General features: G+C 66.4%; 55 protein-coding genes (2 of these 55 running past the window's edge). 26 read left to right on the top strand and 29 right to left on the bottom strand.

What is annotated here, in order from left to right:
• Both DU478_RS09645 and DU478_RS09640 read left to right on the top strand, forming a co-directional pair.
• On the top strand, positions 1-425 hold the 3' portion of the coding sequence (locus DU478_RS09645) for a TRAP transporter small permease subunit (protein WP_114510742.1). The gene continues 205 nt to the left of window position 1, outside the view; the window shows 425 of its 630 coding nt (coding positions 206-630); its start codon lies off the left edge, out of view; the stop codon is at positions 423-425.
• Positions 425-1,828 (top strand): TRAP transporter large permease, encoded by a 1,404-nt coding sequence (locus DU478_RS09640; RefSeq protein ID WP_114510741.1) that lies wholly within the window; start codon positions 425-427, stop codon positions 1,826-1,828. The genes DU478_RS09645 and DU478_RS09640 overlap by 1 nt, the downstream gene beginning before the upstream one ends.
• A 102-nt stretch (positions 1,829-1,930) precedes the next feature.
• Here the strand turns inward: DU478_RS09640 and DU478_RS09635 are convergent, their stop codons facing one another.
• Positions 1,931-2,185 (bottom strand): PepSY domain-containing protein, encoded by a 255-nt coding sequence (locus tag DU478_RS09635; protein ID WP_114510740.1) that lies wholly within the window; start codon positions 2,183-2,185, stop codon positions 1,931-1,933.
• Positions 2,186-2,374: 189 nt separating this feature from the next.
• Between DU478_RS09635 and DU478_RS09630 the strand changes: the two genes are divergently transcribed.
• Both DU478_RS09630 and DU478_RS09625 read left to right on the top strand, forming a co-directional pair.
• Positions 2,375-2,563: a PLD nuclease N-terminal domain-containing protein gene (locus tag DU478_RS09630; RefSeq protein ID WP_114510739.1), complete on the top strand. Its 189-nt coding sequence runs from the start codon at positions 2,375-2,377 to the stop codon at positions 2,561-2,563.
• A 21-nt stretch (positions 2,564-2,584) separates the two neighbouring features.
• Positions 2,585-2,749 carry a DUF1328 domain-containing protein gene (locus tag DU478_RS09625; protein ID WP_114510738.1) on the top strand — a complete coding sequence of 55 codons (165 nt, stop codon included), beginning with the start codon at positions 2,585-2,587 and terminating at the stop codon, positions 2,747-2,749.
• 113 nt (positions 2,750-2,862) lie between these two features.
• Here the strand turns inward: DU478_RS09625 and DU478_RS09620 are convergent, their stop codons facing one another.
• Entirely contained in the window at positions 2,863-3,663 is an 801-nt protein-coding gene (locus tag DU478_RS09620) for a response regulator (RefSeq protein ID WP_114510737.1), read from the bottom strand.
• Positions 3,664-3,784: 121 nt separating this feature from the next.
• On the opposite strand from DU478_RS09620, the gene DU478_RS22880 reads away from it, so the two are divergent.
• The 9 genes from DU478_RS22880 to arsJ all read left to right on the top strand — a co-directional run bounded on the left by DU478_RS22880 (position 3,785) and on the right by arsJ (position 11,418).
• Entirely contained in the window at positions 3,785-3,952 is a 168-nt protein-coding gene (locus DU478_RS22880) for a NepR family anti-sigma factor (RefSeq protein WP_158545765.1), read from the top strand.
• On the top strand, positions 3,949-4,506 hold the full coding sequence (locus tag DU478_RS09615; protein ID WP_114510736.1) for an RNA polymerase sigma factor: 558 nt from the start codon (positions 3,949-3,951) through the stop codon (positions 4,504-4,506). Before DU478_RS22880 ends, DU478_RS09615 begins: the two co-directional genes overlap by 4 nt.
• A 67-nt stretch (positions 4,507-4,573) precedes the next feature.
• Positions 4,574-6,238, top strand: a complete 1,665-nt coding sequence (locus DU478_RS09610; protein WP_233501180.1) for a sensor histidine kinase — start codon at positions 4,574-4,576, stop codon at positions 6,236-6,238.
• Positions 6,239-6,251: 13 nt separating this feature from the next.
• On the top strand, positions 6,252-7,217 hold the full coding sequence (locus tag DU478_RS09605) for an amidoligase family protein (RefSeq protein ID WP_114510734.1): 966 nt from the start codon (positions 6,252-6,254) through the stop codon (positions 7,215-7,217).
• An 8-nt stretch (positions 7,218-7,225) separates the two neighbouring features.
• Complete coding sequence (locus DU478_RS09600) at positions 7,226-7,948, top strand: gamma-glutamyl-gamma-aminobutyrate hydrolase family protein (protein WP_114510733.1); 723 nt, start codon at positions 7,226-7,228, stop codon at positions 7,946-7,948.
• Between the two features lie 114 nt (positions 7,949-8,062).
• Positions 8,063-8,215: a hypothetical protein gene (locus DU478_RS22875; protein WP_158545764.1), complete on the top strand. Its 153-nt coding sequence runs from the start codon at positions 8,063-8,065 to the stop codon at positions 8,213-8,215.
• Positions 8,216-8,333: 118 nt separating this feature from the next.
• Positions 8,334-9,173 carry a metalloregulator ArsR/SmtB family transcription factor gene (locus tag DU478_RS09595; RefSeq protein ID WP_114510732.1) on the top strand — a complete coding sequence of 280 codons (840 nt, stop codon included), beginning with the start codon at positions 8,334-8,336 and terminating at the stop codon, positions 9,171-9,173.
• Positions 9,170-10,168: an ArsJ-associated glyceraldehyde-3-phosphate dehydrogenase gene (locus DU478_RS09590; protein WP_114510731.1), complete on the top strand. Its 999-nt coding sequence runs from the start codon at positions 9,170-9,172 to the stop codon at positions 10,166-10,168. Before DU478_RS09595 ends, DU478_RS09590 begins: the two co-directional genes overlap by 4 nt.
• Positions 10,165-11,418 (top strand): organoarsenical effux MFS transporter ArsJ, encoded by a 1,254-nt coding sequence (gene arsJ / locus DU478_RS09585; RefSeq protein ID WP_267897099.1) that lies wholly within the window; start codon positions 10,165-10,167, stop codon positions 11,416-11,418. Before DU478_RS09590 ends, arsJ begins: the two co-directional genes overlap by 4 nt.
• A 206-nt stretch (positions 11,419-11,624) precedes the next feature.
• On the opposite strand, the gene DU478_RS09580 is transcribed toward arsJ, so the two are convergent.
• Positions 11,625-12,776 carry an acyl-CoA dehydrogenase family protein gene (locus tag DU478_RS09580; protein ID WP_114510730.1) on the bottom strand — a complete coding sequence of 384 codons (1,152 nt, stop codon included), beginning with the start codon at positions 12,774-12,776 and terminating at the stop codon, positions 11,625-11,627.
• A 160-nt stretch (positions 12,777-12,936) separates the two neighbouring features.
• Between DU478_RS09580 and DU478_RS09575 the strand changes: the two genes are divergently transcribed.
• Both DU478_RS09575 and DU478_RS09570 read left to right on the top strand, forming a co-directional pair.
• Positions 12,937-14,313, top strand: coding sequence for an SLC5/6 family protein (locus DU478_RS09575; RefSeq protein WP_114510729.1), 1,377 nt, complete (start codon positions 12,937-12,939; stop codon positions 14,311-14,313).
• 52 nt (positions 14,314-14,365) lie between these two features.
• Positions 14,366-15,463, top strand: a complete 1,098-nt coding sequence (locus DU478_RS09570) for an ABC transporter ATP-binding protein (protein ID WP_233501179.1) — start codon at positions 14,366-14,368, stop codon at positions 15,461-15,463.
• Between the two features lie 95 nt (positions 15,464-15,558).
• Here DU478_RS09570 and DU478_RS09565 read toward each other — a convergent pair whose 3' ends face one another.
• A complete protein-coding gene (locus tag DU478_RS09565; protein ID WP_114510727.1) occupies positions 15,559-16,221 on the bottom strand; it encodes a helix-turn-helix transcriptional regulator in 663 nt (220 codons plus the stop codon).
• A 205-nt stretch (positions 16,222-16,426) separates the two neighbouring features.
• On the opposite strand from DU478_RS09565, the gene DU478_RS09560 reads away from it, so the two are divergent.
• Genes DU478_RS09560 through DU478_RS09545 form a run of 4 tightly spaced genes read left to right on the top strand, consistent with a single transcriptional unit; the run spans position 16,427 to position 18,941 of the window.
• Positions 16,427-16,645 carry a twin-arginine translocase TatA/TatE family subunit gene (locus tag DU478_RS09560; protein ID WP_114510726.1) on the top strand — a complete coding sequence of 73 codons (219 nt, stop codon included), beginning with the start codon at positions 16,427-16,429 and terminating at the stop codon, positions 16,643-16,645.
• Positions 16,646-16,651: 6 nt separating this feature from the next.
• Positions 16,652-17,128: a Sec-independent protein translocase protein TatB gene (gene tatB, locus DU478_RS09555; RefSeq protein WP_114510725.1), complete on the top strand. Its 477-nt coding sequence runs from the start codon at positions 16,652-16,654 to the stop codon at positions 17,126-17,128.
• Positions 17,125-18,096 carry a twin-arginine translocase subunit TatC gene (tatC, locus tag DU478_RS09550; RefSeq protein ID WP_114510724.1) on the top strand — a complete coding sequence of 324 codons (972 nt, stop codon included), beginning with the start codon at positions 17,125-17,127 and terminating at the stop codon, positions 18,094-18,096. The genes tatB and tatC overlap by 4 nt, the downstream gene beginning before the upstream one ends.
• Positions 18,093-18,941, top strand: a complete 849-nt coding sequence (locus DU478_RS09545) for an ATP-binding protein (RefSeq protein ID WP_114510723.1) — start codon at positions 18,093-18,095, stop codon at positions 18,939-18,941. The genes tatC and DU478_RS09545 overlap by 4 nt, the downstream gene beginning before the upstream one ends.
• A 152-nt stretch (positions 18,942-19,093) precedes the next feature.
• On the opposite strand, the gene DU478_RS09540 is transcribed toward DU478_RS09545, so the two are convergent.
• The 22 genes from DU478_RS09540 to DU478_RS09435 all read right to left on the bottom strand — a co-directional run bounded on the left by DU478_RS09540 (position 19,094) and on the right by DU478_RS09435 (position 41,125).
• Positions 19,094-20,335 (bottom strand): M23 family metallopeptidase, encoded by a 1,242-nt coding sequence (locus DU478_RS09540; RefSeq protein ID WP_114510722.1) that lies wholly within the window; start codon positions 20,333-20,335, stop codon positions 19,094-19,096.
• A 56-nt stretch (positions 20,336-20,391) separates the two neighbouring features.
• Positions 20,392-21,036, bottom strand: a complete 645-nt coding sequence (locus tag DU478_RS09535; protein WP_114510721.1) for a protein-L-isoaspartate(D-aspartate) O-methyltransferase — start codon at positions 21,034-21,036, stop codon at positions 20,392-20,394.
• A complete protein-coding gene (gene surE, locus DU478_RS09530) occupies positions 21,033-21,818 on the bottom strand; it encodes a 5'/3'-nucleotidase SurE (RefSeq protein WP_114510720.1) in 786 nt (261 codons plus the stop codon). The genes DU478_RS09535 and surE overlap by 4 nt, the downstream gene beginning before the upstream one ends.
• Positions 21,819-21,983: 165 nt before the next feature.
• On the bottom strand, positions 21,984-22,631 hold the full coding sequence (locus DU478_RS09525) for an SDR family NAD(P)-dependent oxidoreductase (RefSeq protein WP_114510759.1): 648 nt from the start codon (positions 22,629-22,631) through the stop codon (positions 21,984-21,986).
• Between the two features lie 58 nt (positions 22,632-22,689).
• The gene (locus DU478_RS09520; protein ID WP_158545763.1) at positions 22,690-23,136 is read right to left on the bottom strand and encodes a pilus assembly protein PilP; all 447 of its coding nucleotides are present in this window, start codon (positions 23,134-23,136) and stop codon (positions 22,690-22,692) included.
• Positions 23,090-23,662, bottom strand: a complete 573-nt coding sequence (locus DU478_RS09515; RefSeq protein WP_114510718.1) for a DUF2199 domain-containing protein — start codon at positions 23,660-23,662, stop codon at positions 23,090-23,092. The genes DU478_RS09520 and DU478_RS09515 overlap by 47 nt, the downstream gene beginning before the upstream one ends.
• A 191-nt stretch (positions 23,663-23,853) precedes the next feature.
• The gene (purF, locus tag DU478_RS09510) at positions 23,854-25,314 is read right to left on the bottom strand and encodes an amidophosphoribosyltransferase (RefSeq protein WP_114510717.1); all 1,461 of its coding nucleotides are present in this window, start codon (positions 25,312-25,314) and stop codon (positions 23,854-23,856) included.
• Positions 25,315-25,497: 183 nt separating this feature from the next.
• A complete protein-coding gene (locus tag DU478_RS09505; RefSeq protein ID WP_114510716.1) occupies positions 25,498-26,070 on the bottom strand; it encodes a CvpA family protein in 573 nt (190 codons plus the stop codon).
• Positions 26,071-26,097: 27 nt separating this feature from the next.
• Positions 26,098-27,465, bottom strand: coding sequence for a DNA repair protein RadA (gene radA / locus DU478_RS09500; RefSeq protein WP_114510715.1), 1,368 nt, complete (start codon positions 27,463-27,465; stop codon positions 26,098-26,100).
• A gap of 133 nt (positions 27,466-27,598) precedes the next feature.
• A complete protein-coding gene (locus DU478_RS09495) occupies positions 27,599-28,420 on the bottom strand; it encodes a DNA repair protein (RefSeq protein ID WP_114510714.1) in 822 nt (273 codons plus the stop codon).
• Between the two features lie 110 nt (positions 28,421-28,530).
• Positions 28,531-28,998, bottom strand: coding sequence for a paraquat-inducible protein A (locus tag DU478_RS09490; protein WP_114510713.1), 468 nt, complete (start codon positions 28,996-28,998; stop codon positions 28,531-28,533).
• Between the two features lie 28 nt (positions 28,999-29,026).
• Positions 29,027-29,416 (bottom strand): hypothetical protein, encoded by a 390-nt coding sequence (locus DU478_RS09485; protein WP_114510712.1) that lies wholly within the window; start codon positions 29,414-29,416, stop codon positions 29,027-29,029.
• Between the two features lie 29 nt (positions 29,417-29,445).
• Positions 29,446-30,483, bottom strand: coding sequence for an alanine racemase (alr, locus tag DU478_RS09480; protein WP_114510711.1), 1,038 nt, complete (start codon positions 30,481-30,483; stop codon positions 29,446-29,448).
• A 109-nt stretch (positions 30,484-30,592) separates the two neighbouring features.
• Positions 30,593-32,092, bottom strand: coding sequence for a replicative DNA helicase (locus DU478_RS09475; RefSeq protein ID WP_114510710.1), 1,500 nt, complete (start codon positions 32,090-32,092; stop codon positions 30,593-30,595).
• Positions 32,093-32,341: 249 nt separating this feature from the next.
• The gene (locus DU478_RS09470; protein ID WP_114510709.1) at positions 32,342-33,019 is read right to left on the bottom strand and encodes an orotate phosphoribosyltransferase; all 678 of its coding nucleotides are present in this window, start codon (positions 33,017-33,019) and stop codon (positions 32,342-32,344) included.
• Positions 33,020-33,097: 78 nt separating this feature from the next.
• On the bottom strand, positions 33,098-34,138 hold the full coding sequence (gene pyrC / locus DU478_RS09465; RefSeq protein WP_114510708.1) for a dihydroorotase: 1,041 nt from the start codon (positions 34,136-34,138) through the stop codon (positions 33,098-33,100).
• Between the two features lie 50 nt (positions 34,139-34,188).
• Positions 34,189-35,178 (bottom strand): phosphoadenosine phosphosulfate reductase, encoded by a 990-nt coding sequence (locus tag DU478_RS09460; protein WP_114510707.1) that lies wholly within the window; start codon positions 35,176-35,178, stop codon positions 34,189-34,191.
• A gap of 120 nt (positions 35,179-35,298) precedes the next feature.
• Positions 35,299-36,357 carry a glycosyltransferase family 2 protein gene (locus DU478_RS09455; RefSeq protein ID WP_114510706.1) on the bottom strand — a complete coding sequence of 353 codons (1,059 nt, stop codon included), beginning with the start codon at positions 36,355-36,357 and terminating at the stop codon, positions 35,299-35,301.
• 4 nt (positions 36,358-36,361) lie between these two features.
• Positions 36,362-37,060, bottom strand: a complete 699-nt coding sequence (locus tag DU478_RS09450) for an FkbM family methyltransferase (protein WP_114510705.1) — start codon at positions 37,058-37,060, stop codon at positions 36,362-36,364.
• Positions 37,061-37,062: 2 nt separating this feature from the next.
• Entirely contained in the window at positions 37,063-39,462 is a 2,400-nt protein-coding gene (locus DU478_RS09445) for a glycosyltransferase family 2 protein (protein ID WP_114510704.1), read from the bottom strand.
• Complete coding sequence (locus tag DU478_RS09440; protein ID WP_114510703.1) at positions 39,462-40,097, bottom strand: sulfotransferase family protein; 636 nt, start codon at positions 40,095-40,097, stop codon at positions 39,462-39,464. The genes DU478_RS09445 and DU478_RS09440 overlap by 1 nt, the downstream gene beginning before the upstream one ends.
• Positions 40,094-41,125, bottom strand: coding sequence for a glycosyltransferase family 2 protein (locus DU478_RS09435; protein ID WP_114510702.1), 1,032 nt, complete (start codon positions 41,123-41,125; stop codon positions 40,094-40,096). Before DU478_RS09435 ends, DU478_RS09440 begins: the two co-directional genes overlap by 4 nt.
• A 237-nt stretch (positions 41,126-41,362) precedes the next feature.
• On the opposite strand from DU478_RS09435, the gene DU478_RS09430 reads away from it, so the two are divergent.
• The 3 genes from DU478_RS09430 (at position 41,363) to DU478_RS09420 (ending at position 45,838) form a co-directional block, all read left to right on the top strand.
• The gene (locus DU478_RS09430; RefSeq protein WP_114510701.1) at positions 41,363-42,271 is read left to right on the top strand and encodes an AAA family ATPase; all 909 of its coding nucleotides are present in this window, start codon (positions 41,363-41,365) and stop codon (positions 42,269-42,271) included.
• A 208-nt stretch (positions 42,272-42,479) separates the two neighbouring features.
• Positions 42,480-43,739, top strand: a complete 1,260-nt coding sequence (locus DU478_RS09425) for a vWA domain-containing protein (protein ID WP_114510700.1) — start codon at positions 42,480-42,482, stop codon at positions 43,737-43,739.
• Positions 43,740-43,843: 104 nt separating this feature from the next.
• Complete coding sequence (locus DU478_RS09420) at positions 43,844-45,838, top strand: OmpA family protein (protein ID WP_114510699.1); 1,995 nt, start codon at positions 43,844-43,846, stop codon at positions 45,836-45,838.
• A gap of 97 nt (positions 45,839-45,935) precedes the next feature.
• Here DU478_RS09420 and purL read toward each other — a convergent pair whose 3' ends face one another.
• The 3 genes from purL to DU478_RS09405 all read right to left on the bottom strand — a co-directional run bounded on the left by purL (position 45,936) and on the right by DU478_RS09405 (position 50,318).
• Positions 45,936-48,095, bottom strand: coding sequence for a phosphoribosylformylglycinamidine synthase subunit PurL (gene purL / locus DU478_RS09415; protein ID WP_114510698.1), 2,160 nt, complete (start codon positions 48,093-48,095; stop codon positions 45,936-45,938).
• Between the two features lie 222 nt (positions 48,096-48,317).
• The gene (locus tag DU478_RS09410) at positions 48,318-48,707 is read right to left on the bottom strand and encodes a hypothetical protein (RefSeq protein WP_114510697.1); all 390 of its coding nucleotides are present in this window, start codon (positions 48,705-48,707) and stop codon (positions 48,318-48,320) included.
• A gap of 705 nt (positions 48,708-49,412) precedes the next feature.
• Positions 49,413-50,318 carry a LysR family transcriptional regulator gene (locus tag DU478_RS09405; protein WP_114510696.1) on the bottom strand — a complete coding sequence of 302 codons (906 nt, stop codon included), beginning with the start codon at positions 50,316-50,318 and terminating at the stop codon, positions 49,413-49,415.
• A gap of 166 nt (positions 50,319-50,484) precedes the next feature.
• On the opposite strand from DU478_RS09405, the gene DU478_RS09400 reads away from it, so the two are divergent.
• From DU478_RS09400 to argC, 4 genes are all read left to right on the top strand, one after another.
• Positions 50,485-53,910: an indolepyruvate ferredoxin oxidoreductase family protein gene (locus DU478_RS09400; protein ID WP_114510695.1), complete on the top strand. Its 3,426-nt coding sequence runs from the start codon at positions 50,485-50,487 to the stop codon at positions 53,908-53,910.
• A gap of 77 nt (positions 53,911-53,987) precedes the next feature.
• Positions 53,988-54,872 carry a lysophospholipid acyltransferase family protein gene (locus DU478_RS09395; protein ID WP_114510694.1) on the top strand — a complete coding sequence of 295 codons (885 nt, stop codon included), beginning with the start codon at positions 53,988-53,990 and terminating at the stop codon, positions 54,870-54,872.
• A 27-nt stretch (positions 54,873-54,899) separates the two neighbouring features.
• Positions 54,900-55,712 (top strand): glutamate racemase, encoded by an 813-nt coding sequence (locus DU478_RS09390; RefSeq protein ID WP_114510693.1) that lies wholly within the window; start codon positions 54,900-54,902, stop codon positions 55,710-55,712.
• 63 nt (positions 55,713-55,775) lie between these two features.
• Positions 55,776-56,000, top strand: partial view of an N-acetyl-gamma-glutamyl-phosphate reductase gene (argC, locus tag DU478_RS09385; RefSeq protein ID WP_114510692.1) — the 5' portion only. The gene runs 804 nt beyond the window's last position; 225 of the gene's 1,029 nt are visible here — the first part of the coding sequence; its start codon is at positions 55,776-55,778; its stop codon lies off the right edge, out of view.

Below are 56,000 nucleotides of genomic sequence, written 5' to 3'. Positions count from 1 at the left end.
CGCTGATCGCCATCCTCGGCGTCAGCTACGTGCAGCGCGACGGCGGTCATATCCGCATGGACATCGTGGTCGGACAGCTCAAGGGCCGGGTGCTGTGGGCGGTGGAGTTCATCACCACCATCGGCATCCTGATCCTGATCCTGGCGCTGGTCTGGGGGTCCTGGGCGCATTTCGACCGCAGCTTCGACATGTCGCGCCCGATGTGGAGCCGGGACAGCACCATCGACATCGGCCTGCCGCTCTGGCCGGCGAAACTTGTCGTGCCGGTGGCTTTTGCGGTGATGTCGGTGCGGCTGGTGCTTCAAATCTGGGGGTATGGCCGGGCGTTTATCCGGGGTGACGAGACCCCGGCTGCGGTGCCGCTGGTGCAATCGGTGGCGGAACAAGCGGCGGCCGAGGCCGAGCATATCCAGGGGCGCGACTGATGACACCGGTAGAGATTGGACTTTGGGTCACAGGCGGCATGTTGGTGCTTGTGGTGCTGGGCATGCGCGTGGCCTTCGCGGCGGCGCTTGCGGGCGTCGTGGGGCTGGTCTGGATCTTCTGGGAGAAGAAGGATTACGAGGCTGCCGAATTCGCCTGGGCGCTGACCGTCGCGGTCAAGACGGCGGGGCAGGTGCCCCACGGCAAGGTGGCGAGCCAGGCGTTGAGCCTCATCCCGACCTTCATCCTGATCGGCTACCTTGCCTATTACGCGGGCCTGACCCGGGCGCTCTTCGAGGCGGCGAAACGCTGGGTGGCCTGGGTGCCGGGCGGGCTTGCGGTGTCCACGGTCTTTGCCACGGCGGGCTTTGCGGCGGTGTCGGGGGCCAGCGTGGCGACGGCGGCGGTCTTTGCCCGCATCGCGATCCCGGAAATGCTGGCGGTGGGCTATGACAAGCGCTTCGCGGCCGGCGTCGTGGCGGCGGCGGGCACGTTGGCGAGCCTCATTCCGCCCTCGGCGATCCTTGTGATCTACGCGATCATCGTCGAACAGGACGTGGGCAAGCTGCTGCTGGCGGGTTTTATCCCCGGCGTGTTCTCGGCCTTCGTCTACACCTCGCTGATCGTCATCCTGGCGCTGACGATCAAGGGCTTCGGCCCGCCGGTCACAGGGTTCACCTGGCGCCAGCGGTTCCAGTCGCTGCCGCCGGCGCTGCCCATCGTGGCGGTGGTGCTGATCATCATCGGGTTCGTCTACAACCCCTTCGGCGGCGACGCCTGGGGCACGCCGACCGAAGGCGGGGCCATCGGCGCCTTCATCGTCTTCCTGATGGCGGTCTTTCGCGGCATGCGCTGGCCCGAGCTCAAGGACGCACTGCTGGAGACGGCAAAGCTGTCGGTCATGATCTTCTCGATCATCTGGGGCGTGCTGATCTACGTGCGCTTCCTGGGGTTCGCCGATCTGCCAAGCGCCTTTTCGGACTGGATCACTTCGCTCGACTATTCGCCGATGCTGATCCTGATCTGTATCCTGCTGGCCTACGCGGTGCTGGGGATGTTCATGGACGCCATCGGGATGCTTTTGCTGACCCTGCCGGTGGTCTATCCGGCGGTCATGGCGCTCAACGGCGGAGAGTTCGTCAGCGCCGACGACAGCGCCTTCGGCATGAACGGCACGATGTGCGCGATCTGGTTCGGCATCCTGGTGGTCAAGATGGCCGAATTCTGCCTGATCACGCCGCCCATCGGGCTCAACTGCTTCGTGGTGGCGGGGGTGCGGGACGATGTCAGCGTGCAGGACGTGTTCCGCGGGGTGATGCCGTTCTTCCTGGCGGATGGCGTGACCATCGCGCTGCTGGTGGCCTTCCCGTGGATCGTGCTCTGGCTGCCGTCGCTGGCGTCCTGATCGGCTGACCGATCCCCGAAAACGCGACCGCCGGACAGGGAGAAGCTGTCCGGCGGGCAAACCGCGCCGAGGGAGCGGCGGCGCGGAGGCGTGGAGCGGAATTTATTCCGCGCGCTTGTTGGTGATCTGCATGTTGGCGTCGAGGTCGATATCGTACTGCCCATCGGCGCAATAGACGTCGTCAAGCTCGAACCCGCCGTCTTCCATCTCGATATCGCCGGGGTCCATCTCGCACTCCATTCCCGCCAGCATCTCCATGATCTGGCTCACCTGCTCTTCGGTAGGATCGTCATCGGCAAGGGCGGGGCCGGCGAGAACGGCAAGGCCGAAGGCGGCGGCAGCAACGGGTTTGAACATGGTGAACCTCCTGAATGTGTATGCCCGTACAAAAGCGCCGATCGTGCCAAGGCACTATTCTTAAACGCTAAGAAGCGCGTCTTAATTTCTGAGAGGGGCGGTCGGCGGGAACCCGGAGGACCGTGGCGACGTTAGCATTTCAGTTACCCCGAGGCGGAAGCCCCCGGGACCAATACAAAGGAGTTGCACATGTTCGAATATGCCGGATTGGGCGGCCTCATTGTCTTGGCTCTGGATATCTGGGCAATCGTTTCGGTTCTCGGCAGCAACCGGTCCACGGGTGCCAAGGTTCTGTGGACTCTGCTGATCCTCGTTTTGCCGATCCTCGGCTTCATCATCTGGCTCTTGTTCGGACCGCGCAGCGCGCGCACCGTCTGAGCCATACTCAGGAGTAAGACAATGCTGTACTGGGCTGTTCTGTTTTTCATCGTGGCCATCATCGCCGGCGTGTTCGGCTTTGGCGGCATCGCCTCGGCCTCTGCCGGGATCGCGCAAATCCTGTTCGTGATCTTCCTGATCCTGTTCGTGGCCACGCTGATCATGCGGGTCGTGCGCAAGGTGTGATCCTCGTATCCGTCCGGTCACCGCTTTTCCCTCATGTCGGTGACCGGAGCGGACAACGAAAAACGCGCCGGACGATCCGGCGCGTTTTTTTAGTTTCTCGAGACCTGTGTGCTTCAGGCTTTGAGCGTTTCCGTCGACGAAAAGAACATCGCCTGCGATATCGCCGAGCGCACCTGGTCTTCGGAGTAGGGTTTGGAGATGAGAAACGCCGGTTCCGGCTTTTCCCCCGTCAGGAGCCGCTCGGGGAAGGCGGTGATGAAGATCACCGGGCGCTGTCCCAACTCGCGCAGCAGATCGTTGACGGCATCGACGCCCGACGAATTGTCGGCCAGCTGGATGTCGGCGAGGATCAGGTCCGGAACGTCCGATGCGCCCAGCTTGACAGCCCCGTCGCGGGTGCGAGCCACACCGGTGACTCGGTGGCCGAGGTCTGCAACGATGCTTTCGAGATCCATCGCGATGATCGCTTCGTCTTCGATGATCAAAACGCGACCTGAAATCTGGTCCGCCATTTCCTGACGCGCCACGTCGATCAGCTGCGACGCTTCTTCATCGCCGATCTGCATGATCTCGCCGACTTCCGAAACGCTGAAATCCTCGATGGTGTGCAACAAAAGCGCCTCGCGGCTGTTCGTCGTCAGCTTTTGCAGATGCCTTTGCGCGGCGGCCCGGGGTCCGTCGTCTTCATCGATCGTGGGCGCGCCCGTGGTTACCCAGATGCCGTGGAATACCTTGAAAAGCCCAGCTTTCGCACCGCTCGCCTCGGCCACCATGGAACGATCCGCAAGGACCGCCTCGAGCGTGGCCGCGGCGTAGCTGTCACCGCTGGTCTGGCTGCCGGTGAGCGCACGAGAATACCGGCGAAGATAGGGAAGTGCCGCGCCGATTTCGCTGCTCAGGTCGACCTGTGTCATAATTGGTCCTTCTTTTCATTTTTTCTGGAACCAAACGCAGCGAATGGCAGTTGGTTCCCGGAAAACGCATGTGATGTGCGATAACGCGTCCTACGGTGTGAAGGCAGCTGCAAGGATTATCATGAGTCAGAATAACGACAAGACGAGGCAGGGCCAAGTGATCGACGAAAACCTAAAGCGCGTTTACCAAGATATGCTCGAAGAGAAGGTGCCGGATCGTTTCCTCGATCTGTTGACGCAACTCAAAGAGCAGGAATCTGCCAGTAAGAAAGGCGGGAACGCGAAATGAGCGGAGATCCGCGCGACGAAATCGTCCAGCATCTCCCAGCCCTCCGAGCCTTCGCACTCAGCCTGACGCGCAACGGCGCGCTGGCTGACGACATGGTTCAGGACAGTCTGGTGAAAGCATGGACGAAGATTGACCAGTTCGAGCCCGGCACGAACATGCGGGCCTGGCTGTTCACCATCCTGCGCAACACCTATTATTCGAACCGGCGCAAGGCGGGACGCGAAGTGGCGGATATCGACGGCGTCCACACAGAGAGCCTGTCGGAAAAGCCCGCCCACGACGGCCGCTTGCAGATGTCGGATTTCAAGATCGCCTTCGCCAAGCTCAACGACGAACAGCGCGAGGCCTTGATCCTTGTCGGGGCGTCAGGCTTTTCCTACGAGGAAGCGGCCGACATGTGCGGCGTCGCCGTCGGCACGATCAAGAGCCGAACGAACCGGGCCCGCGCCCGACTCGCCGAGTTGATGCATCTCAACGCGGACGAGGCGCTGGAGATGACGGATGGAGCGACAATGGCGGTGGTGACGGGCAACAGGCCGGCCTCGGTCGGTTGACACAATGATCGGATCGGCAGGCCCACGGCCGGTCCCCAGCGGACTGGCGGCACGGATCATCGGATTCTTGTCGATCACGCTGATTCCCCTTGGCGTCGTTGCCTATCTCCAGACGTCCGAACTCAACCGCGAAACCCGCATCCGCACTGAACTGAGCCTTGTCACGCTGACCGACGCCGCCGCGTCCGGCGAACGTGAAACGATCCTGCGCGCTCTGGGCAATGCAGAAGCCATTGGCGCGTCCACAGATCTGGCCGAAGAGTTGCGCGACCAGTGTACGGCGCGGCTTCGGACCTTTATCAACGCCAATTCGGTTTACAGCTTCGTAGGGTTTCTGCCCCGATCCGGGCTGGTGACCTGCAGCAGCGTCGGTCGCCCGCTCGATTTGCGCAGGGTGCCGAATTTCGAGCGCCGCATGGAAGCGCCGCGCGCCATGGTGTCGCGCAACGACTCGCCCGCGATCAGCGAGACGCCGGTGCTGATCGTGTCGGAGCCGTATTTTCGCAAGGGCGAATTCTCCGGCTACGTGACCCTGTCGCTGCCGACCTCCGGTCTGCGGCAGGAAGGGACGCTTCCGCTCGACCAGGACCTGACGGAGCTTCTTACCTTCAATCACCTGGGGCAGGTGCTGTCGTCGCGGTCGCCGGTTTCGGAATCGCAGCGGCTCTTGCCCGAAACCGTGAACCTCTCCGAATTGGTGGATGTGCAGGCACACAGCTTCCGCGCCCGCAGCGTGGACGGGCAGGAACGTATCTTTGCCGTGACGCCGCTGGTCTCGGGGCTGGTTTACGCCATCAGCATCTGGCCGCTGGACAGCCGTGCCGCCACCGCGGTCGAGGTCAACTGGATGACGCAGGCGTTGCCGCTGGTGATGTGGGCGGCCAGCGTGATCGTTGCGTTCCTTGCCATCAACCGCCTGGTCATCCGCCACATCCGCACGCTTGGCCAGCAGATGCGCGCCTTTGCCCGCACGCGGCGCGTGCCGCAGGGGGCGGTGACCGGGGACATGGCGCTGGAACTGCGCGACATGGAAAGCGATTTCCTGCACATGGCCGATGCCATCCTGCAGGACGAGGCCCAGCTTGAAAATGCGCTGCGCGAAAAGACCATCCTGCTCAAGGAAGTGCATCACCGGGTCAAGAACAACCTCCAACTGATCTCGTCGATCATGAACATGCAGATCCGCCAGAGCGACGAGACCGAGACACGGCAGGTGCTGCGGCGCTTGCAGGACCGGATCCGAAGTCTCGCGACCATCCACCGCAACCTTTACCTGACCGAGGACCTGGGGCATGTGGACGCGGGCCGCCTGCTCGACGACCTGATCCGCCAGATGGCGCTGGCCGGTGACGACGGAGAGGGCGAAACGACGGTCGATCTCGACTTGGAACATATCGAGGTCTATCCCGACCAGGCGGTGCCGCTGTCGCTGCTGACCGCAGAGGCGCTGACCAACGCCAGCACCTACATGGCGCCCGACGGCTCCGGTCGGCAGCGGCTGGCCGTACGGTTCCGCAAGCTGGCAGAGCGCGAGGCGGAGATCGTGATCGAGAACACCTGCGGCGGAGAAAGCGACCCGACCCATGGCGAACCCGGTCTCGGCAACCGTCTGATCCGCGCCTTTGCCACCCAGCTGGGCGGCGAGCTGACGCAGGAGGTGAGCGAGGGTCTGTACCGTGTCCGTGTGCAGTTCCAGCTGTCGGATTTCAAACCCGAAGTCGTGGATTACTGAGAGGCCCCCGCCCATGAACGCGCAGGACCACCCGCATCGCCCGGAGATCGCGCCATTGCCGCGGCCGCAGACCGCCGCAGGCGCCGCGCGCCGCGTCGGTGTCGAAATCGAACTGGGCGGCTTGCCCGAAGAGGACGTGGCACGGCTGGTGGCCGACACCTTTGGCGGCAAGGTGCAGGAGGCGCAGAGGGGCAAGTTGGTCTCCGGAACAGAGGTGGGCGATATCGAGGTCTATCTCGACAGCCGCTTCCTGAACGAGGCCAAGGACGGGTTGGCGGGGCGGATGCGCGAACTCGCGGGCAGTGTCGTGCCCGTCGAGATCGTCACCGAACCGGTTTCGCCGCTGCAGATTGCCCGGCTCGACCACCTGATGGACGCGCTGCGCGGGGCAGGGGCCACGGGCACGCGCGCCGGGCTGTTCCTGGGCTTCGGCGTGCATTTCAATCCCGAGATCACGTCGCCCACCATCGACGCGATCCTGCCGGTGCTCACCGCCTTCGCCCTCGCCGAGGATTGCCTGCGCGAGGATGCGCATATCGACCTGTCGCGGCGGGTGCTGCCCTTTGTCGATCCCTATCCGCGCGGCCTGATCGACGCGCTGGTCAAGGATCCGCCCGCCGATCTGACCGGGTTGATCGACCTCTATCTGCACCATGCGGCCTCGCGGAACTATGCGCTCGACATGATTGCGCTCTTCACCCATCTCGACCGCGACCGGGTGGCGCAAAAACTGGACCTTGCCGGCGTCAAGGGCCGCCCGACTTTCCACCTGCGCCTGCCCGACTGCCGCATCGACGAAGCCGACTGGTCGCTGGCGCTGGAATGGAACCGTTGGGTCTGGGTCGAGCGTATCGCCGGGGATGATGCGTTGATGGACAGGCTGCGGAACGCCTGGCGCGACCATCGCGACGCGCTTCTGACCACCCGTGGCGACTGGGCCAAGCGGTCGCGCCAGCTGATCGAGGAGGCAGGACATTGAGCAGGCCGATGATCGGTGTCACCGTGTCCCGGCGCTCGGGCTGGCGGGTCTATCCGCTGATGGCGCTGAACGTCTGGCTGGCCGGCGGGCGCGCGGTGCGCTGGCAAAGCCGCGAGGCTGTCGACGTGGCGACGGTCGATGGCGTGATCATCGGCGGCGGTGACGACATCGCGCCCACGCTCTATGGCGGCGAATTGCGCATGGGCGTCCGGCTTGATCCCGACCGCGACGAGATGGAAAGCAGCGTGCTGCGCGCGGCCTTCGACACCGACCTGCCGATCCTCGGGATCTGCCGCGGTTCGCAGATGCTCAACGTCGTGCTGGGCGGCACGCTGCACCAGGAAGCCTACAGCGTCTACAACTCCCGCTTCGTCAAGACGATCCTGCCCAAGAAGCGCGTGACCCTCACCGAGGACAGCCTCATCTATCGGGTGACGCGCCGCGAATGCCTGGACGTGAACGCCCTGCACACCCAGGCGGTGGACAAGCTGGGCCGCGGGCTTCGGGCCGTGGCGCGGGACGAGGGCGGCATGGTCCAGGCCATCGAACGCATCCGTGATCCCTTTGCGCTCGGTGTTCAGTGGCACCCGGAACACCTGTTCTACCGCCGCGCCCACCGGCGTCTGTTCAAGGCACTTGTCGAAGCGGCCCGCGCCCGCATGGCCAGCACAGGCCAGCTCGAGGCCGCGGAAGCTGAAGCCAACCTTGAAGCCGCGCGGCGCAGCGGGTAGCCGCGCAACACCCCTGTTTCCGGAATGCCACAGTATACCCCGATTTCGCAGCTTTTGGCGGAACCGGCGCACCCCCTTCGCGTTGATCCGGTGAACGTAGACAAGGAGAGTGCAATGACCGACGTGTTTGTCGGGGGTTTGACCGGCCTCTTTTTGATAGCGGCCTTGATCCTGGCCATGACCGGCCGGAGACGGCAGGATTTGACCGACCGGAGCGAAAGACAACGCTCCAGCCAACGTCAGGACGACAGGCTATCACGCCACTAGGCGGTTTCCCTCCCCCCATCTCGACAGAAGGCGGTCCCCTATCAGGGGGCCGCTTTTTTCTTGCCTGGAGGGTGCGCGTGTCATATTGCCGATACAAAACTTCGGTATTTCACGAAATATGGAAATAGAGCCCACCTACCTGTTTGCAACGCTTGGCCACCCGCAGCGGCTGGCCATCTTTCGCCTGCTGATGCGCCGCTATCCCGACCGGCTGGCCGCCGGAGAGATCGCGCAGGTGCTGGACCTGCGCGCCTCGACCCTGTCGGTCTACCTGTCGGCGCTGCGCGAGGCGGGTCTGATCCGCCAGCAGCGGCAGGGCACATCGCTGCTCTACAGCGCCGATGTCGAAGCGGCGGGTGACCTTCTGACCTACGTCCTGGCCGATTGCTGCCGCAACCGACCCGCGCAATGTCTGCCGGGTCTCCTTCATGCTCCGGGGGAACATCCTGTGACCAACCGAAAATACCGCGTACTCTTCATCTGCACCGGCAATTCCGCCCGGTCGATCTTTGCCGAAACCCTGCTGCGCGACCTGGCGGGCGACCGCTTCGAGGCCTGTTCCGCCGGGACGCAGCCGCGGTCCGAGTTGAACCCGCAGGCCGTCGCCCTGCTCGAGGCCAAGGGCCATGACGTGTCCGGCCTGCGCGCCAAGCATGTGTCCGAATTCCAGGGCGAGGGCGCGCCGGTGCTGGATTTCGTCTTTACCGTCTGCGACCGGGCCGCCAACGAGGACTGCCCGCCCTGGCCGGGGCAGCCGATTTCGGCGCATTGGGGCCAGCCCGATCCCGTCAAGGCGACCGGGACGGAAGCCGAGCGCAAGTTGGCCTTCCAGCAGGCCTATGGCGCGCTGCGGAACCGCATCGCACTCTTCACGGCGCTGCCGCTGGACAGCCTCGACCGGTTGTCGCTGCAGGCGCGGGTCGACGAGATCGCACACCTGAAAGAAGAGAGCGCATGACCACTTACGCCCTGAACGGACTGGGCCGCATCGGCAAGCTGGCGCTGCGCCCGCTGCTGGAAAGCGGGGCCGAGATCGCCTGGATCAACGACGCGGTAGGCGATCCTGCGATGCATGCGCATCTGCTGGAGTTCGATACGGTGCACGGGCGCTGGCCCGCGGCGTTTTCGGCGGATGACATAAGCCTCAGCATCGACGGGCAACGTATTGCCTGCCATGGGAAATCCCGGATCGAGGACCTGCCGCTCGACGGCGTCGACGTGGTGATCGACTGCACCGGCGTGTTCAAGACCGCGGCCAAGCTTCAGCCCTATTTCGACGCCGGGGTGCAGAAGGTCGTCGTCTCGGCCCCGGTCAAGGATCCGGGCGTCGCCAACATCGTCTACGGGGTCAATCACGACATCTACGATCCGGCCACGCACCGGATCGTCACGGCCGCCAGCTGCACCACCAATTGCCTCGCGCCGGTAGTGAAGGTGATACATGAGAACCTGGGCATAAAGCACGGGATGATCACGACAATCCATGACGTGACCAACACCCAGACCATCGTCGACCGGCCTGCCAAGGACCTGCGCCGCGCGCGATCCGCGCTCAACGCGCTGATCCCGACGACCACCGGCAGCGCCACGGCGATCACGCTGATCTACCCGGAACTCACCGGCAAGCTGAACGGCCACGCGGTGCGGGTGCCGCTGCTCAACGCGTCGCTCACCGATTGCGTCTTTGAGGTGGAGCGCGCCACCGATGCGGCGGAGGTCAACGGGCTTTTCAAGGCCGCCGCAGAGGGGCCGCTGAACGGCATCCTGGGCTATGAAGAGCGGCCGCTGGTGTCGACCGATTACACCAACGACCCGCGCTCGAGCATCGTCGATGCGCCGTCGACCATGGTCACGGACGGCACGCAGGTAAAGGTCTACGCCTGGTACGACAACGAATGGGGATATGCGCACCGGCTGGTGGACGTGGCGCGGATGGTGGGGGCGTCGCTGTGACCGCTGCCACCCGGCCCGAGGGCCTCCCGGCCTATATCGCGGTGACCGCGGCGTATTGGGCTTTCATGCTCACCGACGGCGCGCTGCGGATGCTGGTGCTGCTGCACTTTCACACGCTGGGCTTTTCGCCGGTGCAGCTGGCCTATCTCTTTGTGCTTTATGAAATCGCCGGCGTGGTGACGAACCTCTGCGCCGGCTGGATCGCGGCGCGTTTCGGCCTGACCTCGACGCTCTATGCGGGGCTAGGGCTTCAGGTGGCGGCGCTGCTGGCGCTGGCGCAGCTTGACCCCGCGTGGTCGATAACGGCGTCGGTGGTCTTTGTCATGGCAGTGCAGGGCGCGTCCGGCGTGGCCAAGGATCTGGCCAAGATGAGCTCCAAGTCCGCGGTCAAGCTGCTGGCGCCGTCCGCGCAGGGTGGTCTGTTCCGCTGGGTGGCGCTGCTCACCGGGTCGAAGAACGCGGTGAAGGGCCTGGGCTTCCTGCTGGGCGCGGGCCTGCTGGCGCTGGCGGGGTTTGTTCCGTCGGTGTTGGGCATGGCGGCGGTGCTGGCGCTGATCCTGCTCGCGGTGGTGCTGCGGATGCCCACGGGCCTGCCGGTGGGCCGTAAGGACGCCAAGTTCCGCGAGGTGTTTTCCAAGAACGCCAACGTCAACTGGCTGAGCGCGGCGCGGGTGGTCCTGTTCGGCGCGCGGGACGTTTGGTTCGTCGTCGGCATCCCGATCTATTTCTACGCGGTGCTGTCGGACGGATCCGAGGCGGGCAACCGCGCGGCGTTCTTCCTGATCGGCAGCTTCATGGCGGTCTGGACCATCCTTTACGGAGCGGTTCAGGGCTGGGCGCCACGGCTGCTGCGCGCCGATACGCGCCCCGAGGCCGACCTCGTTCGCGCCGCGCGCGGCTGGGCACTGGCGCTGACGGGTGTGCCGCTGGTGCTGGCGGCGCTGGTCTGGGCGGCGGGGGCGCCGGCGGATTGGCTCACGGTGGCTTTGGTGGCGGGGCTGCTCGTCTTCGGCGCGATCTTCGCCATCAATTCATCGCTGCATTCCTACCTGATCCTGTCCTTTACCACCGGCGCGCGGGTCACGATGGATGTTGGGTTCTACTACATGGCCAACGCAGCCGGGCGGCTGCTGGGCACGCTGCTGTCGGGGCTGACTTACCAGCTTGGCGGCGTGGCCTTGTGCCTGGCCACGGCGGGCGTGATGGTCGGGCTGAGCGCGTTGGCGGCGGGAAAGCTGCGGGCGGGGTAAGCGGTGCCAGCGCCGACCCGCGGGGTGGCGCTGCGGACCGCGCCGCTAGCAACTTTATGCTCGCCACATCCGCACACAGCGGCAGCTCTGCGCCTAGCTCAGCCAAAGCGCCGCCCCGGGGGGCGGGTCGGCGCAGGCACGGCGCCTTCGGCTTGAATCCGTGCCACCCCGCGGTTCGGCGCTGTCACGACTTTGCCCACGCTGTTTCAAAACGACCGCGGCAGCCCCAGCACGTGCTCGGCCACGTGGCTCAGGATCAGGTTGGTCGAGATCGGCGCCACCTGGTAAAGCCGCGTCTCGCGGAACTTGCGCTCCACATCGTATTCGGTGGCAAAACCAAAGCCGCCGTGGAACTGGAGACAGGCATTGGCGGCCTCCCAGCTGGCCTTGGCGGCGAGATACTTGGCCATGTTCGCTTCGGTCCCGCAGGGCAGGTTCGCGTCGAAGAGGGCGCAGGCGCGGTCGCGCATCAGCCCGGCCGCCTGCACTTCGATATGCGCCTCGGCGATGGGGAACTGCACGCCCTGGTTCTGGCCGATGGGCCGGCCGAAGACCTCGCGCTCCTTGGCGTAGGCGGTCACCTTGTCGATGAACCACAGCCCGTCGCCGATGCATTCCGCGGCAATCAGCGCGCGTTCGGCGTTGAGCCCGTCGAGGATGTAGCGGAACCCCATGCCTTCCTCGCCGATAAGGTTTTCCGCTGGAATCTCGAGATTGTCGAAGAACAGCTCGTTGGTCTCGTGGTTGACCATGTTGCGGATGGGCTTGACAGTCAGGCCGTTGCCGATGGCGGCGTGCAGGTCGACGAGGAAGATCGACATGCCGAGCGACTTCTTGGTGACCTCCGCCAAAGGCGTGGTCCGGGCGAGCAGGATCATCAGGTCGGAATGCTGGATGCGGCTGATCCAGACCTTCTGGCCGTTGATGACATAGCGGTCGCCGTGGCGCTCGGCGGTGGTCTTGATCTTGGTCGTGTCGGTGCCGGTCGTGGGTTCGGTCACGCCCATGCTTTGCAGGCGCAGCTCTCCGGCGGCGATCTTCGGCAGGTACTCCGCTTTCTGCGCGGCCGAGCCGTGCCGCAGCAGCGTGCCCATGTTGTACATCTGCCCGTGACAGGCGCCGGAATTGCCGCCGGCGCGGTTGATCTCTTCCATGATGACGCTGGCCTCGCTGAGGCCCAGGCCGGAACCGCCGTATTCCTCGGGAATGAGGGCCGCGAGCCAGCCGGCCTTGGTCAGGGCCGCGACGAATTCCTCGGGATAACCGCGCTCTTCGTCGATGCGGCGGTGATATTCGGGCGGGAAGGTCGCGCAAAGCGCACGGATCGCGTCGCGCAGGTCCTGGTGGGGATCGGTCATGAGGTCCTCGGAGTGGTTTTCACGGACCCTACGCCAAGCATCCGCCAAGCCCAAGCGCCCGCTCGCGCCCGTTCACGTTCCCGACACGCGGGGCAATATCTCTGGCGCGGCTCAGCCTCAGCAGATAGCGATTTTACCAACGAGCTTCCGGAGATAGCCCATGACCGCCTATGCCCTGATCGCCGTTTTCGGCCTTGTCCTGCTGGCCAGCCTCTGGGCCGCGCCGCGCCGCGCCAGCGTCGAGGGCTTTTTCGGCGGCGCCGGGACCGATGGCCGGGCACCTGGCCTCTGGGTGCTGGTGCTGAGCCAGGTGACCACCTGGATCTTTGCCCGGTCGCTGATGAACTCGGCGATCCTCGGCTACTTCTACGGCATCGCCGGCACGCTGGCTTATGCGGCCTACTACGGCTCCTTCCTGACCGGCGGCTTCATCGTGGCGCGGCTGCGGGCGAAAGGCGCAGGGTCGGTGCAGGACTGGCTGCGCGGGCAGTTCGGGCCGGTGGGCACCGGCGCCTACAACCTGGTGATCGCGCTGCGGCTCCTGTCCGAGGTCTTTGCCAACCTGCTGGTGGTGGGGCTGATCTTTGCCGCGATCCTGCCCGGCAGCGGCACCGCGGCGATCCTGACCGTGGCGGTGCTGGGTCTGGCCTATTCCGCCTGGGGCGGGCTGAGTGCCGCGCTGCGCACCGATGTGCTGCAGATGTGCGTGTTCCTCGTGGTCTTCGTCATCGCCTTCGGCGCGCTGGTGACCATGCCCGGCTTCGACCTGGGCGCCGTGGTCACGGCGCCGGGCACCTCGGGCGGCTACCTCGGGTGGGTGCTGCTGCTGGTGGCGGCGTTGCAGGTGTTTTCCTACCCGGCGCATGACCCGGTGATGATGGACCGCGGGTTCCTCGCCGATCCCGCCACCACGCGGGCGTCCTTCCTGCACGCCTTCTGGATCTCGGCGCTCTGCATCATCGCCTTCGGCTTTTTCGGCATCCAGGCAAGCCTCGTGGGCGCCGAATACCAGGGCGAGCTGATCGGCACCTGGGCGGTGATGTTCCCGCCCTGGGTCTTCATCCTGCTGATGGTATCGCTGCTGGTTTCGGCGCTCTCGACTCTCGACTCGGCGCTGGCCTCGTCGGCGCGGCTCGCGGTGGAAGAGCTGCATCTCGCCCCCCGCACCCTGGGCGGCGGACGGGTGGCGATGGTGGTGGTGATGGTGCTTGGCACGGCGCTGACGCTCTGGGGCAACCAGACGCTTTTCGACGCGGTGGCGGTTAGCGGCACCGCCAGCATGTTCCTGGCACCGGTGCTGATCGCGGGTCTGGTGATGGGCCGCCAGGTGGCACTTTGGGCCTACCTCGTGGCTTTCGGTGCCGCGATGGTCGGGGCCGTGCTCTATTTCGCGCGCGGGGCGGCCTGGGCGGCGGCGCTGCTGCCCGAGGGGCACAAATACGAGCAGCTTCTGGTGATCTGCGTCGCGGTGCTGGTCGTCGGCTTTGTCGCTGTCGCGGTGGGCAGTCGCAGGGTTGCGAAGGTCCCGGCGGGCTGATACGTCAGCGCTCAAATCCGATGATTTTCATCGGGATACGCAAGAGGCCCCGGTGACCGCCACCGCCACACCGACCGCTCCACGGCTCGAAGTCCGCAATCTCGTGCGCCGGTTCGACGGCAAGCGGGTTGTGGACGACGTCAGCCTGAGCATCGCGCCCGGGCATGTCACCTGCCTTCTGGGACCGTCGGGCTGCGGCAAGTCGACGACGCTGCGGATGATCGCCGGGGTCGACCTGCAGGACGAAGGCCAGATCCTCGTCGATGGCAACCTGATCTGCGACACGGTGTTCCGGGTGCCGCCCGAGCGCCGGTCGATCGGGCTGATGTTCCAGGACTTCGCATTGTTTCCGCACCTGACCGTGGGTCGGAACGTGGCTTTCGGCCTGTCCGGCTCGAAGCATGAGCAGCGCGAGCGGGTGGTGGAGCTGCTGGACCGCGTGGGATTGCTGCACTTCATCGACGAATATCCGCACCAGCTGTCGGGTGGCGAACAGCAGCGCGTGGCGCTGGCCCGCGCGTTGGCGCCGAAGCCGCGGGTGATGCTGATGGACGAGCCCTTCTCGGGGCTCGACAACCGGCTGCGCGACGGCATCCGCGACGAGACTCTGGCGCTTCTGAAGGAAGAGGGGACCAGCGTGCTGCTGGTCACGCACGAGCCCGAAGAGGCGATGCGCATGGCCGACGAGATCGCGCTGATGCGCGACGGCCGGATCGTGCAGCGCGGCGCGCCCTACAACATCTACAACGCGCCCGCCGACCGCGAGGCGGTGGCGTTCTTCAGCGATGTCAACGTCTTGCAGGGAACGGTAAAGGGGGCGCTGGTGGACACGCCGTTCGGCCAGTTCCTGACGCCGGGCCAGCCCGACGGCGCGCGGGTCGATATCGTCTTCCGGCCGCAGCACGTCGGCATCGACTTCGACCGCGCCGGCCGCGGGCCGAACCCCACGCCCATGCAGGGCGCCCCTGCGCGCGGCTTGGTCGAACGCGCGCGCTTCATGGGGTCCGAGAGCCTCGTGGAGTTCCGCATGGACTACGAAGACGTGGTGCTCAAGGCGACGGTGCCCAACGTCTTCCTGCCCAAGCCCGGCACGCCGATGTGGCTGACCGTTCGGCGTGACCGGTGTTTCATCTTTCCGGTGGTGGGCTAGGGGAGCCAGCTGTGCCGGTAGGGGAATCCGGCTGTGCCGGATACGAGAGGCTCTGCCTCTCGTGCTCTCCGAGGGTTATTGAAAACCGAAGAAGATCAGGACCGTTTTCTGTAGTCCGCAAGTGTTTTGCCCGGCTCGTCGACGAAGAGGCCCGGGGCGGGGGCGAGGTCAGCGATGCGATCGATGCGGAAGCTGGCGAAGTCGCCGGCGCCTTCGTCCCAGACGATACAGGTCCAGATGCGGCCCCAGTAGTCGATATGCAGCGGGCGGACGAGATGCTGTGTCTCGTCGTCTTGCAGCCGCAGGCGCAGTTTCTGCCGGGCGCGGATGGCGGCGCGGACCGCAGGCATGTGGCGGAAGCCCTGCGCGGCTTCGGCGAAGGGATAGGTGGCAAAGCCGAACCGTCCGGGCGCCGTGCCGGTATCCTGGGGCAGCACCGCGTCGATCTTGGCCGACAGCGCCGCGGCCGCCGCCGACAGTTCCTCCATGTCCGAGGCACCCACGGCCGCGAGGCCAAGGTGCAGCGCCTCGAGCTCGGTGTCGGTGAGGTTCAGCGGCGGCAGGGTGATGGCGGCGCGGGCGCTGTAGCCCAAGCCCCGTTCGCCCGCGACCGGCACGCCCGAAGCCGCCAGCGTGTCCATGTCGCGGTAGATCGTGCGCACCGAAACGCCGAGGTCGCGGGCGAGATCCTCGGCCCGGTGCAGCGCCCCCGAACGCAGTCTTTGCATCAAGGCGTAGAGCCTGTCGGCGCGTTTCATTTCCGCTGATTCTCCGGCCGGTTTCAGGCAATACTGACAAAAACCTGTCACCTGACAAGGTCTTGACAAACTATGCCGGAAAAACTCCGTGATCGGTGCCGGAAATGCCCGCTTTGCCGCTTTATCGGCCCTGCGAAACCCGTTAGACACCGCAGATGATTTCAGCCGGGCGCGCGGCACGCGCCTTGCATGCGAGGAGAGAGACATGCTCAACAATATCGGCCTTCCCGGCCTTCTGCTGATCGCGGTGGTGGTGCTTGTGCTGTTCGGCCGCGGCAAGATTTCGTCGCTCATGGGCGAGGTCGGCAAGGGCATCACCGCCTTCAAGAAGGGCGTCAGCGACGGCTCCAAGGAGCTCGAGGACGAAGAGCAGGCCGAAAAGGCCCGCGACGTGACCCCCGACACTGAGAAAGACAAGGTGTAAGCCCACATGTTCGATCTTGGCTGGACCGAGCTTCTGGTCATCGGCATCGTTGCCTTGATCGTCGTCGGACCCAAGGACCTGCCGGTGCTCTTTCGCAATGTCGGGCGCTTCGTCGGCAAGGCGAAGGGCATGGCGCGCGAATTCAGCCGTGCCATGAACGATGCCGCGGACGAAAGCGGCGTGCGCGACGTGGCCAAGTCGTTCAAGTCGGCGACCGACCCCGTGGGCTCGGCGATGAGCGGCGTCAAGGATGCGGCGAAGTCCATGACCGACCTCAAGATCGACCCCGAAAGCGAGACCGGCAAGCTGAGCGCCAAGCGCGCCGCCGATGCCAAGAAGATCGAGGCCGCCACCGCCCGCCGCGCCGCCGAGCGCAAGGCCAAGGAGGCGCAGGAGGCGCTGGCCAAGGCCGATGAACTGGACGCGGCGCTGAAACCCGATCCCAACGCACCGGACGCGCCCGGCGGAGACGGCAAGGCATGACCACCCGGGACGACGAGATCGAAGACAGCAGCGCGCCGCTGATCGAACACCTGGCCGAGCTGCGCACGCGGCTGATCCGCTGCGTCGTGGCCTTCATCATCGGCATCGTGCTGGCCTTTACTGTGGCCGAGCCGATCCTGCAGTTCCTGCTTGGCCCGATCGAGGAAACCCTGCGCCAGCTGGGCGACCCGTCGCCGACGATGCAGTATACCTCGCCGCAGGAATACCTCTTCACGCTGTTCCGGATCTCCATGGTCTTCGGCTTCGGGCTCGCATTCCCGGTGATCTCGCACCAGATGTGGCGCTTTGTGGCGCCGGGACTTTACAAGTCCGAAAAGGGCGCATTTCTGCCGTTCCTGATCGCCTCGCCCTTCATGTTCTTCCTCGGCGCGGCCTTTGCCCATTTCATCGTCACGCCGCTGGCGATGGCATTCTTCCTGGGCTTTACGGATGTCAGTTCGATCTTCGCCAACCTGCTCAACCAGGCGGTCGACGCGATGCCCGAGGGCGTGCTGCCCGGCGGCGTGGCGGTGGTGCCCGAGACCGAGCAGGGCATCCGCATCACCTTCTTCGGCAAGGTCAACGAATCCCTCGACATCACGCTCAAGTTCATCATGGCCTTCGGCCTCTGCTTCCAGTTGCCGGTGCTGCTGACGCTGATGGGCAAGGCCGGTCTGGTCAGCGCCGAAGGGCTGGGCGCGGTGCGCAAATACGCCATGGTCGGCATCCTGGTGCTGGCCGCCGTGGTGACGCCACCCGATGTGACGACGCAGCTCATCCTCTTCACCGTGGTCTACGGGCTGTACGAAATCTCGATCTTCCTGGTGCGCTACGTCGAACGCCAGCGCGAGAAGAAGCTGCGCGCTGAAGGGCTGTGGTTCGAGGATGACGAGGCCGAGGCCGAGGAGGACGATCCCCTGATGCGCGAATTCGACGAGGACGAAGGCCGCGAGGACGAGCGTCGATGAGTGCCGAAGCCGACAACCTCGCGCGCATCGCCGAAGCTCTCGAACGGATCGCCCCGGCGCCGCTGCAGGCGCCGGATTTCTCTGCCGCCGATGCCTTCGTCTGGCACGTGGCGCCCGACCGGCTGGAACCGGTGCCCAAGGTCAACCGCGTGGCGCTGGACCTGCTGGTGGGCATCGACCGCAGCCGCGACACGCTGCTCGACAACACCGAACGCTTCGCCCGTGGCCTGCCGGCCAACAATGCCCTGCTCTGGGGTGCACGGGGGATGGGAAAATCCAGCATCGTCAAGGCGGTGCATGCCGAAGTTCGGGCGCGCGGCCATGATCTCAAGATCGTCGAATTGCAGCGCGAGGACCTGCCGTCGGTGGGCCGCCTGCTGCACCTTCTGCGGGCGGCTCCGCATCGGTTCGTGCTCTTTTGCGACGACCTGTCGTTCAGCCATGATGACCAGCACTACAAGAGCCTCAAGGCGGTGCTGGACGGCGGCATCGAAGGCCGGCCCGACAACGTGGTCTTCTACGCCACGTCGAATCGCCGCCACCTGATGCCCCGCGACATGATCGAGAACGAACGCAGCTCGGGCATCAACCCGTCCGAGGCGACCGAGGAAAAGGTGTCGCTCTCGGACCGCTTCGGCCTCTGGCTCGGGTTCCACCCCTGCAATCAGGACGAATACCTCGCGATGATCCGGGGCTACTGCGACGCCTACGGGGTCGAGATCGACGCCGAGACCCTGCGCGCCGAGGCGATCGAGTGGCAGGCCACCCGCGGGTCGCGCTCGGGCCGCGTCGCCTGGCAGTATTTCACCGACCTGGCAGGCCGCCGGGGCGTCGCTCTGGCCTGAGCTGCAAACGCCGCCGGCGCGCGGGCAACTGGAACCCGCCTCCCGGACGTCCTGCCCTTCTTCGGTTCAAAATAACCCTCAGAGAGCACGAGAGACAGCGTCTCTCGTACCGCCCGGCACGGGCGGTCACCGGCTCATCGCGCGGCCAGAATTCAGCGCAGGTAGCCCATCGGATCGACGCTGTCGAAACCGTCGCGCACTTCGAAATGGATACGCGCCGGATCGCCTGAGCGGACCTTGCCGATGCTCTGGCCGCGGCTCACCGCGTCGCCCTTCTTGACCGTCAACCCGTCGAGATGCGTGTAGACCGTCAGCAGGTTGTCGGGGTGCTTGATGACCACGATCGGCACCTTGTCGGCATTGCTGGTGATCGCTGCCACCTGGCCGCTGGCAGCGGCCTTGACCGGCGTGCCGGCAGGGGCGGCGATGTCGATGCCGTCGTTCCGGCCCTTGGCGTATTCGCGGATGATGCTGCCCTGCACCGGGTAGCTCATGGCGCCGGAGCTCGTTGTCGCCGCGGTCTGGCGCCCGATGTCGGGCTTCGGCACGGCAGGCTGCGGCGTGGCCGCAGCGACGGTTTCCTCGGCCGGGAGGGGTTTCGAGGCCGAGGGCGGCTGCGGTGTCGGTGACCCGGCGCCCGGGGCGGTCACCGGCGCAGGCGATGCGACGGGCGCCGGCTCCAGCCGCGCGGTTTCCACGTTGGCGGTGCCGGCACCGGCACTGCTGGAACTGCTGGCACTGGCGCCGGCGCTGGCGACCGGGATCAGCAGGTACTGGCCTTCGCGCACGGCGAAATCGCTGCCGAGGCCGTTCCACTCCGCCAGCGCCCGCGGCGTGACGTTGTAAAGCCGCGCGATGGTGAAGGCGGTCTCGCCGCGGGCGACCTGGTGGCGCACCGGCTCGACCCCGGCGCCGCTGCTGGCGGCGGTACTGCGGCTGCCGGGCGTCGCGGGCGCGCGGTCGATGGCGTTCGAGGCCAGCGTGGTGATGTCGACCTCTGCAGCCGGGCGGATCACGCCGGTGGTTTCGGACACCCGGCGGGGCAGGGCGATGACTTCACCGCCGCGCAGCGGGTCCTCGGGGCGGATGCCGTTGAAGGTGGCGAGTTCACCGGCGGGCAGACCGACGCGGGCGGCGAGGCTCGCCAGCGTATCTCCGCGCCGGGCCACGGCGACCTGGTAGTTGGGATAGCTCAACACCCCGCGGTCGTCCGGCTGCGGGCGCGGGGAGGTGGCGTTGAGCGCCGCCTGGGAGGTGTCGACCGATCCGCCCATGCGTCCGCGCATGTCGAAATCCAGCGGGCTGCCGTCGCAGGCGGCCAGCGCCAGCAGCGACACCGCCGCGCAAAGGGGCCGCAATCCGCGAAATGCACCTGTCCGGGGAAACTCCGTCATCTCGATATCCTCTTCCGCGCCCCCTTGTGGCCGGGGGATCCTGAAATTCGCACCGGTCAGCTGTCCTTGCCCAGACCCTCGACCAGCGGCACAAAGCGCACGGGGCGCAATTCGTCGTATTCATACCCCGATGCGTGCCGCGTGACCCGGATCAGGCTCTGCACCGCGTCCGACTGGCCGACGGGCACCACCATGATACCGCCAATCTTGAGCTGGGCCAAGAGCGGCCCGGGCGGATCCTCGGCCGCCGCCGTAACCAGGATCCGGTCGAAGGGCGCCTGGTCCGGCAGCCCGTGCGATCCGTCGGCGGTGAAGGCCGTGATATTGGTGAGATCGAGCGCGTCGAAGACCCGCCGCGCCTCGCGCACCAGCCGCATGTGTCGGTCCACCGTGTAGACCCGGCGGGCCAGCTGCGACAGGATCGCCGCCTGGTAGCCCGACCCGGTGCCGACCTCCAGCACCTTGTCGCGGCCCGACACCTGCAGCGCCTGGGTCATCAGCCCGACCACGGAGGGCTGCGAGATGGTCTGGCCGCAGGCAATGGGCAGCGGCATGTCCTCGTAGGCGCGCTCAGTGAAATAGCCGCGGATGAAGGGCGCCCGGTCGATCTTCTCCATCGCCTGCAGGACAGCCGTGTCGGTCACGCCCTTGGACCGGAGCGCATAGAGGAACTGCATCTTGCGTTCCGCATCCGCCGTCATCCCAGCGCCGCCTCCAGGCTGGCCAGCGCGTCGTGCGCGGTGAGATCGGCGCGCATCGGCGTGACCGAGATGTACCCCGCGAGGTTCACCTGCGCGTCCGTTCCTTGCGCGGTCGCGGCGCGCTGGTCGCCGCCCTTGATCCAGAGGAAACGCCGCCCCGAGGGCGAGGTCGTGGGCTCGACGCCAAAGGACGTGCCCTGCCGAAGGCCCTGTGGTGCTGCCCGCGTGCCCTTCACCGCCGCGGCCGGCACGGGCGGGAAATTGACGTTGTAGAAGGTCCGGTAGTCGGCGCCGTCCTCTGCACCGAGGGACAGGATGCGGCGCAGCACATCGGCACCATGGACGCGCGCGGCCTCGAACGGATCGGCGGCGCGGATGTTGTCGGGCCCGAGGTATTGCGACAGCGCCACCGCCGGCAGCCCCTGTAAGGCTGCCTCGAGCGCGCCGCCCAGGGTGCCGGAATAGAGCGCGTTCTCGGCGGAGTTGTTGCCGCGGTTCACGCCCGATAGCACAAGGTCCGGCGGCGCATCCTTCATCACGTCGTGCAGGCCCACCAGCACGCAATCCGCGGGGCTGCCCTCGGTGGCATAACGGCGCTCTGCCATACGGCTGACCATCATCGGGTGGGTATAGCTGATGCAGTGCCCGACGCCCGACTGCTCGAAGGCCGGGGCCACGGTCCAGACTTCTCCCTGTTCGCCGGCCAGTTCGGTGGCGATCTCTTCCAGCACCTGCAGGCCCTGTGCGTTTATCCCGTCGTCATTGGTGATGAGAATGCGCATGATCCCGCCTGTCCGCTGGTTTCCGCCTGCATATGGCTTTGCGCCGCCGGGAGCAAGCGACCCGGCCCGAACGTATGTCCGCAGCAGCGGCAAAAACGCCCCCTGCTTCTTCGGTTTTCAATAACCCTCGGGGAGTTCGAGGGGCTGGCCCCTCGATCCTCCGCCTCAGTCCGCGCGCAGCTCCGCCAGAAGGCGCGCGGCCTCGTCGTGGGGATGGGCCAGCGCCGACCGGTCCTCGCCGGGGTAGAAGCGCGAGCGGCTGGCGGTGGCCATGGGGCGGGGGGTCAGGATATGCACCCGGGGGCCGATGCGCGCGGTCTCGGCCTGCCAGCTGCGCGCAAGGGCGATCTGCGCGGCCTTGGTGGTGCCGTAATGACCGAAGAACTTCTCGCCGCCGCGCGGGTCTTCGAAGAACAGCGCGTCACCCTCTTCGCCCAGCAGCGGGGCGATATAGGGCACGAGGTGCCCCATCGCCGAGAGGTTGATCGCGACGGATTTTTCCCAATCCTTCAGTGCCATGTGGTTGGCCGGGGTCAGCGGTGCCGCGTGCACCGCCGTATGCGCCCAGAGCGCGATCCCGCCCCAGCGGTCGTAGATCGACCGGCAAAGCTGCGCCATGGCGTCGGCCTTCGTGATGTCCATGGGCGCCAGCGTCGCCTGTCCGCCGCGCGCCTGGATGGCGTCGTCGAGCTCTTCCAGCGCGCCCACCGTGCGGGCGACGGCGACGATGTGGTGATCCGCCGACAGCGCTTCGGCCAGGGCATAGCCTAAGCCGCGCGAGGCACCGGTGATGAGGGCGATCTTTTGCGTCATGCCCGCGTCAAATCCCAAGCCGCAGGGCTTGTCAACACGGCAGCCCCGCGCCCGTCGGTCAGGGCATCTCGATCCAGTGCATCCGGCCGTTCTCGGCCAGCGCCAGCCGGCCGTCGTCCACCGCGACGATCCGGTCGCCGCCGATACGGTCGCCGGTGCGCACCCGCGCCGTGGTGCCGTTGGTCAGGCGCAGCAGCGCGGTCAGGTCGCCCTCGGGTCCGAAGGTGCCCAGAAGCACCAGAGATCGCAGGTTGGCATCGGTGGTCTGGGTGGCGTTCTGCGCGACTTCGGCAGGAGTTGGTGTGGTGTCTTGATTCTGTGCCATGGTCGTCTCGTCCGAACTCGTTGGTCTCGTGTCAGACGGCGACCTATGCTGCGCTGCGGCATAGTTGAAGGGGGCGGAGGCGATCCGCGGGGAGGATCGGCAGAGTCTTGCGGACGGCCGCGCGACGCTCCGCTCAGTCCTGCGCCAGGTGCGGCCGAATGTCCTGCCCCGAGGCCGCATAGATGTCGAGCAGCGTGTCGAAGGAGATTCCTTCGGCCTGTGCCGTGACCAGCGGCGTGTCGCCATGTGCATATAGCCGCGGGCACTCGCCGTCGCCGCCGGGCCGGAGGTCGCAGGGCAACGCTTCGGGCACATCGAAGCCGGGCAGGGCGTTTGCGAGCCAGCCGGGGCAGCCTGCGAAGGCCGGGCCGTCGCCCGGGCTCGCGTCGAGATAGGCGTAGAAATCCGCCGGATCGACCTGCGCCCAGGCGCCGAAATAGAAGGTCTCGTCGCTGCCACGCAGGGGCAGGGGCAGGACGCAGCGGATAAACCGGTCTTCGCCCAGGCGGCAGAGATCGCTGCCCAGCTTGTCCTCGCCCACCGCCAGCTCCTCTGCGTCACTGTCGCGCAGGCTGCCGTAGGGCCAGGCGTCGGGTTCGTCGAAGCCGATGTCGAAAAGGCCGCTGAAGCGCATCCCGCAGCAGGGGCAGGCGCGGTCGGGGTCGTTGAAGCGCCGCCAGCGGGCGTCCAGGTCCAGGAGGTTCATGGGCAGGTCCGTTTGGTCATGCCAGCGGACCTATGTGCCCGAGGCCGCGCTGACAACCGGGCGAACATGGCGTTGGGGTGCTTTCCGAAGGCCCTGGAGCGCCCCTGCGCGTCGGTCACGGGAAGGGCTGGCACGGGCCAAAGCAGTCGCGCCGTCACAGGATCGCAAGGCGACGCCCCCGAAAGGTCACATCACTCCGCGGCGGTCTTGAGCTTGAAGCCCTTCTCGATCTGGTCGGCGGGTTCCACCGGGTACTCGCCTGAGAAACACGCGTCGCAATATTGCGGCTGGTCCGGGTTGCGGCCCTGCGCCTCGCCCACGGCGCGGTAGAGGCCGTCGAGCGTGACGAACCGCAAGCTGTCCACCTGCAGGTGATCGCGCATTTCCTCTTCGGACATGGTCGCGGCCAGCAGCTTTTCCCGCTGCGGCGTGTCGACACCGTAGAAGCACGGCCACGCGGTCGGCGGGCTGGCGATGCGGAAATGCACCTCCGCCGCGCCGGCGTCGAGGATCATCTCCTTGATCTTGCGGCTGGTGGTGCCGCGCACCACCGAATCGTCCACCAGCACCACCCGCTTGCCCTCGATCAGCGCGCGGTTGACGTTCAGCTTCAGGCGTACGCCCATGTTGCGGATCTGCTCGGTCGGTTCGATGAAGGTCCGGCCCATGTACTGGTTGCGCACGATGCCCATGCCGTAGGGAATGCCGGACTCATGCGCAAAGCCGATGGCGGCCGGCGTGCCGCTGTCGGGCACCGGGCAGACGAGGTCGGCCTCGACCGGCGCCTCGCGTGCGAGCTCCACGCCGATCTGGCGGCGGGTCTCGTAGACCGACCGGCCGCCGATGATCGAATCGGGGCGGCTGAAATAGACATGTTCGAAGATGCAGAAGCGCGATTTCTGCGGGCGGAAGGGGCGCACGGATTCGACACCCTTCTCGGCGGTGATGACGACCATCTCGCCCGGTTCGATCTCGCGCACGTAATCGGCGCCGATGATGTCGAGCGCGCAGGTCTCGGAACTCAGCACCCAGCCGTCGCCGATCTTGCCCAGCACCAGCGGGCGCACGCCCAGCGGGTCGCGCACGCCGATGAGCTTGGTGCGGGTCATGGCGATGACCGAGAAGGCGCCTTCGACCCGGCGCAGCGCGTCTTCCATGCGGCTGGGAATGTCGCGTTGCAGGGATCGCGCCATCAGGTGGATAATGCATTCGCTATCCGAGGAGGACTGGAAGATCGACCCGCGTTCGATCAGTTCGCGCCGCAGCGCGTCGGCATTGGTGATGTTGCCGTTATGCGCGATGGCCGCGCCGCCCATGGAGAACTCTCCGAAGAACGGCTGCACGTCACGGATCTGCGTCGGGCCTTTCGATCCGGCGGTGGAATAGCGCACATGCCCGATGGCCAGCGGCCCGGGCAGAGTTTGCATCAGCGACTGCGAGGTGAAGTTGTCGCGGACATAGCCGAAGCGGCGGGCAGAGTTGAAGCCCTGTCCGGCCTCGTGGCTGACGATCCCGCCGGCCTCCTGGCCGCGGTGCTGAAGCGCGTGCAGGCCAAGGGCGACGAAGTTGGCGGCATCGGTGACGCCGACGACGCCGAAGATGCCGCACTCTTCGCGCAGCTTGTCGTCGTCGAAGGGATGGGCGGGGGGCATTTCGAGATCCAAGGAGCAGCTCCGAATCCGTGGCGCGGGTATGGGCCCGTCATAGGGTGTCCAAGCTCATGTGTCACGAAACGATCATGATACAAGTGCCGCACCGCAACAAATCTGCCGCAACGGCACTCGGACGCACGGCATTTCGGCGCGCGATCGGGCTGGGTTGCGCGTCCCCGCCGATCAGGCGTCGTTGGCGCCCGGCACCGCGCAGACGCCCACGAGTTCCTCGTACTGGGTGGTGATCCAGCCCAGCGCCGCTTCGGGGTTCTGCTCTTCGATCCGGTCGGTGAAGCGCGTGAAGACCGCCGCCGACCGGCTGTCGTTGATCATCGGGATGTCCTGCGCGGTGATCACCGTCTGGTAGACGAAGAAGGCGATGGCGACGAGCAGCACGCCGCGCGCCACGCCGAAGAGGAACCCAAGCGCCTGGTCGAGGCCGCCGAGCGCAGAGCGTTGCACGAGCGAGGAAAAGAGCGGCGTGAACAGCGACACGATCACCAGCGCCAGCGCGAAGACCGCGGCAAAGGCGGCGATGATGCTGAGCTCGCAGCTGTCCGAAAGGAAATCGCCGATGACGGGCAATTCCTTGACCAGCGGCTGCACCTGCGGGGCGAAGATGAACGCGAGGAACGCCGCGGCGACCCAGCCGGCGATGGCCATGGCTTCGCGGACAAGCCCGCGTGAATAGGCCAGAAGCGCCGAAAGCACGATGATGACGGCGACGACGCCATCGACTGCGGTAAAACCTTCCATCAGGTCCCTCTGTTCCTTTGGGTGCGCTCAGCCCGCACCAAACACGTCACCGACAAAGGCGGTCAGGTCGCCCATCTGGTTGAGCGTCATGCCACCGGATTCCCCGGTCTTGCCGCCCGCGGGCGCAATCGCGCTGGAGAAACCAAGTTTCTGCGCCTCTTTCAACCTCAATTCGGTCTGGCTGACCGGGCGCAGGGCACCTGATAGGCTGATTTCTCCGAAAACGACAGTCTCGGGGGGCAGGGCCACGTCTTCGCGGGCGGAAAGTAGCGCAGCCGCCACAGCCAGATCGGCCGCCGGTTCGCTGATCTTCATGCCGCCGGCGACGTTGAGGTAGACGTCGAGCCCGGCGAAAGGGATGCCGCAGCGCGCCTCGAGCACCGCAAGGATCATCGCGAGGCGCCCGCCGTCCCAGCCCACGACCGTGCGCCGGGGCTGGCTGTGCGGCGTGGGGGCGACCAGCGCCTGGAATTCGCACAGCACGGGGCGTGTGCCCTCGATGCCCGAGAAGACGACCGATCCGGGCGACGGCTGGCCGCGCTCGCTGAGAAACAGCGCCGAGGGATTGGTGACCTCGGACAGGCCGCCGCCGGTCATCTCGAAGACGCCGATCTCGTCGGCGGGGCCGAAGCGGTTCTTGACCGCGCGCAGGATGCGGAACTGGTGACCGCGTTCGCCCTCGAAATAGAGCACCGTGTCGACCATGTGCTCGATCACGCGCGGCCCGGCGATCTGGCCGTCCTTGGTGACATGGCCGACCATGATCACTGCCATGCCGCGGCGCTTGGCGAAATTCGTCAGCTCATGCGCGGCGGCGCGGACCTGGCTCACCGATCCGGGCGCGCTTTCGACGTTGTCGGCCCACATGGTCTGGATCGAATCGATGATCGCCAGCGCCGGGCGTTCCTGCTCCAGCGTGGTGAGGATGTCGCGCAGGTTGGTTTCCGCCGCGAGCTTCACCGGCGCATCCGCCAGCCCCAGCCGCTGCGCGCGCATCCGCACCTGTGCCGAAGCCTCTTCGCCGCTGGCGTAGATCACGCCCAACCCGGCGCGGGCAAAGAGCGCCGCGGCCTGCAGGAGCAGGGTGGATTTGCCGATGCCCGGATCGCCGCCCACGAGGATCGCCGAGGACGGCACCAGACCGCCGCCCAGCACGCGGTCCAGTTCCGACAGGCCCGAGGAGGTGCGCGGCGGCGGCGCTTCGGAACTGGACAGGTCGGTGAGCGGTGTGGCCCGGCCGCGACTGCCGCCCAACGTCTTTTTCGCCGGGCCGGACGTCAGCGGCGCCTCTTCGGTTATGGTGTTCCATGCGCCGCAGGCCTCGCAGCGGCCGGACCACTTGGAGGTGGTGTTGCCGCAGGCGTTGCACACGAAGGTCGAGGAAGATTTGGCCATGCCGCCTTGTGGCGTACTGGGAGGGAAGCGGCAAGAGGCGGTAACTGTGCTCCGCGTGCAACGTGCAGGCGGGGTGCGCCGCCGGAGCCTCCGGCGGGAGTTTATCGGCAAGATGAAGCTGCGCGTATGCGGATCACTCCGCCGCGCGGCGGGCCAGCAGGGCCACGATGCGGCCGTCGTCCTGCTGTACCTCGTCTTCCCAGCTGTCTTCGGCGACCACCGGCTCCGGCGGGGTCTCGGGCTCGGCGGCCTCGCCCAGTTCGGGCAGGATCTCGGTCAGCTCGTCGCAAAGGCGGGCGAGCTGCGCCTCGGCCACGGCTTCGTCCATCTCCACCCGGTTGAGCCAGTTGCGCATCTCCGTGGCGACGGATTTGGCGTGGTCGAGCCGGGTGTTGAAATCCTCGATCTCCTGCTGGCGCTGGATCAGGAAATCGCGGGCGCGGGCGACGTTGCGGTCGGAATAGACCTGGCCCAACTCGCGGCTCAGGTGGCTCATCTGCGCGGCCACTTCCAGCACCGACGATTCGAGTTCGGCAAGGTCCGGGTGGTCGCGCAGGAAGGCAATGCGCTCGCGGATCGAATCGAATTCGGACGACAGGGTGAAGACGCCGCTGCGGTCGGCGGCATGGGCCACCGCATAGGCCCGCGCCACGTCCTGCATGCCGATGTGAAACCGGCGATGCGAAGTTTCCAGCGCCATGATTCGGGCGTTTGTCGGCAGGAAGAAGCAGAGCGAGGTCACCAGCGCGGTCAGCACAACTTGCGTGACCATTCCGGCCTGCGGCAAGATGTAGTCGCCGAAGCGCAAGTCGAGCGACAACCAGGGCGCATGGCCAAGCGCACAGGCCGCCGTATAGGCGATCAGCGACAGGCTGAGGGCGAGGATGGCCAAACAGGCCAGGCGCTGCAGAAGATCGCGCAGCAGCAAAAACGACGAAACGACACTCTGACCCATAACGCCCCCAAAAAGTCACATTCTATGTGCAGACTCGGCAATTTTATGCCGGTCTCGGGTCAGCACCTAAGAAAAAATTAACCTTCGTCGACGTTTATGCGGAGACGGGATCAATCCGTGTGGTCAATCTTGACTGTTTCCGATGTGGAAACGTGTGGACGGCGGCTCGCCGCGAGGCTCAGAAAAAGCGAGGCGAGGATGCAGGCGGTGAAGAGATAAAGACCCCAGGCCGTTTCGATCCGGCCGAGGCCGATGCCCTTGGCAAGGGTGATGTAGAGCGCGATCAGGAACACGTCGGCCATCGCGAGCTTGCCCAGAAGATGCAGCACCGGCAGGGCGCGCGGGCTGAGCAGGCCGAAATCGTAAAGCGCCAGCCCGATGGTCTTGAGATAGGGCGCGAAGAGCGCAAAGACCGTGACCACCAGCGCCAGGAACACGTCGCTGGCCCAGAGCGATTGCAGCCCGGTCAGCACCGAGATCTCGGTCAGGTCGAAGAGCGGCAACAGCCCCGCGCGCAGCAGCGGCGCGCTCCAGGCCAGCGGGTAGAGGATTAGCAACGAGAGGTTGAGCCAGCGCATCGGGACCTTTCCACGCGCGAAAGCGCGTTCAGAACATGGCCACGATCCAGAGGCCAAGCAAGCCCAGCAGCAGCAGCCCGTGCACCGTGTCGATCCACCGCGCCCGGCGTCCGGGCAGGGCGGCGCTCAGCCAGAACAGCGCCGAAAGCAAAACCAGCGCGGCCATGCCGCCGTTGAACGACACCGCTCTGGCGGCGGCGGGGTACCACGCGGCCCCCGACACCCCGAGCGCGGGCGCAAAGACGGTCACGGTGATCGCCGCGGCACAGAGCGCCGCCAGCGCCGCTGCCATCCGCGACAGGCCGTGGGACAGGACCACGCGCAGCAGCGCGAGCAGCAGGATCGCCTCGCCAAAGACGAACTTCTTGGCGAACAGGAAGGCCAGCAGGAGGGGCGAGGGGTCGAGCAGGGGGCTCATGAGGCGGCCTTCGGGGCAGGAGTCAGAGGTCAGTCGTCCGTGTAGCGCCGGTCGTAACGCGCGCCCAGCGAGGTCAGGATCTCGTATCCGATGCTGCCCGCCGCGTCGGCCAGGTCGTCGATGCCCTGCTGCGCGCCAAGCAGGGTCAGGCGCTCCGGCGCCTGTTTGACATGTGTCACGTCGACGCCGATCAGGTCCATGGAAATGCGCCCCAGCACCTTACAGCGCTGATCGCCGGTGTAGAGCCAGGCCTTGGGCCCCATGCCGCGCAAAATGCCATCGGCATACCCCGCCGCGATGGTGGCGACGCGGGTCGGCTGGCGCGCCACCCAGGTGTTGCCGTAGCCGACGGATTCGCCGGGGATCACGTCGCGGACCTGGATCACAGGGATGTCGAGGTAGGCCACCGGCGCCGCGTCGCCGAAGGGCTGTCCGCCGTAGAGGCCGATGCCGGGGCGGGTGACGTCGAAGTGATACTCCGGCCCCAGCAGGATGCCGCCGGTCGCCGCCAATCCGCGCGGTGCGTCGATGCCGTCGGTCATGTCGCGGAATTGCGCCAGCTGGTGCGCGTTCATCGGATGATCAGGCTCATCCGCGCAGGCGAGGTGGCTCATCACCAGCGCCGGCTTTTGTGCCAGCGCGATGTCGCGCAGGGCGCTCCATTCCGCGGGCTCCATCCCCAGCCGGTTCATGCCGCTGTCGAGCTGTATGCCGAAGCTCTGGCCCGGCAGGCTTTCGACGTGCCGCAGCATCTGGTCGATGGAATTGATCATCGGGGTGAGGTTGGCCGCGCGGATCAGCTTGGCATCGCCCGCCATGTGGCCGGAAAAGACGCAGATTTCCGGGCCGGGGCCCAGGATCTTGCGCAGGGCGGCGCCCTCTTCGGCGATGGCCACGAAGAAACGCCGCGCGCCTTCCTCGGCCAGAGCCGTCGCGACCCGGGCCACGCCAAGCCCGTATCCGTCAGCCTTGACCACCGCGCCGGTTTCAGCCTCCGACGCCGCGGCAAGCGCGCGCCAGTTGCGGCGCAGGGCGGACAGGTCGACGGTGAGGATCGCTTGGGCCATGACGCCTGTTTGCCCGATCATGCGCGGGCGTCAAGGTGGAAATGGGAACGGTGCCGCAACGGCCTTCGCTGCGGATCGGCCGCGCCGGTCCCGACCCGTGCGCCGGCGCTCAGAAGCTGCCTGCGTCGCCCTGCTGCCAGGGTTTCACCAGGTTGCCGAAACGGGTGAACTGCGACTCGAAGCTCAGCTCGACCGTGCCGATGGGACCGTGGCGCTGCTTTCCGATGATGACCTCGGCCTTGCCGTGCAGCCGGGCCATGCGCTCCTGCCAGGCGACCATCTCGTCGAGCTTCTCTTCCGACGGCTTTTCGCGCTCGACGTAGTATTCCTCGCGGAAGACGAACATGACCACGTCGGCATCCTGTTCGATCGACCCGGATTCGCGCAGGTCCGACAGTTGCGGGCGCTTGTCCTCGCGGCTTTCCACCTGGCGGCTGAGCTGCGACAGGGCGACCACGGGGATGTCGAGCTCCTTGGCGATGGCCTTGAGACCCATGGAAATCTCGCCGATCTCCTGCACGCGATTGTCGGCGGTGCCGCGCAGCAGTTGCAGGTAATCGACGATCAGCAGGTCCAGACCGTGCGTGCGCTTGAGCCGACGGGCGCGGGCGGCGACCTGGCTGATCGGCAGCGCCGCGGTGTCGTCGATGTAGAGCGGGCAGGCCTCGAGGTCTTTCGCCGCTTGGACGAAGCGGCGGAATTCCTCCTCTTCCATGTCGCCCTGGCGGATCTTGTGGCTGGAGATCTCAGACGCTTCGGCGAGGATCCGGCCCGCCAGCTGCTCGGCGCTCATCTCGAGGCTGAAGAAGCCCACGACGCCGCCGTCGATGGCGCCTTCGGTGCCGTCCGGGCGTTTGCCGCGCTTGTAGGCCTTGGCGACGTTGAAGGCGATGTTGGTCGCCAGCGAGGTCTTGCCCATCGACGGCCGGCCGGCGAGGATCAAAAGGTCGGACTTGTGCAGGCCGCCCAGCTTCTTGTCCATGTCGGTGAGACCGGTCGAGACGCCCGCCAGCCCGCCTTCGCGCTGGTAGGCGGCATTGGCGACGTTGACCGCATCGGTCACGGCGCGCAGGAAGCTCTGGAAACCGGATTCCGACTGGCCCTGTTCGGCGAGCTTGTAGAGCGCCTGTTCGGCCTCGACGATCTGCTCTTTCGGTTCGCTTTTGACGTCGACCTTGGAGGCCTTGGCCGAGATATCGCGCCCCAGCGCGATCAGATCGCGGCGGATCGCCAGATCGTAGATCATCTGCGCGTAGTCGCGCACCGCGAAGGAGCTGACCGCGGCACCGGCAAGACGGACCAGATAGGCCGGGCCACCCAGTTCCTTGAGCCCTTCGTCATCCTCCATGAAGGCCTTGAGCGTCACCGGGCTGGCGAGGTTGTTCTTGGCGATGCGGGCGGCGGCGATCTCGTAGATCCGGGCGTGGACCGGGTCGTAGAAATGCTGCGCACCGATGATGCTGGCGACGCGGTCGTAGACGTCGTTGTTGGTCAGGATCGCACCCAGAAGCTGCTGCTCGGCCTCGATGGAATGCGGCATGCTGTCGGGCGACTGGACCTCGGCATTGGCGGCGTGTCCGGTGGGATTGAATGCGGTGATCTCGTTCATGTCCTGCCCCTGTGACTGCTGATTGGCGCGCGCCGGTTTCCGGCTGCTTGGCGTTCGGACGTTCTAGCGAAAGGCCCGGCGATTCCCTAGAGAGGACAGTCCTGTGGATATCCGCCGGGAAAACTTCGGGCTGGCGTCCGTTTGCGTCTGGACTGTCAGCATAGGGTATAGAGTGGGCCTTTGTCCACTAGATGCGGTGGTGGGGCTTGAGTCGATTTGGCGTCATTGCGCCGCTCTGGGGAGGAAAATTTATTTCTTGTTAAGCTCCCGCCACTTATGCGGATCGGTCAGGAAAGCTTCGACTTCGGCCAGGGTTCCGGGCGCGAATGTGCCTTGCGATTTGGCCTCGGCCAGCACGTCCCACCAGGTGCAGAGGTGGTGCAGGGACACGCCGTGATCGCCCAGCGTTTTGATGGTCTCGGGGAAGATGCCGTAATAGAAGATGACCGCCGTATGGGCGCAGGTGGCGCCGGTGTCGCGGATGGCGTCGACGAAGCTGAGCTTGCTGCCGCCGTCGGTCGTCAGGTCCTCGACCAGCAGAACGCGCTGGCCCTCGGTCATGGCGCCTTCGATCCTGGCGTTGCGGCCGTAACCCTTGGGTTTCTTGCGCACGTAGGTCATCGGCAGCGCCATGCGCTCTGCCACGAGGGCCGCGAAGGGGATGCCCGCGGTCTCGCCGCCCGCGATGTTGTCGAAGGCCTCGAAGCCGGCGTCGCGCAGCACCTTGGCGGTGAGGAAATCCATCAGCGTGCTGCGGATGCGCGGAAAGGAAATCAGCTTGCGGCAGTCGATATAGACCGGCGAGGGCAGGCCGGAGGCGAAGACGAAGGGCTCGGCCTCCATGAAATGCACGGCCTTGATCTCCAGCAGCATCCGGGCGGTGAGGCGGGCCATCTCTTCGTTGGTCGGGGCGGCGGTGGGGATCATGGGAACCTCGTGTTCGGGCGTGACGCCTGCGGCTGCGGTCGGAGCCTCCGGCGGGAGTTTATGGGCAAGATGAAGCTGTCAGGGCTCGACCGCCCAATGCAGCGGGAAACCGGGGTCGAAAAGCGTGACGGGGCCGTCGTCAGTCTCGAGCTGCGGCGGGTACTGCACCGGATCGCCGCGTGTCAGGGTGATCCGGGTATCGTTGACCGGCAGGCGGTAGAAGGCGGGGCCGTTGAGGCTGGCGAAGGCTTCGAGCCGGTCGAGGGCGGCTTCGCGCTCGAACACCTCGGCCAGGATCGACAGGGTGTTGGGCGCGGTGAAGCAGCCGGCGCAGCCGCAGGGCAAGAGCTTGTTGGCATCGGTGTGCGGCGCGCTGTCGGTGCCGAGGAAAAAGCTCGGGTCGCCCGAGGTGACGGCGGCGACGAGGGCCTGTCGGTGGGTTTCGCGCTTGGCGACGGGCAGGCAGTAATAATGCGGCTTGATGCCGCCCGCGAGAATGTGGTTGCGGTTGATCACCAGGTGATGCGTGGTGATCGTGGCGCCCAGGTCCGCACCGCCGTCGCGGGCATAGTCGGCGCCGTCCTTCGTGGTGATATGCTCCATCACCACCCGCAGGCCGGGCGTCGTGCGGCGGATCGGGTCGAGCACGCGGTCGATGAACACCGCCTCGCGGTCGAAGATGTCGATCTCCGCATCGGTGACCTCTCCGTGCACGCAAAGCGGGCAGCCGATCTCGGCCATTTTCTCGAGCACCGGGCGGACCTTGTCGAAATCGCGCACGCCCGAGGCGGAGTTGGTGGTGGCCCCCGCCGGGTAGAGCTTGACCGCCGTCACCAGCCCGCTGGCGTGGGCGGCGGTGAGGTCGTCGGGGTCGGTGTCTTCGGTGAGATAGAGCGTCATCAGCGGGGTGAAGTCCGCGCCTTCGGGCAGGGCCGCCAGGATGCGGTCGCGGTAGGCGGCGGCCTGGTCGCCTGTCACCACCGGCGGCACGAGGTTCGGCATGACGATGGCGCGGGCGAAGTGGCGGGCGGATTCGGGGGCCACGGCGCGCAGCATGGCGCCGTCGCGCAAATGCAGGTGCCAGTCGTCGGGGCGGCGGAGGGTGAGGCTCTGGGTCATGCCCGAGCGGTTAGCATGGGCTTGACGCAAAGCGCCAGAGGCTTTGCGCGTCAGGCGTCGCCGGCTGGCGGCTCCGGCTCGGGGGCGGGCTCCGGATCGGCGTTGCCTTGGGCCGCCTTGCGTGCGGCGCGCAGACCTTCGAGCTTGCGCTGGAAGCGCGGCGCATGCATCCGCGAGGTCACGTTGCGGCAGAGCATCTCTGCGAGGCCCGGCCGGTCGTGGGCTTCGAGCCGTGCCAGCAGCTTGCGCAGGTATGGCGCGTATTGCCGCCGGACGCGCATCATCGCGGCAAACCGTGCGGTGTCGAGCGTGCCGTCGGCGGCGGCCACGATGATCGGCGTCAGCAGGTCGAGTTCGATCAGGTCGCCTTGCAGGGCGCCGCCCATGGAGGGCAGGCGGAACCGGGTCACATTGCGCCGGGTGAAGAGCGCCGAATGCATGGCGTCGAGCGGCTCGCGCGGGTCGTAGAGGATGAAGGCGCGGTCGGCGGCGTCGATCATGTCGGGCGCATAGCCATAGCGGTCGGTGAAGCTGAGCCGGCGCATCCGGGCAAAGCGGTCGTCCCATTCGCTGACCCGCGGGTCGAGCGAGGCCTGCGGTTGCAGCGCCACCACACGCGCGCCGGGGGCGGCGACGGAATAGGCGGCGGCGGCATAGCCGCAGGACCCGGCGCCGAAGAAGATCACCCGTTCGAAATCGTCGAAGAAGCCGTCGTCGTTGAGCTGGTCGAAGAAGCCGTAAATGCGCTGGTCGCGGAACCAGGTGTCGCCGTCGGACAGGAGGCAGAGGTGCGACCAGCCCTGGCTGCGCACGAGATCGAAGCCCAGCGGCGCGCCGTCGTCGGACAGCGCCTGAACGCCGGGGATCGACTCGAAGCTGACCAGCAGCGTGTCGCCCTCGTCGATGAACAGCGCGGCGTGGCGCTTGCCCAGCTGTTCGAAAAAGCCTGTGCTCTGGCCAAGCTCCGACAGGGCTGCAAGCCAGTCGGCGGTGCGCAGGCCCGTCAGGTCAAGCGTCAGGGTCTCGTCGATGTCGGACATCCACTCGTATTCCTCATGGCAATGGCCCGCGGCGGGGCGCTTTGCGATGGCCCCCTGCGGGGCTCGTTTGAGGAAAACATGCCAAGGCTTTGCGGCCAAATTGCGCCGAATGCGCGAAATTCAGGGGGCGTTTGCCGTGTCCCTGGCGCGGGCGCGGGTGGCGTGGCCGATCAGGACCCGGGCCACGGCTTCGGGCAGGGGCTGCGACGGCGGGGTCATCAGCAGGCGGCCGAAGAGCGCGCGAAAGGGTTCTTCGGCCATCAGCGCCCGGAACCGGGCGTGCCGCCAGTCGACGGCGGTGTTGTGCAAGGCGGCCAGTGCCGGATCGGCGGCCAGCGTGGCGCGGATCGCGGCGGCGCGGTCGGCCAGCGCCAGGATCGTGTCGTCGGTGTCTGTGTTGAAATTCCGTTCCACCCAGTAATCCAGCCCCAGCAGGTGATCGGTGTGCACGGCGCGGCCCCGGGCGGCCTTGAGCACGTAGCTTTCCATCGCGCCCAGAGGGTAATGGTTGAGCTGCGCGAGGTGGTAGTTCGACCGGCCATAGGTGGAAAAGATGCGGCGCGTGGCGAACTGAGCTTCGAGCGGGCGACCCTCGCCGTCGAACCAGCGCGCCTCGGCCAGCCGGTCCTTGACCGGGTTGCGCGGGCGGTGCACGCCGAGGTTCCGATAGGTCCTGTCGTTGCGGTAGAGCGTCTTGAACATCGCCGACCGCCACGGCCAGTGCATGATGACGGGCGCCGCACGGGTGAACTGCTGAGGCACCGGCCTGTCCTCGTAGCGCACCACGCCCGCATTGCCGAAAAGCCGCCAGGTCAGGGTGATCGCCGTGGCCTCGGGCAGGGCGGCGAGCAGGGCGGGAACGGTCCGGTCGCCCACGTGGATGTTGACGAATTCGTCGATGTCGAGCGGCAGGATCCAGTCGGCGCGGGCCACCGCCTCGGACTTGTCGGCCAGCTTGAGGCCGGTGAACTGGATGCCTCCCTTGTCGTAGGGGCCGTCGTTGCGGATGTGGGTGACGTGGCCCAGCTCGGCCAGCCGGTCCAGCATCGCGTCGGTGCCGTCGTCGCAGGCGTTGCTGAGCGCAAGCACGTGGGTCACGCCGCAGGCCTGGTGATGCGCCAGCCAGTCCAGCAGGAACGCCGCCTCGTTGCGGACGCAGAGAACGGCGAGGATGTTCAAAGGCTTACCAGCCCTTCCTGAAGGACACGACCTTGGCCTCGGAAGCCTTGGGGAAATAGGTGAGGCCGGCACGGTGCATGGTGTCGAAGACCGCCTGCACGCCCGCTTGGCCGATCCACTGCGGGTGCAGTTCCACGATGGCGACGCGCAGGCACGAGAGATCGGCGGCGGGCAGCAGATGCGCCTCGGCGCCTTCGATGTCGCAGACCAGCACGGTGGGTTTCAGCTCGGCCAGCACGGCATTGATGTCGCGCTGTTCGATCATTTCGGTGCTGACGATGCTGTCCTCGTCGATGGACTTGTCCATCGACGAGCCGAGGAAATTCTGCCGCACGTAGAAGGGCACCGGCTCGCCCGGACCATCCGCCAGCAGGGCGTTGTGCACGGTGACGTTGGTCACCTCGTTGGCCTCGTGCACCGAGCGGATATAGGGAATGAGGGTCGGGTTGGCCTCGTAGGTATGGACCGTGCGGACCTTCTTGTGCGTGGCGATCAGCGTCGACATGTAGCCGATGCCGCCGCCCAGTTCGAGCACCACGTCATCGTCCTGCACCATGCGCATCACCGCGTCGCATTCCTTGCGCTCGTAGGTTTCGCCCTTGATGGCGCCGCGGATGCGACCGGTGGTGATCTGCGGATGCTTGGGGATCTTCATGCCGCGCGAGCGCAGGAAGGGGTCGCGGGGGGTGGGGGCGCCGTCCATGCTCAGCTCTCCATGTCGAGGGCGAGGGCATAGGCCACCCGCTCGGTTTCCGTGAGCCGCAGGCCGAGCGCCTGCTGGTAGAGGTCTTCGAATTCGGGGTTGGCGTGCAGCTCGTCGGCCTTGGCGCGGTGCCAGTCCAGGCCCGATCGGTGCCATTTCGCCAGCTCCGGATTGGCCATCAGCCGGTCGTATTCGGTGCGCAGGCGCGGGCTGTTGCGCTTGATGGTGATGTCCTTGAAATCCGACCAGTCCATGCGGATCCAGTAGTTGATGCCGATCGACCGGTCGACATGCAGCGCGCGGCCCCTCTGGCGCTTGATGAGGAAGGATTCCGCCGAGCGCAGGGCGTAGTGATTGAGCTGCAGAAGGTCGTAGCCGATGGATTTCTTGGAATTGCGCCAGCCGTTGGTCTTGACCTCGGACGTCATGTCGAGACCCGAGCCGTTGACCCAGCGCACCTTGTCCTCGAAGGCGGCGTCGAGCTTGTTCGGGCGGTGGCAGGAGATCTTCTCGTAGGCGCCGATGTTGCGGAACATGGTCTTGAAGCCCCAGACCGTGTGCGGCTTGGGGCAGTATTTCGGCGCGCAGGTGTCGAACTGGTCGATGACGAAGTCGTCCGACAAGGTGGTGACGCCGTTGTGCCCGAAGAGCCGCCAGGTCATGGCGACATTGGTGGCATCGGGGACGCGTTCGAAGAAATCGTCCAGCGTGCCGTTGCCGCAGCGCACGTTCATGAACTCGTCCACGTCGATGTGGATGATCCAGTCCGCGTTCTTGATCACGGGTTCCTTGAGCGCCTGGTTGAGCGCGTATTGTTGCGGCGAATTGCCTTTCCAGTTGTCGTTGTTGCGGTGCTGGAGCACGCCCATCTCCTGCAAGCGGTCGAGGATTTCGCTAGTGCCGTCCTCGCAGCCGTTGGTGTAGATGAGGAAATCGTCGACCCCGATGGCGCGGTGAAAAGCGACCCATTCGACGATATAGGGCGCCTCGTTCTTCATGCAGCCGACGATGACGTTGCCGCTGCTGCCAGAGGGCAGGGTACGCGGCGGCATCGGTGTGTAGGCGGCGGCCAGTTCCTCTTCGTTGACACGGCCAAGGCGATTGTGGGGGGCGAAGATCGAGCGTTGCAGCTTGGCGAAATTCTGCTTGGCCAGCGGCGGCATGACCTTTTGCGCAGAGGGCGACAGGCCGGCGTCGAGCGCGTCCATCGCGGCAGGCGTGGGGGGCGCCGTCTCTTCCGCCCGTGCGGGCGTCGTCGACCCGTTGAGGCGCGCGAGGTCGGCGGCCTTGTCGGCCAGCGCTTCCTTGGTGGCCTGCTTGATGCGCCAGCGGAAGGCCAGCAGGTATTGCGTGGCGCGGAAGCCGCGGGTGGGGTCGGTCTCGGTCCAGTCGGGCGCGGGTGCAGCGGGCGCCATCTGCGCCGGATCGAGGCCGGGATGCGCCGTGGCCAGCGCCGCGAGGTCGTCGGCGAAGCGCCGCGACAGGGCCGAGAGGGCGCCGGGGTCGATGGGATCGCCGCCGACCTTGATCTCGCCGAGGAACTTGTGCCAGAGCGGGCGCGGCAGGATCTGGTCGCTGCGCCCCAGGAGCCGCAGCACCGTGTCGTTGAAGAGCCGGCAGCGCGTCAGCCAGGCGGCGGAGGGATCGCGCGGCGGCGCTTTCGCCTCGGCCTTGCCGATGCTGTCGGCGATGTCGAAGCACTGGCGCAGCACCTCCGGACCCGCTTCGGACCAGAGCGTGTCGCGGTCGACGCTGTGCAGTTGCGTGGCGCCCGCGCCAAAAACCGCGTCCCATTCCCGCACCAGCCGTGCGAGGTCGAGCCAGCAACAGGCGCCCTGCACCTCGTGGAACTGCCCTGCCGCCGGGTCGATCTCTGGCCGGGTGGCCAGCGCCGCGTCCCACCAGTCGGGCGCATCGTGCAGCCCCAGCTCCAGCGACAGGTCGCGCGACCGGCCTTCGAGCACTTGCGCGGCGTAGCGGCGGGTCAGCAGGCGGGCGGGATCGTCCACATGGGCCACGATGCGGATATCGTCCGAGAGCGGCAGCAGCAGCCCGCGCAGGCGCTGCAACTCCGACGCGGAGGCCAGCGAGACGCCCAGCTGATGCGCCGAGAGGATCAGCGTTTCGGGCTGCACCCGCGCCACCTCGGCCGCAAGGCCGCGCGCCACGTCGTCGTAAAGCACCTGCTGCTTGTCCGGCGCGATGAAGCCGCGGTTGAACCGCAGGCAGTCCACGGTCCCGGGGTCAGTCACGGCCATGAATAGCCGCGTGTGATTGCTCGCGCCGGGGCTGCGGGCATAGAGCACGCCCTTGGTCACCAGTTGGTCGCGTTTGGCGTCGAGGATACGCTGCATCCGTTCGCAGGCCTGCGCATCGAGACCGATATGGATGTAAATCCGCATCACGCCACGCCCTTGGCCCGGAAGCCGGTGTTTTCGTTGGCGCGGCCCCACCAGGGCAGGTCGATGCCCAGAAAGGCCGAGACCGTCTCGCGTGCGTCTGGGGCGGCGGTGTCGTATTCCAGGAACCGGTCGTCGCCGGCAAAGATGGCGCGCAGGAAGGCGTGATGCGCCTCGATCCACTGCACACGCTCCAGTGTCGTCTCGCCGAAGCCCCGCGGCAGACCCGGCACCTGGCCTTGCGGCAGCCGGTCGGTGCCCAGGTCGGACCAGCGCAGCATGCTGCCGGACATCTCGCGCGCGTCGCGCATCGAGGCTACGAACCTGAGCTCGGGATGATGGCGGCGCAGGGCGTCCAGAATGCCGAAATCGGTCTGCGGCCAGAGACAGAGATCGCGGTTGAGCACGCTGATCTCGGTCAGCGCGTCGAAACCTTGCAACCGGTCGAGCGGGTCGCCGGTGCGGAAATATCCTTCGTACATCTGGCGTGCGACGAAAGACCCGGCGATGTCGGGATCGGGGCTCTTGCCGCGGCGGATCTTGAAATCCGCGACCGTGAGCCCGGCGCGTTCCAGCGCCACGCCCAGCGTCGTCGTGCCGCTTTTTGGCAGGCCGAGGTTGACGACGCGCACGGTCACGATGCGAGCCCCAGTTGCTCGATCAACTCCGGCTCGCCCGGCGGCAGGGCCGGGGCCGCGCGCAGCTGGTCGTACATCCGGGCGTAATCGGGCTTGGCCATCAGGGCGTCGCGCTTGGCGCGGTGCAGGCGGACGGCCTCGGTATGCAGGGCGGCGATCTCGGGGTCGGCGCACAGCTCGGCCATGGCGTCGCGCAGCGCAGGCAGGTGGCGCTGGATCGAGGTATCTTCCCAGGCGGGGTCGTTGCGTTCGCGCCAGTAGGTGTCGTCGAAGGCGCGGTTCTCGCGGTTCACGTCGCCGCGGTCGTTTTTGACCAGGTAGCTGTCGAGCGACCGCAGCGCGTAGTGGTTGAGCGTGGCGAAGTCGCGCGCGCCGCCGCTGGGGAACTTTCGGATGCGGCGCGGGTTGGCGGCCACCAGGAACTTGTGCGGCACGTCGCGGCCCGATCCGTCGGTCCAGCGCGGGCGCTTTTCCGAGGGCAGGCCGTCGCGAAAAAATGGCCGGTGCGCGCCGAAATAGTGCAGCGGAAAATCCCGCCGCACCAGTGTCTTGACCTCGATCGCAGTCTCGGCGCACCACAGGTCGGGATTGTGCGAGCGGGTAAACTGCCCGATCACCGGCGCATCCTCGAAATCCGCGATGCCGTCGTTGGCGAAGAACTGGAAGGTGACGGAAATGGCCTGCGGATCGCCGCAGGCGTCGATCAGCGCCGGGATCCTGTGGTCGCCCGCGTGGATATTCAGGAACTCGTCCACATCCGCGACCCAGACCCAGTCGGCGGCCTGCACGACCTCTTGCCGCTGGCTGTGTTTCAGCGCCTCCATCTGGTAATTGCGCCCCTTGGCGGGATTGGGGAGGTGCACCACCATGCCGCGGGCCGCCAGCGCATCCAGCAATGCATCGGTGCCGTCGTCGCAATCGTTGGAATAGAACAGGAAATCGGTGACCCCGATCAGCCGGTTGTAGGCGATCCATTCCAGAAGGAACGGCCCTTCGTTCTTGACGCAGGTCACCGCCGTTACGCGCATGGCCGCAGCCCTGTCGTTGCGTGGGTCATGAAATCGTCACCGCTCCTGGCTCGGGGTTTGCCCCGCGTAGCCGCTATTGTTGAACGAATCATGGCATCTTGGCCTTTGCCCGTCAATCTGTGGCGGCATTTTCACCGGTCTGCGCGGCAGTGCGGGCACGGGACAATTGCGACCTATGCGCTATTGATTCCCGCAGCCCTGCCGTGCAGCAAGGTCGGACCAACCAAAGGAGCGCCCATGCAGACCCCGCAATCCATCGACGCCGTGCAGACCATGCTGGCGGAGACCGGCTATGTCTGTGGCCGCGCTCTGGCGACGGTGGTGTTCCTGTCGCTGAAGCTGGGCCGGCCGCTGTTCCTCGAGGGCGAGGCGGGGGTCGGCAAGACCGAGATCGCCAAGGCGCTTGCGGCGGGGCTGAACCGCAAGCTGATCCGGCTGCAATGCTACGAGGGGTTGGACGCGGCCTCGGCGGTTTACGAATGGAACTTTCCCGCGCAGATGGTGGCGATCCGCACGGCCGAGGCATCGGGCGGCGCCGACCGAAAGGCGCTGCAGGCCGAGCTTTTCTCGGACGAGTTCCTGGTCGAACGGCCCCTGCTCGAAGCGATGCGGCCCGACGAAAACGGCGCGCCGGTGCTGCTGATCGACGAGCTTGACCGCACCGACGAACCGTTCGAGGCCTTCCTGCTCGAAGCGCTGTCGGATTTCCAGGTGACGATCCCCGAGCTTGGCACGATCAAGGCGCCCGAGCCGCCCATCGTCATCCTGACCTCGAACCGCACGCGCGAGGTGCATGACGCGCTGAAACGCCGCTGCCTGTATCACTGGGTCGACTACCCGACGTTCGACCGCGAGATCGAGATCCTGCAGGCCCGCGCGCCCGAAGCCGCCGAGACGCTGAGCCGCGAGATCGTGGCCTTCGTGCAGATGCTGCGCACCGAGGACATCTTCAAGAAGCCGGGGGTGGCCGAGACCATCGACTGGGCGAAATGCCTGCTGGCGCTCGACGTGATCGACCTGTCGCCGGAGGTGATCAGCGACACGCTGGGGGCGATCCTGAAATATCAGGACGACATCCAGAAGCTGCAGGGCTCCGAGGCAAAGCGGCTTCTGGACGAGGCGCGGGCCGGTCTGGCGCCGGCGTGAGGGAGACACCTTTCAAAAACGGACCGGCCCGGAATCAAGGCCGCTTGCGGCCGCCGGGCCAGCGCCGACCCGCCCTTCGGGGCGGCGCTTTGGCAAAGCCGGGTGCACAGCCGGTGCGGCGTGCGAATTTGGCGGGAATAAAGCGTGAAGCGGGCCGGTCAGAGGCGCCCCCCCGCGGGTCGGCGCTGGCCCGGACCGGAGGGGTCTGATGCCGGAATACCTGCCCCTCGAATTGCCAGAGAATCCGAAACTCGCCAACAACATCACCCATTTCGCCCGCGCCCTGCGGCGGGCGGGCCTGCCCATCGGTCCGGGACGGATCATCGACGCCATCCGCGCCGTCGAAGCCGCGGGCTTTACCGAGAAGCGCGACTTCTACTGGACGCTGCATGCCTGTTTCGTGAACCGGCCCGAGCATCGTGCCACCTTCAACCAGATCTTCCGGCTGTATTGGCGCGATCCGCGCTACCTCGAGCACATGATGTCGATGATGCTGCCCGCCGTGCGCGGCGTGCAGGAGGACAAGATCGCCGAAGCCGCGGAAAAGCGCGCCGCGGAGGCGCTGCTCGACGGCAAGGCGCCCGAGATGCCCGAGCCGCCCGAAACCGAGCGCGAAGAAGAGACGGTGATCGAGGTCGACGCCTCGCTCACCATGTCCGCCGAGGAAAAGCTGCGGCGGCTTGATTTCGAACAGATGTCCACCGCCGAGATCGCGGCGGCTAAGAAGATGCTGGCTCAGCTTCGCCTGCCGGTGAAACCGATCCCGTCGCGGCGCGGCATGGCGTCGCTCACCGGGCGGCAGACCGACTGGCGCCGCACCATCCGCGCGTCGATGCGCCAGGGCGGCGAGATGCGCAGCCTCGCCCGCAAGACGCCGCGCCCGCGCTGGCCGAACCTCGTGGTGCTGTGCGACATTTCCGGGTCGATGAGCCAGTACAGCCGCATGGTGCTGCATTTCCTGCATGCCGTCGCCAACGAGAAGGGCGCGGGCTGGGCCAAGGTCCATGCCTTCACATTCGGCACCCGGCTCACCAACATCACCCGGCACCTCGCCACCCGTGACGTCGACGCGGCGCTCAAGGCCGCGGGGGCAGAGGCGCAGGACTGGGAAGGCGGCACCCGCATCGCCAGCAGCCTGCACGCGTTCAATCGCGACTGGTCGCGCCGCGTCATGGGGCAGGGGGCGGTGGTGCTGCTCATCACCGACGGACTCGACCGCGACACGGACGGCCTTCTGGCGAAAGAGATGGAGCGGCTGCACCTCTCGGCGCGGCGGCTCATCTGGCTCAACCCGCTGCTGCGCTGGGACGGGTTCGCGCCCAAGGCGACCGGCATCCGAGCGATGCTGCCGCATGTGGACAGCTTTCGCGCCGGGCATTCGGTGCAGTCGCTCGCGGACCTCGCCGCGGTGATCTCGCGCCCCGACGATGCAGGCGAAAAGCTGCGGCTTCTCAACGCGTTGGAGTAAACGTTACAGCCATCGGCAAAGCCTCGCCAAACCGTGTTGAAACCCTGTGCGTGCTTCCGCGTTGCCTTTGCACACCGCTGCATGCGGAAAGGGAAGGATTTGACATGAAACACGGATTTCTGAAATCGACCACTGCACTGGTGATGGTCACCGCCATGACCGTCACGCCGCCGCTGGCTTATGCCCAAGAGAACGGCGCTGACGTCAGCGCAGAGCAACTGCGCCAGCAACTCGAAACCGAGGCGCAGCAGGCGCAAGAGGAGATCGAGCAGGGCGCCGAGGCGCTGACGGGCGAACAGCCCGAAGGTGACGCGCAGGCCCAGGTCGAGAGCATGGCCGCCGAGGCCGAAGCGCAAGCGGCTGCGGATGCGGAAGCCGCCGAAGCCCAAGCGGCTGCCGAAGAAGAGGCCGCAGAAGCGGAAGCGGCTGCCGAAGAGGCCGCCGCCGAGGCGCAAGCGGCCGCCGAGGCCGAGGCTGCCGAAGCGGAAGAGGCCGCTGAAGCCGAAGCCGTCGACGCCGCACCCGAAGCGGATGCGAACAGCGCCGCCGAAGTGACCGATGCGCCGACCGACGCTGAGGCGAATACCGCAGCCGAGGTTACCGACGCCCCCTCGGACGCCGAGGCCAACACCGCAGCCGAGGGTACGGACACGCCCGCCGACGCCGACCGCGCGGCGGACGTCGCCGAAGACGCACCGCAAGCCGAGGCCGAGGCCAACAGCGCGGCAGAGGTCGCCGATGAGACGCCGGGTGCCGAAGCGGACGCCGACACCGCGGCCGACGTGACCGATCCGGTGGAAGAGACGGCCGAGACCGATCCCGCCCAGCAGCTTGAAGAGATGGAGCAGGCTGCGGAAGAGGCGGCCGAGAGCGATCCCGACGAGCAGCTTGAAGAGACCGAGCAGGCCGTGGAAGAGGCGGCGGATTCGGCGGCGTCCGAAACGGCGCAATCCGGTGAAGACGCGACGCCGATGGACAGCGAAGCGCAGGCCGCGGTACAGGCCGAAGCCGACGCGAACGTCACCGAATCCATGGCGGCCAGCGCCGAAAGCGGGTCCGAGTCCGAGGCGGAAGTCATCGAGGAAACCGTGACCGAGGAAACGGCGCGCAGTTCGTCCGAGGAGTTCGAGACCGATCTGCAAGACGCGCTCAACCGCAACACCGAGACGCTCAATGCCCGCGGCAGCAACGATGACGACGACGATGACGAAGGGCTGAGCAACTTCGAGAAGGCGGCTCTGCTGGGTCTTGGCGCCGTCGCCGTGGGCTCGCTCTTGCGCAACAACGAAACCGTGGCTGCCAATACCGGCGACCGGATCGTGGTCGAGCGTGACGGGCAATACCGCATCATCAAGAACGACGACGCGCTGCTGCGCCAGCCTGGATCGGATGTGCGCACTTACCGCTATGACGACGGATCGACCCGGACGGTCGTGACCCGCGCCGATGGCATCGAGGTGGAAACCGTCCGCGCCGCCGATGGCCGCGTGCTGCGCCGGACCCGTCTGCTCGAAGACGGCACCCGCGTGGTGCTCTTCGACGACACCCGCCAAGTGGAGCAGGTCAATGTCAACGAGTTGCCGCAGGTGACCGACCGACGCTCCATCGGCTTTGCCGAGGTGAACGAAGACGACCTTGCCGCGACCCTCGCGGCCGCGCAGGCGGCGGATGTGAACCGCACCTTCTCGCTCAGCCAGATCCGCAACATCGACGCGGTGCGCCAGCTGGTGCCGGAAATCAACGTGGACACCGTGAACTTCGAAACCGGCTCTGCCGTGATCCAGCCGCAGGAGGCCGAGGAACTGGCGGCACTGGGCAATGCCATGCGTCGGATCATCTCGCAGAACCCGTCCGAGGTGTTCCTGATCGAAGGCCATACCGATGCCACGGGTGCCGGCAGCTACAACCTCGCGCTGTCGGACCGCCGGGCGGAATCGGTGGCGCTGGCCCTGTCCGAGTATTTCGATGTGCCGCCAGAAAACATGGTGGTGCAGGGCTACGGCGAGACCGATCTGCTGGTGGAGACGCTCGAGTCGGAACGCGCCAACCGCCGCGCCGCGGTGCGCCGGATCACGCCGCTGCTGGACAGCGCAAGCTGATCAGGCCGCCGGTCTGAAAAAGGAAGCCCCCGCGCAATCCGGTTGCGCGGGGGTTTTCATGTCTGTCGCCTTTGGTGCTAACGCTGCCAGGCGACCGTCAGCAGAAGATCGCCTCGAACCGGCCGCGATAGAGCGCCGCGGCCTCGGCCAGCGGCATCTGCGATCCGCCCATCGCCACGGTCTCGCCGCCAAAGCGGCCCACGGTCGACAGATCCACGCCAGCCGTGGCGGCGGCGGCCATCAGCGCCTCTGCGGCGTCGAAGGAACAGGCGATCAGGTAGCGGCCCTGGTCCTCTCCGAAGAGCACCGGCGTCGCGTCGCTGTCGAGCGTGACGCCGACACCCGAGGCTTCGGCCATCTCGAAGGCGGCCAGAGCCAGCCCGCCATCGCTCAGATCCGTGCAGCAGCCGATCAGCGCGCGGTTGTCGCGGATGAAGGTGCCGTTGCGCAGCTCCGCCTCGAGGTCGACCGCGGGCGCGTCGCCATCCTCGCGGTGGAAGACCTCGGCCAGGAGCGCCGACTGTCCCAGGTGGCTGCCAGCCGGACCCACCAGTAGCGCCACGTCGCCGTCCTGTGCAAAGCCGAGGATCGGGTCCTCGTCGGCGGCGATCAGGCCCACGGCGCCGATGGTGGGGGTGGGCAGGATGCCGACGCCGTCGGTTTCGTTGTAAAGCGACACGTTGCCCGACACGATCGGCATGTCGAGCGCGGTGCAGGCAGCACCGATGCCCTGCAGGGCGCCGACGAACTGGCCCATGATCTCGGGCTTTTCAGGATTGCCGAAGTTGAGGTTGTCGGTGGTGGCGAGCGGCTTTGCCCCCACGGCGCAGAGGTTGCGAAAGGCTTCGGCCACCGCCTGCTTGCCGCCTTCGACCGGGTTGGCCTTGACGTAGCGCGGGGTCACGTCGCTGGTGAAGGCGAGCTTCTTGTCGGTGCCGTGGATGCGGATCACGCCGGCGCCGAAGCCCGGGATACGCATCGTGTCGGCCATGACCTGGCTGTCGTATTGTTCGTAGACCCAGCTCCGAGCGCAGTAGTTCTCGCAGCCGATCAGCGCTTTCAGCGCATCCACCGGGTCGATCTGCGGCACGTCCGCCAAGGCGGCCGCCTGCGGCGTCGGCACCCAGGGGCGGTCGTACTCCGGGGCGTTGCCCGACAGCGCCTTGAGCGGCATGTCGGCCTTCACCTCGCCGTTCAGCATGATGAGGAACCGGTCCTCCGCGATGGTTTCGCCGACGATGGCGAAGTCCAGGTCCCATTTCTCGAAGACCGCACGTGCGGCGTCTTCCTTGGCCGGATCGAGGACCATCAGCATGCGTTCCTGGGACTCCGACAGCATCATCTCGTAGGCGGTCATGCCCGCTTCGCGCACGGGCACCTTTTCCAGGTCGAGCCGCACGCCGAGGTCGCCCTTGTCGCCCATTTCCACCGCCGAGCAGGTTAGGCCCGCAGCCCCCATGTCCTGGATCGAGACCACGGCGCCCGTCTGCATGAGCTCCAGCGTCGCCTCCATCAGCCGCTTTTCGGTGAAGGGGTCGCCGACCTGCACGGTGGGGCGCTTTTCCTCGATGCTCTCGTCGAACTCGGCGCTCGCCATGGTCGCGCCGCCGACGCCGTCCCGGCCGGTCTTGGCGCCCAGGTAGACGACCGGGCGGCCGACGCCGCTGGCGGCGGAATAGAAGATCTTGTCCGCATCGGCCAGCCCCGCGGCGAAGGCGTTGACCAGGCAGTTGCCGTTGTAGGCGGCGTGAAAGCGCACCTCGCCGCCGACGGTGGGCACGCCGAAGGCATTGCCGTAGCCGCCCACGCCCTCGACCACGCCGTGCACGAGGCGTTTCGTCTTGGGATGGGCCGAGGTGCCGAAGCTCAGCGCGTTCATCGCCGCGACGGGCCGTGCGCCCATGGTGAAGACATCGCGCAGGATGCCTCCGACGCCGGTCGCCGCCCCCTGGTAGGGTTCGATATAGGAGGGGTGGTTGTGGCTCTCCATCTTGAAGACCACAGCCTGGCCGTCGCCGATGTCGACCACGCCGGCGTTCTCTCCTGGGCCGCAGATCACCTGGGGGCCGGTGGTGGGCAGGCCGCGGAGGTGTTTCTTGGAGGACTTGTAGGAACAATGTTCGTTCCACATCGCCGAGAAAATGCCCAGCTCGGTGAAGCTGGGTTCGCGGCCCATGATGTCGAGGATGCGTTGGTATTCGTCGGGCTTGATCCCGTGGGCAGCGATCAGGTCGGGCGTGATGGCCGGGTCTTGCATGTCTCGGGATCCCCTAAAGCGCGGTTGCGCGCTGTTTAGTTCAGGCGCTGCGCGGGGGGAAGGGGGCGGCGGGAAAAACCGCAGCGGCGGTGATCCGGCTGCGCCGGATACGAGAGACGCTGTCTCTCGTGCTCTCCGGAGGTTTATCAGCAAGATGAAGGGGCCGCGGGTTCGATGCCGCGACCCCTGGGGTCGTCATCCGGTCGTGACGGACAGTTCGGCTTAGCCCGTCTGTTCGTCCAGCGCGGCCTGGATGGCCTGTTGGGTCATGCCGATGCGCAGGGTCTGCATCTCGCCCGACTCCTCGACGATGACGGGGACGTTGATGACGGTCACGTCGGTGTCCAGAGCCTCGCCCAGGCGGATGGTGGCGATGACATTGCCGTCCACGTCGGTGCGGATGCGCTGGGCCTCGCCGATCACCACGTCGTCGGACGAGATCACCTCGCCATTGCCGGTGACGACCGTGTCGACCGCGGTGTCGCGCGCCGTTTCCGTCATCATTTCTGAATCCGCCATCGGGTCGGTCACCGATTCAGACGCGTTTTGCGCATAGACGGCGCCGGCGGCGGTAAAGCTGCTGAGTGCGAGAATGGTCAGGGTCTTTTTCATCGTTTCCTCCAGTCTTTCGAGGTGGGCAGTATCGCCCGCTGGCAGCACAACGAGCCGCGACGCCTGAGGTTTCTGACGATTTCGTGAGGTTTCGGCGGCGGAGTGTCCGCGCCGCCGCGTTGGGGCTGTGCCCGCCCGCCGCAGGTGTCGATGATTGTCTTCAGACTTTCTACGAAGCGTGTCATTCCGGTTATCGCCCGTGTCTCACCCTCGCCTCGGTCTTCGGCTTTGCCGGTGGCGAGACCAGAGCCTCAGGGGAGGGGCGATCTGAGCCTCGGCACCGGACACCCCGTGGCGCAAGGGGTCGAGCGCTTCGTCGGCGTTTGTCGCGATCTAGGCAGCATCGGGACCGATAACGACACGGTTCGTCGCATCGCACCATTCGGTCGACAGCCGCGAGTCACGCCGGGGGTCGGCATTGCCACGCGATTGTGCTGCCGGAGGCCGCTCGCGATCCGGTCGATGCGGCGGCGCGGCTCGCCTTGGATCGCGACGAAGCCGTCGTTGGCGCCGATGGCGGCGCCCGCGAAAAAAAAAGGCCGAGCTAAAAAGCTCGGCCGAAGTCCAACAGGGAGGTTGAAGATGACGCGCCGTAGGGCGCTGCATCGTTCGAATGCTCAATTAGGGGGCGTTCGGCGAACGATCAAGAAATATCGCGCCGCAGATGCAGCATTCCCGCTATGCGTGCCATGCATATCACACTCGTCAGTCCAGCTGCTTGGCCTTCATCTGTTGGCGATGGGCAAAGATTTCCTCCTGCACGAAGTCGCGGAACGCGGCGATCCGCTTGGATTGGCGCAATTCTTCCGGGTAGGCCAGAAACACCGGCACCTCGTTCGATTCCACGTCCGGCAGGACACGCACGATGCTGGGGAAATCCTCGATGATGTAATCGGGCAACACGCCAATTCCGAGGTTCGAGATCACCGCCTGCAACACGCCGAAATAGTTGTTCACCGTGAGGGTGGAGCGGATGTCGAAGGTCATCAGTTCCTGCACCAGGTTCAGGCCTGCGCCCACCTGCGCCGACCGGGGGTTCTGGCAGATCAGGCGATGGGCATACATGTCGTCCATGGTTTGCGGCGCGCCGTGGGTCTGCAGGTATTCGGGCGAGGCGTAGAGCCGCATGCGGATGTGCATCAGCCGCTTGCGGATCAGGTCGGCCTGGCTGGGTTCCTTCATGCGGATGGCCACGTCGGCCTCGCGCATGGGCAGGTCGAGCAGCCGCTCCTCGAGCATCAGGTCGATGTTGAGGTCTGGGTATTTCTCGTAGAGCTTGGGCAGGCGCGGCGCGAGCCAGAGCGAGCCGAAGCCGGTGGTTGTGGTGACGCGCAATTCGCCAAACACCTCTTCCTCGGAATCGCGGATGCGGGCGGTGGCGGCGTCGATGCGTTTCAGCATCGACGAGGTGGCGTCGAACAGCAATTCGCCCTGTTCGGTGAGAATCAGCCCCCGCGCATGGCGGTGAAACAGCGTGGTGTTGAGCGATTCCTCGAGCGCGCGCACCTGGCGCGAGACCGCCGATTGCGACAGGTGCAGCGTGTCGCCGGCATGGGTGAGCGACCCGGCATCGGCCACGGCGTGAAATATTCTGAGCTTGTCCCAGTCCATGAGAGCGGCTTTCCGTTGTTCGTGCAGCAAAACACGAAAGAATGAAGATTTGAGGGCATAAGGCTGTGTAGGCTCGGAAATACAACCACAAACCGCTAGTAAGGTCAGCTATTTTGACCTAAAATCACCGCGAAATGTGCGATCATTGGGCGACGGGAGGCGAGCGATGACCAAACAAGACATCACCCTGAACGACAGGTTCGACCTCGGCAAAGACCGCGTGCTGCTGAACGGCACGCAGGCTCTGGTCCGGTTGATGCTCATGCAGAAGGCGCGCGACCGGGCGGCGGGGCTGAACACCGCCGGATACGTCACCGGCTATCGCGGCTCGCCGCTGGGGGCGGTGGACATGCAGATGAACCGCGCGGCGAAGGAACTGGCGGCGGCGGATGTGCTTTTCAAGGAAGGGTTGAACGAGGACCTGGCTGCGACGGCGCTCTGGGGCAGCCAGCAGGCGGAGCTGCGCGGCGAGGGCAAGTACGACGGGGTCTTCGGGCTTTGGTACGGCAAGGGGCCGGGGGTGGACCGGTCGGGCGACGTGATGCGGCACGCCAACATGGCCGGCACCTCGAAACATGGCGGCGTCATCATGGCCATGGGCGACGATCACACCGGCGAATCCTCGACCGTGCTGCACCAGTCGGAATGGGCGATGGTCGATGCCTACATGCCGGTGGTCTCGCCCGCGGGCGTGCAGGAAATCCTCGACTACGGCGTCTATGCCTATGCGTTGTCGCGCTTTGCCGGCCTCTGGGTCGGGCTCAAGACGATGAAGGACACGGTCGAGGCGACGGCGGTGGTCGATGGCCGACCGGAGCGCATGTCGCTGGTGGTCCCGGCGTTCGACATGCCCGAGGGCGGGCTCAATATCCGCCTCGCGGACACGCCACATGCGCAGGAAGCGCGGATGATCGACCACAAGCGCTTTGCGGCAGAGGCGTTCTCCCGGGCCAACGGCATGGACCGCCGCGTCTGGGGCAAGCCCGGTGCCAAGATCGGGCTGGTGGCGGCGGGCAAGAACTGGCTCGACCTCGTGCATGCACTGTCGCTGCTGGGTCTGACCGAGGCCGAGGCAGCGCGGTTGGGGATCACCACCTACAAGGTCGGACAGACTTTTCCTCTGGACATGCAGGGGTTCCACGACTGGGCCGAGGGGCTGGACCTGATCGTGGTGGTCGAGGAAAAGCGCAAGCTGATCGAGGTGCAGATCAAGGAGGCGATCTTCAACGACCGGCAGGGGCGGCGCGTCTACGGCTGGCACAAGGGCGGCGGCGCGGGGTCGATGCACGGGCCGGAGCTTTTCCCGACGCGCGGGGCGCTCGATCCGTTCCTGATCGCCGAAAAGCTGGGCGAAATTCTCGTCGAGGAGGGCAGGGGCACCGACCGGATCAAGGCGGCGCTGGGCGACTTGGGCGAGGCGCGGCGCGCCGACAATCAGACCGAGATCGCGGCGCGTCTGCCGTATTTCTGCGCCGGCTGCCCGCATAATTCATCGACCAAGGTGCCGGAAGGCAGCCGCGCCTATGCGGGGATCGGCTGTCACTACATGGTGCAATGGATGGACCGAGAAACCACCGGATTCACCCACATGGGCGGCGAGGGGGCCAACTGGATCGGAGAGGCGCCGTTTTCCAACCGGCCCCACGTTTTCCAGAACCTCGGTGACGGCACCTACAACCATTCCGGCGTGCAGGCGATCCGCGCGGCGCTGCTGGCGGGCACCAACATCACCTACAAGATCCTTTACAACGACGCCGTGGCGATGACCGGCGGGCAGAAGAACGACGGGGGCCTCAGCCCGCAGCAGATCGCCGCCGAACTCAAGGCCATGGGGGTGGGCCGCGTCGCGGTGGTCTACGACGAGAAGGAAGAGATGGACCTCACGTCCTTTCCCAAGGGCGTCGAGACCCATGAACGGGCCGATCTGGAGACTGTCCAGACCGACCTGCGCACCGTGCCGGGGGTGACGGCCATCGTCTACGTCCAGACCTGCGCCGCCGAAAAGCGCCGCCGCCGCAAGCGCGGCAGGTTTCCCGACCCCGACACCCGCGTCTTCATCAACACAGATGTCTGCGAAGGCTGCGGCGATTGCGGGGTGCAGTCGAACTGCGTCGCCATCGTGCCCGCAGAGACCGAGCTGGGCCGCAAGCGCGCCATCGATCAGAGCGCCTGCAACAAGGATTTCTCCTGCCTCAAGGGCTTCTGCCCGTCCTTCGTGACGCTCGACGGCGCAGAGATGAAGAGGGGCGCCACGACCGCGCTCGAGCTGCCGGACATGCCGGACCCCGTGCTGCCGCGGATCGACGGAACCTGGAACATGGTGGTCACCGGCGTCGGCGGCACCGGTGTCGTGACCATCGGCGCGGTGCTGGCGCAGGCGGCGCAGATCGACGGCAAGGGCGCGGGCATGATGGAAATGGCGGGCCTGGCGCAAAAGGGCGGGGCGGTGCACATCCACTGCCGCCTGGCCGAAACGCCCGAGGACATCAGCGCCATCCGTGTCGCCACCGGAGAGGCCGACGCGCTCATCGGCGGCGATCTGGTGGTCAGCGCCGGGGCCAAGACCATCGGTCTGATGAAGACCGGCCGCACCGGCGGCGTCGTCAACAGCCACGAGATCATCACCGGCGAGTTCACCCGCAACACCGACTTTGCCTTGCCCTCGGACCGGCTGGCCATGGCGCTGGAGGCGCGGCTTGGCGACCGGCTGGATCTCTTCGACGCGTCGGAACTGGCGCGGGCCACGATGGGGGATTCGATCTTTTCCAACATGATGCTGTTGGGCGCGGCCTGGCAGCGCGGGCTGGTGCCCCTGTCGAAAGACGCGCTGACAGCGGCGATCGAGCTTAACGGTGCCGCGGTCGAAAAGAACCTGCGCGCCTTCGAGATCGGGCGCTGGGCGGTGCTGGACCCAGCGGCGGCGGCGCAGCTTCTCCGTCCTGCGGAGGTCGTCGCGCTGCCGAAGTCCCTGGAGGACAAGATCGCCTTCCGGGCCGAGCACCTGCGCGCCTACCAGGGCAAGCGGCTGGCAAAACGCTACCGCAAGCTGGTCGACGGGATTTCGGATGCTGCGCTGAAAGAGGCCGTTGCAAAGGGTTATCACAAGCTGTTGGCCTACAAGGACGAATACGAGGTGGCGCGCCTGCATCTCGACACCCGGCGCAAGGCGGCGGAGCAGTTCGGCGGCGATTTCCGCATGTCCTTCCACCTGGCCCCGCCGATCCTGTCGAAGATCGGTCCGGACGGCCGCCCGCAGAAGAAACGCTTTGGCGAGGGCATGTTGCGCGGCTTTGCCCTGCTGGCGCGGCTCAAGGTGCTGCGCGGCACGCCGCTCGATCCCTTCGGGCGCAGCGACGAACGGCGCATGGAGCGGGCGCTGATCCGCGAATACGAGGCGGACATGGCCGAGGTCCTGCCGAAGGTCACGCCCGCAACCCGCGACGCGATTCTGGCGCTGGCGGAACTGCCCTTGCAGATCAAGGGCTTCGGACCGGTAAAGCAACTCAACGCCGAACGCGCCGCCAAGCGCCGCGAGGAACTGCTCGCGGTGATCCGCGCCGGTGGCGAGGTGGCGGACAAGGCGGCGCAATGAGCCGTGACATGAAACGTTTACGCGGCTGTTACACATCTGCGCCAAGACAGGGTCGGGACCAGCCACGGGGCACTTGAATGGACAACCGGCGCCAGATCGCGCGTGACATCAGCTATTCCTATTCCGCCAGCACCCGCGGCGGGCGCGCGATGATCCGGCTGATGGAGAACGCGACCGGTCGGCTGAGCCTGATCAAGCGCGCCCGTGGCTACGAGGCCGAGGTCGCCGCGGGCCGGGACTTTTGGCAGGTGATGGTCGAGCGTTACGGGCTGAAGCTCGACGTCGTGGGCGGCAGCCTCGACAGCATCCCGCGCGACGGGCCGCTCATCGTCATCGCCAACCATCCCTACGGCATCCTCGACGGGCTGATGCTGGGGCATATCCTGTCGGTGGTGCGGGGCGATTTCCGCATCCTCGCGCACCGGATCTTCCGCAAGGCGGCGGACCTCGAGCGGGTGATCCTGCCGGTGTCCTTCGACGGCACGCGCGAGGCGGTGGCGCAGAACGTCGAGACGCGCAAGACGGCGCTGGCCTACCTCGCGCAGGGCGGGGCGGTGGGCGTTTTTCCCGGCGGCACGGTGTCCACCGCCGTGACGCCCTTCGCCAAGCCGATGGATCCGGGCTGGCGCAGCTTCACCGCGCGGATGGTCGCAAAAAGCGGCGCCACCGTGGTGCCGGTCTATTTCGACGGCCACACCAGCCGGCTCTTTCAACTGGCAAGCCACCTGCACACGACGCTGCGCATGGGTCTGCTGATCCAGGAGTTCCGCAAACGGGTCGACACGCCGGTGCGCGTGGTCATCGGTCAGCCGATCCCGCAGGCCGAATTGCAGGCCCGCGCACAGGACTGCCGCGCAATGATGGATTTCCTCCGCAAAGCGACGTATGAGCTTAGTCCGAATCCTCTGGCGTCCTTCGATTACGGTTTCGAATTCGAGGAACACTGGAAGATGAAGGCGTAAGCCGTTCTGACCTGAGGAAAGTCCGTCATGGCCGTGGGTGTGTTCGATTCGGGACTGGGTGGGTTGACCGTGCTCGACAAGGTCGCGGCGCGGCTGCCCGAGGTACCCTTCGTCTACCTCGGCGACAGCGCCAACGCACCTTACGGCGTGCGCGATGCCGATGACGTCTACACGCTGACCTGCGCCTCCGTCGAACGGCTCTGGGACGCGGGCTGCGACTTGGTGATTCTCGCCTGCAACACGGCAAGCGCCGCGGCGCTGCGGCGGATGCAGGAAAGCTGGGTGCCGCGCGACAAGCGGGTGCTGGGGGTCTTCGTGCCGTTGATCGAGGCGCTGACCGAACGGCAGTGGGGCGACAACTCCCCGCCGCGCGAAGTGGCGGTCAAGACCGTGGCGCTGTTTGCCACGCCCGCCACTGTGCGCAGCCGTGCCTTCCAGCGCGAACTGGCCTTCCGCGCCATCGGTGTCGATGTCGAAGCGCAAGCCTGCGGCGGCGTCGTCGATGCCATCGAAGAGGGCGACATGATCCTCGCCGAGGCGCTGGTGCGGTCCCACGTGGACGCGCTCAAGCGCAAGATGCCCGAACCCGACGCCGCGATCCTGGGCTGCACCCATTACCCGCTGATGCAGGAGGTTTTCCAGGACGCGCTGGGGCCGAATGTGTCGGTCTATTCGCAGGCCAACCTCGTGGCTGAAAGCCTCGCCGATTACCTGGGCCGGCATCCCGACATGCTCGGGCCGGGGAAGGACTCGCTGTTCCTCACCACCGGCGATCCCAAGCGGGTGTCGGACCGGGCCACGCAGTTCCTGCGACGACGGATCGCCTTCGACAAAGCGTGATGGTCCTCCATCCGCGATCCCTCTAGACTGCTATTCCAGACCAATTGCGCAGGGAGCCTGCACATGACCCATAACATCGCCATCATCGGCGCCTCGGGCTATACCGGGGCCGAGCTGATCCGGCTGATCGCCACCCATCCCACCATGCGGATCGCCGCACTTGCCGCCAATTCCAAGGCCGGTCAGAGCATGGCGCAGGTGTTTCCGCATCTGCGCCACCTCGACCTGCCGGAGCTTGTCACCTGGGAGCAGATCGACTTTTCCCAGATCGACCTGTGTTTCTGCGCC

It is taken from the genome of Thalassococcus profundi (assembly GCF_003344785.1).
GTDB lineage: Bacteria > Pseudomonadota > Alphaproteobacteria > Rhodobacterales > Rhodobacteraceae > Puniceibacterium > Puniceibacterium profundi.
This window is presented reverse-complemented; position numbering and strand designations above follow the sequence as displayed.

Bases quoted from the DNA above. Each gene is read 5' to 3' on its own strand.
- DU478_RS09640 (WP_114510741.1), top strand. From the start codon at position 425: ATGACACCGGTAGAGATTGGACTTTGGGTCACAGGCGGCATGTTGGTG.
- DU478_RS09635 (WP_114510740.1), bottom strand. From the start codon at position 2,185: ATGTTCAAACCCGTTGCTGCCGCCGCCTTCGGCCTTGCCGTTCTCGCC.
- DU478_RS09630 (WP_114510739.1), top strand. From the start codon at position 2,375: ATGTTCGAATATGCCGGATTGGGCGGCCTCATTGTCTTGGCTCTGGAT.
- DU478_RS09625 (WP_114510738.1), top strand. From the start codon at position 2,585: ATGCTGTACTGGGCTGTTCTGTTTTTCATCGTGGCCATCATCGCCGGC.
- DU478_RS09620 (WP_114510737.1), bottom strand. From the start codon at position 3,663: ATGACACAGGTCGACCTGAGCAGCGAAATCGGCGCGGCACTTCCCTAT.
- DU478_RS22880 (WP_158545765.1), top strand. From the start codon at position 3,785: ATGAGTCAGAATAACGACAAGACGAGGCAGGGCCAAGTGATCGACGAA.
- DU478_RS09615 (WP_114510736.1), top strand. From the start codon at position 3,949: ATGAGCGGAGATCCGCGCGACGAAATCGTCCAGCATCTCCCAGCCCTC.
- DU478_RS09605 (WP_114510734.1), top strand. From the start codon at position 6,252: ATGAACGCGCAGGACCACCCGCATCGCCCGGAGATCGCGCCATTGCCG.
- DU478_RS09600 (WP_114510733.1), top strand. From the start codon at position 7,226: ATGATCGGTGTCACCGTGTCCCGGCGCTCGGGCTGGCGGGTCTATCCG.
- DU478_RS22875 (WP_158545764.1), top strand. From the start codon at position 8,063: ATGACCGACGTGTTTGTCGGGGGTTTGACCGGCCTCTTTTTGATAGCG.
- DU478_RS09595 (WP_114510732.1), top strand. From the start codon at position 8,334: ATGGAAATAGAGCCCACCTACCTGTTTGCAACGCTTGGCCACCCGCAG.
- DU478_RS09590 (WP_114510731.1), top strand. From the start codon at position 9,170: ATGACCACTTACGCCCTGAACGGACTGGGCCGCATCGGCAAGCTGGCG.
- DU478_RS09580 (WP_114510730.1), bottom strand. From the start codon at position 12,776: ATGACCGATCCCCACCAGGACCTGCGCGACGCGATCCGTGCGCTTTGC.
- DU478_RS09575 (WP_114510729.1), top strand. From the start codon at position 12,937: ATGACCGCCTATGCCCTGATCGCCGTTTTCGGCCTTGTCCTGCTGGCC.
- DU478_RS09565 (WP_114510727.1), bottom strand. From the start codon at position 16,221: ATGAAACGCGCCGACAGGCTCTACGCCTTGATGCAAAGACTGCGTTCG.
- DU478_RS09560 (WP_114510726.1), top strand. From the start codon at position 16,427: ATGCTCAACAATATCGGCCTTCCCGGCCTTCTGCTGATCGCGGTGGTG.
- tatB (WP_114510725.1), top strand. From the start codon at position 16,652: ATGTTCGATCTTGGCTGGACCGAGCTTCTGGTCATCGGCATCGTTGCC.
- tatC (WP_114510724.1), top strand. From the start codon at position 17,125: ATGACCACCCGGGACGACGAGATCGAAGACAGCAGCGCGCCGCTGATC.
- DU478_RS09545 (WP_114510723.1), top strand. From the start codon at position 18,093: ATGAGTGCCGAAGCCGACAACCTCGCGCGCATCGCCGAAGCTCTCGAA.
- DU478_RS09540 (WP_114510722.1), bottom strand. From the start codon at position 20,335: ATGACGGAGTTTCCCCGGACAGGTGCATTTCGCGGATTGCGGCCCCTT.
- DU478_RS09535 (WP_114510721.1), bottom strand. From the start codon at position 21,036: ATGACGGCGGATGCGGAACGCAAGATGCAGTTCCTCTATGCGCTCCGG.
- surE (WP_114510720.1), bottom strand. From the start codon at position 21,818: ATGCGCATTCTCATCACCAATGACGACGGGATAAACGCACAGGGCCTG.
- DU478_RS09525 (WP_114510759.1), bottom strand. From the start codon at position 22,631: ATGACGCAAAAGATCGCCCTCATCACCGGTGCCTCGCGCGGCTTAGGC.
- DU478_RS09520 (WP_158545763.1), bottom strand. From the start codon at position 23,136: ATGCGGCCTCGGGGCAGGACATTCGGCCGCACCTGGCGCAGGACTGAG.
- DU478_RS09515 (WP_114510718.1), bottom strand. From the start codon at position 23,662: ATGAACCTCCTGGACCTGGACGCCCGCTGGCGGCGCTTCAACGACCCC.
- purF (WP_114510717.1), bottom strand. From the start codon at position 25,314: ATGCCCCCCGCCCATCCCTTCGACGACGACAAGCTGCGCGAAGAGTGC.
- DU478_RS09505 (WP_114510716.1), bottom strand. From the start codon at position 26,070: ATGGAAGGTTTTACCGCAGTCGATGGCGTCGTCGCCGTCATCATCGTG.
- radA (WP_114510715.1), bottom strand. From the start codon at position 27,465: ATGGCCAAATCTTCCTCGACCTTCGTGTGCAACGCCTGCGGCAACACC.
- DU478_RS09495 (WP_114510714.1), bottom strand. From the start codon at position 28,420: ATGGGTCAGAGTGTCGTTTCGTCGTTTTTGCTGCTGCGCGATCTTCTG.
- DU478_RS09490 (WP_114510713.1), bottom strand. From the start codon at position 28,998: ATGCGCTGGCTCAACCTCTCGTTGCTAATCCTCTACCCGCTGGCCTGG.
- DU478_RS09485 (WP_114510712.1), bottom strand. From the start codon at position 29,416: ATGAGCCCCCTGCTCGACCCCTCGCCCCTCCTGCTGGCCTTCCTGTTC.
- alr (WP_114510711.1), bottom strand. From the start codon at position 30,483: ATGGCCCAAGCGATCCTCACCGTCGACCTGTCCGCCCTGCGCCGCAAC.
- DU478_RS09475 (WP_114510710.1), bottom strand. From the start codon at position 32,092: ATGAACGAGATCACCGCATTCAATCCCACCGGACACGCCGCCAATGCC.
- DU478_RS09470 (WP_114510709.1), bottom strand. From the start codon at position 33,019: ATGATCCCCACCGCCGCCCCGACCAACGAAGAGATGGCCCGCCTCACC.
- pyrC (WP_114510708.1), bottom strand. From the start codon at position 34,138: ATGACCCAGAGCCTCACCCTCCGCCGCCCCGACGACTGGCACCTGCAT.
- DU478_RS09460 (WP_114510707.1), bottom strand. From the start codon at position 35,178: ATGTCCGACATCGACGAGACCCTGACGCTTGACCTGACGGGCCTGCGC.
- DU478_RS09450 (WP_114510705.1), bottom strand. From the start codon at position 37,060: ATGGACGGCGCCCCCACCCCCCGCGACCCCTTCCTGCGCTCGCGCGGC.
- DU478_RS09445 (WP_114510704.1), bottom strand. From the start codon at position 39,462: ATGCGGATTTACATCCATATCGGTCTCGATGCGCAGGCCTGCGAACGG.
- DU478_RS09435 (WP_114510702.1), bottom strand. From the start codon at position 41,125: ATGCGCGTAACGGCGGTGACCTGCGTCAAGAACGAAGGGCCGTTCCTT.
- DU478_RS09430 (WP_114510701.1), top strand. From the start codon at position 41,363: ATGCAGACCCCGCAATCCATCGACGCCGTGCAGACCATGCTGGCGGAG.
- DU478_RS09425 (WP_114510700.1), top strand. From the start codon at position 42,480: ATGCCGGAATACCTGCCCCTCGAATTGCCAGAGAATCCGAAACTCGCC.
- DU478_RS09420 (WP_114510699.1), top strand. From the start codon at position 43,844: ATGAAACACGGATTTCTGAAATCGACCACTGCACTGGTGATGGTCACC.
- purL (WP_114510698.1), bottom strand. From the start codon at position 48,095: ATGCAAGACCCGGCCATCACGCCCGACCTGATCGCTGCCCACGGGATC.
- DU478_RS09410 (WP_114510697.1), bottom strand. From the start codon at position 48,707: ATGAAAAAGACCCTGACCATTCTCGCACTCAGCAGCTTTACCGCCGCC.
- DU478_RS09405 (WP_114510696.1), bottom strand. From the start codon at position 50,318: ATGGACTGGGACAAGCTCAGAATATTTCACGCCGTGGCCGATGCCGGG.
- DU478_RS09400 (WP_114510695.1), top strand. From the start codon at position 50,485: ATGACCAAACAAGACATCACCCTGAACGACAGGTTCGACCTCGGCAAA.
- DU478_RS09395 (WP_114510694.1), top strand. From the start codon at position 53,988: ATGGACAACCGGCGCCAGATCGCGCGTGACATCAGCTATTCCTATTCC.
- DU478_RS09390 (WP_114510693.1), top strand. From the start codon at position 54,900: ATGGCCGTGGGTGTGTTCGATTCGGGACTGGGTGGGTTGACCGTGCTC.